The 46,103-nt window shown below is 66.6% G+C and carries 43 protein-coding genes, 1 pseudogene and 1 riboswitch; of the genes and pseudogenes, 19 read left to right on the forward strand and 25 right to left on the reverse strand.

The window, feature by feature from the left end:
* Positions 1-461 precede the first annotated feature (461 nt).
* The 4 genes from gcvP to V8324_RS14500 form a co-directional block, all read right to left on the reverse strand.
* On the reverse strand, positions 462-3,311 hold the full coding sequence (gcvP, locus tag V8324_RS14485; RefSeq protein ID WP_336420642.1) for an aminomethyl-transferring glycine dehydrogenase: 2,850 nt from the start codon (positions 3,309-3,311) through the stop codon (positions 462-464).
* A 145-nt stretch (positions 3,312-3,456) separates the two neighbouring features.
* Positions 3,457-3,816: a glycine cleavage system protein GcvH gene (gene gcvH / locus V8324_RS14490; RefSeq protein WP_336420643.1), complete on the reverse strand. Its 360-nt coding sequence runs from the start codon at positions 3,814-3,816 to the stop codon at positions 3,457-3,459.
* Between the two features lie 21 nt (positions 3,817-3,837).
* Positions 3,838-4,962 (reverse strand): glycine cleavage system aminomethyltransferase GcvT, encoded by a 1,125-nt coding sequence (gene gcvT / locus V8324_RS14495; RefSeq protein WP_336420644.1) that lies wholly within the window; start codon positions 4,960-4,962, stop codon positions 3,838-3,840.
* Positions 4,963-5,128: 166 nt separating this feature from the next.
* Positions 5,129-5,217: riboswitch (glycine riboswitch) on the reverse strand.
* Between the two features lie 30 nt (positions 5,218-5,247).
* Positions 5,248-5,700, reverse strand: coding sequence for an RrF2 family transcriptional regulator (locus V8324_RS14500; RefSeq protein WP_336420645.1), 453 nt, complete (start codon positions 5,698-5,700; stop codon positions 5,248-5,250).
* A 107-nt stretch (positions 5,701-5,807) separates the two neighbouring features.
* On the opposite strand from V8324_RS14500, the gene V8324_RS14505 reads away from it, so the two are divergent.
* Positions 5,808-6,380: a gamma-glutamylcyclotransferase family protein gene (locus V8324_RS14505; RefSeq protein WP_336420646.1), complete on the forward strand. Its 573-nt coding sequence runs from the start codon at positions 5,808-5,810 to the stop codon at positions 6,378-6,380.
* 76 nt (positions 6,381-6,456) lie between these two features.
* Complete coding sequence (locus tag V8324_RS14510; protein ID WP_336420647.1) at positions 6,457-7,725, forward strand: DUF2254 domain-containing protein; 1,269 nt, start codon at positions 6,457-6,459, stop codon at positions 7,723-7,725.
* On the opposite strand, the gene gltX is transcribed toward V8324_RS14510, so the two are convergent.
* Together gltX and V8324_RS14520 are read right to left on the reverse strand one after the other, a co-directional pair.
* Positions 7,709-9,034 (reverse strand): glutamate--tRNA ligase, encoded by a 1,326-nt coding sequence (gltX, locus tag V8324_RS14515; RefSeq protein WP_336420648.1) that lies wholly within the window; start codon positions 9,032-9,034, stop codon positions 7,709-7,711. The genes V8324_RS14510 and gltX overlap by 17 nt on opposite strands.
* A gap of 76 nt (positions 9,035-9,110) precedes the next feature.
* Positions 9,111-9,788, reverse strand: coding sequence for a TIGR04283 family arsenosugar biosynthesis glycosyltransferase (locus V8324_RS14520; RefSeq protein ID WP_336420649.1), 678 nt, complete (start codon positions 9,786-9,788; stop codon positions 9,111-9,113).
* A gap of 63 nt (positions 9,789-9,851) precedes the next feature.
* Here V8324_RS14520 and ygfZ point away from each other — a divergent pair, with 63 nt between their 5' ends.
* Positions 9,852-10,586 (forward strand): CAF17-like 4Fe-4S cluster assembly/insertion protein YgfZ, encoded by a 735-nt coding sequence (gene ygfZ / locus V8324_RS14525; RefSeq protein WP_442970546.1) that lies wholly within the window; start codon positions 9,852-9,854, stop codon positions 10,584-10,586.
* 113 nt (positions 10,587-10,699) lie between these two features.
* Positions 10,700-11,848 carry a Hint domain-containing protein gene (locus V8324_RS14530; protein WP_336420651.1) on the forward strand — a complete coding sequence of 383 codons (1,149 nt, stop codon included), beginning with the start codon at positions 10,700-10,702 and terminating at the stop codon, positions 11,846-11,848.
* On the opposite strand, the gene efp is transcribed toward V8324_RS14530, so the two are convergent.
* A complete protein-coding gene (efp, locus tag V8324_RS14535) occupies positions 11,830-12,393 on the reverse strand; it encodes an elongation factor P (protein WP_336420652.1) in 564 nt (187 codons plus the stop codon). The genes V8324_RS14530 and efp overlap by 19 nt on opposite strands.
* A gap of 221 nt (positions 12,394-12,614) precedes the next feature.
* On the opposite strand from efp, the gene V8324_RS14540 reads away from it, so the two are divergent.
* Together V8324_RS14540 and V8324_RS14545 are read left to right on the forward strand one after the other, a co-directional pair.
* Positions 12,615-12,935 carry a DUF6280 family protein gene (locus V8324_RS14540; protein ID WP_336420653.1) on the forward strand — a complete coding sequence of 107 codons (321 nt, stop codon included), beginning with the start codon at positions 12,615-12,617 and terminating at the stop codon, positions 12,933-12,935.
* Positions 12,936-13,041: 106 nt separating this feature from the next.
* Positions 13,042-14,496 (forward strand): cobyric acid synthase, encoded by a 1,455-nt coding sequence (locus V8324_RS14545; RefSeq protein WP_336420654.1) that lies wholly within the window; start codon positions 13,042-13,044, stop codon positions 14,494-14,496.
* A gap of 16 nt (positions 14,497-14,512) precedes the next feature.
* On the opposite strand, the gene V8324_RS14550 is transcribed toward V8324_RS14545, so the two are convergent.
* The 3 genes from V8324_RS14550 to V8324_RS14560 all read right to left on the reverse strand — a co-directional run bounded on the left by V8324_RS14550 (position 14,513) and on the right by V8324_RS14560 (position 17,124).
* Positions 14,513-14,935, reverse strand: a complete 423-nt coding sequence (locus tag V8324_RS14550; RefSeq protein ID WP_336420655.1) for a hypothetical protein — start codon at positions 14,933-14,935, stop codon at positions 14,513-14,515.
* A gap of 72 nt (positions 14,936-15,007) precedes the next feature.
* A complete protein-coding gene (locus V8324_RS14555) occupies positions 15,008-16,441 on the reverse strand; it encodes a TolC family outer membrane protein (RefSeq protein ID WP_336420656.1) in 1,434 nt (477 codons plus the stop codon).
* 29 nt (positions 16,442-16,470) lie between these two features.
* A complete protein-coding gene (locus V8324_RS14560) occupies positions 16,471-17,124 on the reverse strand; it encodes a protein-L-isoaspartate O-methyltransferase family protein (RefSeq protein ID WP_336420657.1) in 654 nt (217 codons plus the stop codon).
* Between the two features lie 267 nt (positions 17,125-17,391).
* On the opposite strand from V8324_RS14560, the gene hemP reads away from it, so the two are divergent.
* From hemP to bfr, 4 genes are read left to right on the forward strand one after another with little or no spacing between them, the layout of a single operon-like run.
* Positions 17,392-17,556: a hemin uptake protein HemP gene (hemP, locus tag V8324_RS14565; protein ID WP_336420658.1), complete on the forward strand. Its 165-nt coding sequence runs from the start codon at positions 17,392-17,394 to the stop codon at positions 17,554-17,556.
* Positions 17,553-18,023, forward strand: coding sequence for a hypothetical protein (locus tag V8324_RS14570; RefSeq protein ID WP_336420659.1), 471 nt, complete (start codon positions 17,553-17,555; stop codon positions 18,021-18,023). The genes hemP and V8324_RS14570 overlap by 4 nt, the downstream gene beginning before the upstream one ends.
* Positions 18,024-18,050: 27 nt before the next feature.
* Complete coding sequence (locus tag V8324_RS14575; protein ID WP_336420660.1) at positions 18,051-18,344, forward strand: (2Fe-2S)-binding protein; 294 nt, start codon at positions 18,051-18,053, stop codon at positions 18,342-18,344.
* The gene (bfr, locus tag V8324_RS14580; RefSeq protein WP_336420661.1) at positions 18,292-18,777 is read left to right on the forward strand and encodes a bacterioferritin; all 486 of its coding nucleotides are present in this window, start codon (positions 18,292-18,294) and stop codon (positions 18,775-18,777) included. Before V8324_RS14575 ends, bfr begins: the two co-directional genes overlap by 53 nt.
* Positions 18,778-18,839: 62 nt before the next feature.
* On the opposite strand, the gene cynS is transcribed toward bfr, so the two are convergent.
* From cynS to V8324_RS14600, 4 genes are read right to left on the reverse strand one after another with little or no spacing between them, the layout of a single operon-like run.
* Entirely contained in the window at positions 18,840-19,310 is a 471-nt protein-coding gene (gene cynS, locus V8324_RS14585) for a cyanase (protein WP_336420662.1), read from the reverse strand.
* A gap of 29 nt (positions 19,311-19,339) precedes the next feature.
* Positions 19,340-20,242: an ABC transporter ATP-binding protein gene (locus V8324_RS14590; RefSeq protein ID WP_336420663.1), complete on the reverse strand. Its 903-nt coding sequence runs from the start codon at positions 20,240-20,242 to the stop codon at positions 19,340-19,342.
* Positions 20,243-20,255: 13 nt separating this feature from the next.
* A complete protein-coding gene (gene ntrB / locus V8324_RS14595; RefSeq protein WP_336420664.1) occupies positions 20,256-21,095 on the reverse strand; it encodes a nitrate ABC transporter permease in 840 nt (279 codons plus the stop codon).
* A gap of 3 nt (positions 21,096-21,098) precedes the next feature.
* Positions 21,099-22,472 carry a CmpA/NrtA family ABC transporter substrate-binding protein gene (locus V8324_RS14600; RefSeq protein WP_336420665.1) on the reverse strand — a complete coding sequence of 458 codons (1,374 nt, stop codon included), beginning with the start codon at positions 22,470-22,472 and terminating at the stop codon, positions 21,099-21,101.
* 208 nt (positions 22,473-22,680) lie between these two features.
* On the opposite strand from V8324_RS14600, the gene V8324_RS14605 reads away from it, so the two are divergent.
* Positions 22,681-24,537 (forward strand): sigma 54-interacting transcriptional regulator, encoded by a 1,857-nt coding sequence (locus V8324_RS14605; protein WP_336420666.1) that lies wholly within the window; start codon positions 22,681-22,683, stop codon positions 24,535-24,537.
* A gap of 13 nt (positions 24,538-24,550) precedes the next feature.
* On the opposite strand, the gene hemE is transcribed toward V8324_RS14605, so the two are convergent.
* The gene (gene hemE / locus V8324_RS14610) at positions 24,551-25,585 is read right to left on the reverse strand and encodes a uroporphyrinogen decarboxylase (protein WP_336420667.1); all 1,035 of its coding nucleotides are present in this window, start codon (positions 25,583-25,585) and stop codon (positions 24,551-24,553) included.
* A gap of 95 nt (positions 25,586-25,680) precedes the next feature.
* On the opposite strand from hemE, the gene hemC reads away from it, so the two are divergent.
* Complete coding sequence (gene hemC / locus V8324_RS14615) at positions 25,681-26,628, forward strand: hydroxymethylbilane synthase (RefSeq protein ID WP_336420668.1); 948 nt, start codon at positions 25,681-25,683, stop codon at positions 26,626-26,628.
* Between the two features lie 8 nt (positions 26,629-26,636).
* Here hemC and V8324_RS14620 read toward each other — a convergent pair whose 3' ends face one another.
* Complete coding sequence (locus V8324_RS14620; protein WP_336420669.1) at positions 26,637-28,142, reverse strand: NAD(P)H-hydrate dehydratase; 1,506 nt, start codon at positions 28,140-28,142, stop codon at positions 26,637-26,639.
* 172 nt (positions 28,143-28,314) lie between these two features.
* On the opposite strand from V8324_RS14620, the gene V8324_RS14625 reads away from it, so the two are divergent.
* The 4 genes from V8324_RS14625 (at position 28,315) to V8324_RS14640 (ending at position 32,105) form a co-directional block, all read left to right on the forward strand.
* Positions 28,315-28,653: a P-II family nitrogen regulator gene (locus V8324_RS14625; RefSeq protein ID WP_336420670.1), complete on the forward strand. Its 339-nt coding sequence runs from the start codon at positions 28,315-28,317 to the stop codon at positions 28,651-28,653.
* Positions 28,654-28,683: 30 nt separating this feature from the next.
* Complete coding sequence (glnA, locus tag V8324_RS14630) at positions 28,684-30,090, forward strand: type I glutamate--ammonia ligase (protein WP_336420671.1); 1,407 nt, start codon at positions 28,684-28,686, stop codon at positions 30,088-30,090.
* Between the two features lie 165 nt (positions 30,091-30,255).
* Complete coding sequence (locus V8324_RS14635) at positions 30,256-31,077, forward strand: lytic murein transglycosylase (protein WP_336420672.1); 822 nt, start codon at positions 30,256-30,258, stop codon at positions 31,075-31,077.
* A gap of 71 nt (positions 31,078-31,148) precedes the next feature.
* Positions 31,149-32,105 carry a metallophosphoesterase gene (locus V8324_RS14640; protein ID WP_336420673.1) on the forward strand — a complete coding sequence of 319 codons (957 nt, stop codon included), beginning with the start codon at positions 31,149-31,151 and terminating at the stop codon, positions 32,103-32,105.
* Here V8324_RS14640 and V8324_RS14645 read toward each other — a convergent pair.
* Positions 32,071-32,826, reverse strand: a complete 756-nt coding sequence (locus V8324_RS14645; RefSeq protein ID WP_336420674.1) for a heme-dependent oxidative N-demethylase family protein — start codon at positions 32,824-32,826, stop codon at positions 32,071-32,073. The genes V8324_RS14640 and V8324_RS14645 overlap by 35 nt on opposite strands.
* Entirely contained in the window at positions 32,823-33,230 is a 408-nt protein-coding gene (locus tag V8324_RS14650) for a DUF6314 family protein (protein WP_336420675.1), read from the reverse strand. Before V8324_RS14650 ends, V8324_RS14645 begins: the two co-directional genes overlap by 4 nt.
* Positions 33,231-33,318: 88 nt before the next feature.
* On the opposite strand from V8324_RS14650, the gene purB reads away from it, so the two are divergent.
* Positions 33,319-34,626, forward strand: a complete 1,308-nt coding sequence (gene purB, locus V8324_RS14655) for an adenylosuccinate lyase (protein WP_336420676.1) — start codon at positions 33,319-33,321, stop codon at positions 34,624-34,626.
* A gap of 37 nt (positions 34,627-34,663) precedes the next feature.
* The gene (locus V8324_RS14660; RefSeq protein WP_336420677.1) at positions 34,664-34,825 is read left to right on the forward strand and encodes a hypothetical protein; all 162 of its coding nucleotides are present in this window, start codon (positions 34,664-34,666) and stop codon (positions 34,823-34,825) included.
* Positions 34,826-34,912: 87 nt separating this feature from the next.
* On the opposite strand, the gene V8324_RS14665 is transcribed toward V8324_RS14660, so the two are convergent.
* Complete coding sequence (locus V8324_RS14665; protein WP_336420678.1) at positions 34,913-36,073, reverse strand: M20 aminoacylase family protein; 1,161 nt, start codon at positions 36,071-36,073, stop codon at positions 34,913-34,915.
* A gap of 164 nt (positions 36,074-36,237) precedes the next feature.
* Here V8324_RS14665 and V8324_RS14670 point away from each other — a divergent pair, with 164 nt between their 5' ends.
* Positions 36,238-38,289 (forward strand): DEAD/DEAH box helicase, encoded by a 2,052-nt coding sequence (locus V8324_RS14670; protein ID WP_336420679.1) that lies wholly within the window; start codon positions 36,238-36,240, stop codon positions 38,287-38,289.
* Between the two features lie 23 nt (positions 38,290-38,312).
* On the opposite strand, the gene lpdA is transcribed toward V8324_RS14670, so the two are convergent.
* The 6 genes and pseudogenes from lpdA to V8324_RS14700 form a co-directional block, all read right to left on the reverse strand.
* Entirely contained in the window at positions 38,313-39,707 is a 1,395-nt protein-coding gene (lpdA, locus tag V8324_RS14675; protein ID WP_336420680.1) for a dihydrolipoyl dehydrogenase, read from the reverse strand.
* A 95-nt stretch (positions 39,708-39,802) separates the two neighbouring features.
* Positions 39,803-40,198 carry an MAPEG family protein gene (locus V8324_RS14680; RefSeq protein WP_336420681.1) on the reverse strand — a complete coding sequence of 132 codons (396 nt, stop codon included), beginning with the start codon at positions 40,196-40,198 and terminating at the stop codon, positions 39,803-39,805.
* A gap of 5 nt (positions 40,199-40,203) precedes the next feature.
* A complete protein-coding gene (locus tag V8324_RS14685) occupies positions 40,204-40,608 on the reverse strand; it encodes an MAPEG family protein (protein ID WP_336420682.1) in 405 nt (134 codons plus the stop codon).
* Between the two features lie 645 nt (positions 40,609-41,253).
* Complete coding sequence (gene odhB / locus V8324_RS14690; RefSeq protein ID WP_336420683.1) at positions 41,254-42,810, reverse strand: 2-oxoglutarate dehydrogenase complex dihydrolipoyllysine-residue succinyltransferase; 1,557 nt, start codon at positions 42,808-42,810, stop codon at positions 41,254-41,256.
* Positions 42,811-42,813: 3 nt separating this feature from the next.
* Positions 42,814-45,774, reverse strand: coding sequence for a 2-oxoglutarate dehydrogenase E1 component (locus tag V8324_RS14695; RefSeq protein WP_336420684.1), 2,961 nt, complete (start codon positions 45,772-45,774; stop codon positions 42,814-42,816).
* 77 nt (positions 45,775-45,851) lie between these two features.
* Positions 45,852-46,103 (reverse strand): annotated as a pseudogene (locus tag V8324_RS14700) (succinate--CoA ligase subunit alpha); the annotation flags it as partial.

A 46,103-nucleotide genomic window follows, 5' to 3' on the forward strand; every position in this document is an offset into this window, starting at 1 on the left:
CGATGATCACCCACAAGCTGACCCTCGACCAGATCAACGACGGCTTCGAGCTGATGCACAACGGCGAAAGCATCCGCGCCGTCGTGGAATACTGACGGGGCAGTGGTCCGGGTGCCACCTGCGGGACGGTTTTCGGCCTGACGCAGAGGTTGGTTTCCGGTTGCAGTGCCGGGCGGTGGCAGGGCCGCAGGCTGGCGATCGGCCGACTAAGCCTGCGACGGGTCCGATATGGGTCGCGACGGAAAGTTGCGTGCCGGCGCGACCCTGACAGGGACCAGCATCCGGTCACAGTCGTTTCGAAGGCCCGTTCCCGACGCGATGTTGCCGACCGCGACGTTGAAGGTTCCGGCAGATCTTTGCTTGGCGCCACTGGAGATGCTGAAGGCGGCGCGACGTTTTACGCCGGGCCCTGTTGAGGGTCCGGCGTTTATTCGTCGCGCCGCCAGAGAAGGCTGTGTCGGTCACTCCGCCGCTTCGGCGTAGTCCTCCAGCGGGGGGCAGGTGCAGACGAGGTGCCGGTCGCCATAGACATTGTCCACGCGGTTGACTGGCGGCCAGTACTTGTCGACGCGGAAGGCGCCCGGCGGGAAGCAGCCCTGTTCGCGGCTGTAGGGCCGGTCCCAGTCCTTGACCAGGTCCTCCATCGTGTGCGGCGCGTGCTTGAGCGGGTTGTTTTCCGCGTCGATGCGCCCCTCCTCGATGTCGCGGATCTCGGCGCGGATCGCCAGCATCGCGTCGATGAAGCGGTCGAGCTCTGCCTTGGTCTCGGACTCGGTCGGCTCGACCATCAGCGTGCCGGCGACCGGCCAGCTCATCGTGGGGGCGTGAAAGCCGCAATCCATCAGCCGCTTGGCGATATCGTCCACCGTCACGCCGGCGCTGTCGGCAAAGGGGCGCACGTCGAGGATGCATTCATGCGCGACGCGCCCGCCGGTGCCCTTGTAGAGCACGTCATAGGCCCCTTCGAGACGCTTGGCGAGGTAGTTGGCGTTGAGGATCGCCACCCGCGTCGCCTGCGTCAGGCCCGCGCCGCCCATCATCAGGCAATAGGCCCACGAGATCGGCAGCAGCGACGGCGCACCGTAGGGCGCCGCGCTGACCGGGCCTTCCGTGCCGCCGGTCTCGGGGTGGCCCGGCAGGTGCGGCACCAGATGCGCCTTGACGCCGATCGGACCCATGCCGGGGCCACCACCGCCATGCGGGATGCAGAAGGTCTTGTGCAGGTTGAGGTGGCTGACATCGCCGCCCAGATCGCCCGGGCGCGACAGCCCGACCAGCGCGTTGAGGTTGGCGCCGTCGATATAGACCTGCCCGCCGTGGCGGTGTGTGATGTCGCAGACCTCGCGCACGGTTTCCTCGAAAACGCCATGCGTGGACGGATAGGTGATCATGCAGCCGGCGAGGTTTTCCGAGTGCTTCTCGGCCTTCTCGCGGAAATCCTCGACGTCGATATCGCCGTTGCCGGCGGATTTGATCACCACCACGTCCCAGCCGACCATGTGGGCGCTGGCGGGGTTGGTGCCATGCGCGCTCATCGGGATGAGGCAGACGCGGCGGTGCCCTTCGCCATTGGCGCGGTGCCAGGCGGAAATGCTCAGCAGTCCGGCATATTCACCCTGCGCGCCGGAATTGGGCTGCATCGAGATCGCGGCATAGCCGGTGATTTCGCACAGTTTCGCCGACAGGTCATCGATCATCTGGCGGTACCCCTGCGCCTGGTCGGCGGGGGCGAAGGGATGCAGGCGCGAGAATTCGGGCCAGCTGATCGGCATCATCTCGGCCGCCGAATTCAGCTTCATCGTGCAGGAGCCAAGCGGGATCATCGCCCGGTCGAGCGCAAGATCGCGATCGGCCAACCTGCGCATGTAGCGCATCATCTCGGTCTCGGCCCGGTTCATGTGGAAGATCGGATGCGTCAGGTAGGCGCTGCTCCGCTGCAGCGCGTCGGGGATGCGGTATTCGGGCGTGAAGTCGCTGTCCTGCTGGTCGATGCCGAAGGCGCGCCAGACGGCCTCGATCACCTCGGTGCGCGAGCACTCATCGAGGCTGATGCCGATGCGCGTGTCGCCGACGCGGCGCAGGTTCACGCCCTCGCGCACCGCCGCCTGCAGCACGCCGCGCTGCAACAGCCCGACATCGACGGTGATCGTGTCGAAGAACGTGTCCGGTTCCACCTCGAACCCCGCCGCCTCGAGGCCCTTGGCCAGCCGAACGGTCTTGCGATGGATACGCTGTGCGATCGCCTTCAGGCCCTTGGGGCCATGGAACACCGCGTACATCGAGGCCATGACGGCCAGCAGCGCCTGCGCCGTGCAGACATTGCTGGTGGCCTTCTCGCGGCGGATATGCTGCTCGCGGGTCTGCAGGCTGAGCCGGTAGGCGCGGTTGCCGTGGCTGTCCACGCTGACCCCGACCAGCCGGCCGGGCAGCGACCTCTTGTAGGCATCCTTCGTGGCGATATAGGCCGCGTGCGGGCCGCCATACCCCACCGGCACGCCGAAGCGCTGCGTCGAGCCGACGGCGATATCGGCGCCCATCGCGCCGGGTTCCTTCAGCAGCGTCAGCGCCAGCGGGTCGGCGATCACGATGCCGAGGGCCTTTTGCGCATGCAGCGCCGCGATCTTGTCGGAGAAATCGCGCAGATGCCCGTGCGTGCCGGGATACTGGAAGATCGCGCCGAAGACCTGCGCAGGATCGAGATCCTCGGGCGCCCCGACGATCACCTCGATCCCCAGCGGGGCGGCGCGCGTCTTCATCACGGCGATGTTCTGCGGATGGCAATTCTCGTCGACGAAGAACGCGCGCGTCTTCGCCTTGGCGACGCGCTGCGCCATGGTCATCGCCTCGGCCGCCGCCGTCGCCTCGTCAAGAAGCGAGGCATTGGCGACCGCGAGCCCGGTCAGGTCGCTGACCATGGTCTGGAAGTTCAGAAGCGCCTCCAGCCGGCCCTGGCTGATCTCGGGCTGGTAGGGCGTGTAGGCGGTGTACCACGCGGGGTTTTCGAGGATGTTTCGCTGAATCGCCGGCGGCGTCACCGTGTCGTGATAGCCCTGCCCGATCAGCGAGGTCAGCACAGTGTTCCTGTCGGCGACCTCGCGCATGTGATGCAGCAATTCGCTTTCCGACAGCGGCTTGCCGAAATCGAGGGCCTCATCCTGCCGGATGGATTTCGGCACCGTCTCGTCGATCAGCGCGTCGAGGCTGTCGACCCCGAGGATGTTGAACATCTCGGTCATCTCCTCGGGCGAGGGACCGATATGGCGGCGATTTGCGAAATCGTATGGCAGGTATTCGGTCGCTTTGAACGGCATGTCCGTGTCCTTTCGCTGTCGCGGGCGGCACGGCGTGCCTCCCGGCTTCATCTTTCCCGAGATACTCCCGCCGGAGGCGCGAAAATCCGCGACGGATTTTCGTCAGGATTTCACCGAAATCCTCCTGCCCACGGCGGCGGCCGGTTCAGCCGACATATTTCTTGTAGGCGGCCTCATCCATGTAGTCGTCCATCTGCTCTGGCTCGCTCGGGGTCATCTTGAAGAACCAAGCATCGCCCAGCGGGTCGTCGTTGACACGGCCCGGCTCGTCGATCAGCGTGTCGTTGACCTCGGTGATCTCGCCGTCGATCGGCGCGAGGATGTCCGAGGCGGCCTTGACGCTCTCGATCACCACGACCTCGTCATCCTTGGTCACCTTCTTGCCGATCTCGGGCAGTTCGATGAAGACCACGTCGCCCAGTTGCTGGCTGGCATGTTCGGTGATGCCCACAACCACCTGGTCGTTTTCGACGCGCAGCCATTCGTGTTCCTCGGTGAATTTCATCCTGTGCTCCCTGCTCTGGTGTCAGCGTTTGAATTTTGCGTCGGTGAAGGGCAGCCGCGCCACCCGGACGGGTTGACGTCGGCCCCTCACCTCGCCGTGAAGCCGCGTGTCCGGCACGGCCATGTCGCGCGGGACATAGCCCATCGACATCGGCGCCCCGATGGTCGGCCCAAAAGCGCCCGAGGTGACGTGCCCCACCGGATCGCCGCCCTCTGCCGCCGCATATAGCGGCGTGCCCTCGCGCATCGGCGCGCGGCCCTCGGGGCGCAGCCCGACGCGGGCGCGCGCAGCACCGTTCCGCAACTCGTCGAGAATCCGGTCGGCGCCCGGAAAGCCCCCCGCGCGGTCGCCGCCGGCCCGGCGCACCTTCTGGATCGCCCACGAAAGACTGGCCTCGACCGGCGTCGTGGTGGTGTCGATATCGTGCCCGTAAAGGCACAGCCCTGCCTCGAGCCGCAGGCTGTCGCGCGCGCCAAGGCCGATGGGGGCCACTTCGGCATGCTCCAGAAGGGATTGGGCCAAAGGCTCGGCCAGATGCGCCTCGACCGAGATCTCGAACCCGTCCTCGCCGGTATAGCCCGAGCGCGAGATCCACAACTCGCCGAAGGCCGACGGGAAGGTGCCGACATCCATGAAGCGCATGCCCGTCACGTCCGGCACGAGCCCGGCAAGCACCGCCTCGGCCGACGGACCCTGCAACGCGAGAAGCGCGCGGTCGATGACGTCCTCGACCTCGATACCCTCGAGATGGCGGCGCATATGCGCGATGTCCCCGGCCTTGCAGGCGGCGTTGACCACGACGAACATGTGATCGCCGCGATTGGCCATCATCAGGTCGTCGAGGATGCCGCCGGCATCATTGGTGAACATCCCGTAGCGCTGCCGCATCACGCCGAGGCCCGACAGGTCCACGGGCACGAGGGTTTCCATCGCGGCCGCGACCTGCGGGTAGCCGCCCGGCGCGCGCAGGATCACCTGTCCCATGTGGCTGACATCGAACAGCCCGGCCGCGGCGCGGCAGTGCAGGTGTTCCTTCATCACGCCGGCCGGGTACTGCACCGGCATCTCGTAGCCCGCGAAGGGCACCATTTTCGCGTCAAGCGCGTGGTGCACCGCGTTGAGTGGTGTACGTTGCAGATCAGGCATCCACATCCTTTCCCGTTATCGTGGTCCGGATCGGGCTGATCAACCCGGCACCGTCAGGGCGCGCCCCCGTCCCGGGTCGCGCTGCGATGCCCCCTCTGTCCTTTCGCCTGAGATCGCTATCCCTTCGGCGTCCCGTCCCGTGCGGCGGGCTCTCTCCAGAGTTCTCTCGACCAGACAGGTCCTTGTGGCCTGAGAGTTTCCGGGGCGGTTGCTCCTTCGGCACCGGCGCGCGACCGGTTCTCCCTGTCTGGTGATTACATACCTTAGTCTAGGCCCCGCGCCGCTTCAAGACCGTTGCGGGCAGGCGCCGATGGAAAACACCGCGAACAGCGCGGTGTTGTCGCAGACCAGCGCATCGAGGCTGATCTCGTCGAGCTGCGCATAGAACGCCTCGACCGCGTCGGCGAGCGCCACGCGCAGCCGACAGGCCGCGACCAGCGGGCAGGTGTTGTCGGCATCGGCAAAACATTCCGCGACGGGCGTGTTTTCCTCGAGCCGGCGGAACACCTCGCCCACGCGGATCTGCGCCGCGGGACGGGCAAGCGTGATGCCCCCGGTGCGACCGCGCTGCGTGCGCAGGAAACCCAGCTGTGCCAGCCGGTTGACGATCTGCGCGAGGTGGCTGGGCGAGGTGTTGCAGCGCAGCGCGATCTCGGCCTTGGTGACCAGGTGCCCGTCACTCGCCGCGCAGAACATCAGCAGGCGCATGGCGATATTGGCGCGTTTGGTGATCCGCATGATCGGGGGTATCCCTGACGTGGTTCGGGCCGTGACTTGAACTTTCGCAGGATTACCGCGACAGTGCCGCGACACGTTGATCCAGATCAGGCGGGGCGCAAAGATCCATGCAGGATGCATATTTTTTCGGCTATGGCAGCCTGGTGAACCGCGCCACGCACGGCTTCGCGGATGCGCGCGCGGCGCATTTGTCGGGCTGGCGGCGGGTCTGGCGGCACACCGATCTGCGCCCGGTGGCGTTCCTGACGGCGGTCCCCGACGCGGACGCCGAAATCGAGGGGCTGATCGCGCCGGTGCCCGCGGCGGACTGGGACGCGCTCGACGCCCGCGAGGCGGCCTATATGCGCGCGCCGGCATCCGGGGCCGTGCGCCATCCGCTGCCGCACAGCCCCGAGATCGCCGTCTACACCATCCCCGAGGGCCGGCACGGCGCGCCCGACACGGCGCGCCCGGTGCTGCTGAGCTATCTCGACGTGGTCGTGCAGGGCTACCTGCGCGAGTTCGGCGAGGACGGCGTGGCGCGGTTCTTCGACACCACGCATGGCTGGGACGCGCCGATCCTCGACGACCGCGCCGCGCCGCGCTACCCGCGCCACCAGCCGCTGAGCGCGGACGAGCGCGCCGTGACCGACAGCCATCTTGCGCGGCTGGAGGCCACGATAATGCCCGGCGCGGCCTGACGCGCGCTGGTCGGTGGACTTGCCCCCGCAATAGCGCCAGAGTGGCGTCACGGCACGAGGAAAGGGGCGCGGCGCGGTGACATTCCAGACCCTCTCGACATGGGCGATGACGCTCGTGGAACTCAGCCGCACGCTGTGGCTGCGGGTGAGCCTGTTCGCGCTGCTGGCCGTTCTGGGCGCGGGCATCGCGATCCTGCTCGAGGGGCGCATCCCGACCTATCTGCAGGACCGGTTCACCACCGAATCGGTCATGCCGATCCTGTCGATCCTCGCCTCGGGCATGCTCGCGGTCAGCACCTTCTCGCTGAATGTCATGGTGACGGCGCATAATGCGGCGGCCCAGCAGACCACGCCGCGGGTGCACCGCATCCTTCTGGCCGACGCGACGACACACACCGCGCTTGCGGTGTTCATCGGTGCCTTCGTCTATGCGCTGACCGCGATCATCCTGATCAAGTCGAACGTCTACCCCGAAGGATCGAGCGTGCTGGTCCTCGGGATCACGGTGGCGGTCGTGGTGCTGGTCGTGCTGATGCTGGTGCGCTGGATCCACCGTCTCAGCGATCTGGGGAGCATGGACGCCACGCTCGACGCGACGGAGGCGCTGGCCCGCGATTGCCTGATCCGCACGCGCCGCCTGCCCGCCCTTGGGGCAATGGAATTGAGCGACGGTACCGTGCCGAACGATGCGGTGACGCCCGTCGTCGCCCCGCGTACCGGCTATCTGCAATTCATCGACATGCCGCGCATCAGCCAAAGGCTGAAATCCGACCAGACACGCGTCTACATCCATGTCCGGCCCGGCGATTACATGATCGAGGGTGAGACCATCGGGCATGCCGCCGGCCTCGACGCCCGCGATGCGACGGCTATCGCGAGAGGGATGACGATTGGCGCGCATCGCACCTTCGAGCAGGACGCGTCCTACGGGTTGCTGGTGCTGTCCGAGATCGCCTCGCGTGCGCTGTCGCAGGGAATCAACGATCCGGGCACCGCCATCGCGGTCATCTGTCGACAGGAAAAGCTGCTACTCGGCTGGGCGCACACGGCCCCGCAAAAGAACGTGCCGCTTTTCCCGCGGATCTTCCTGCGTGACGCCGCACGCCGCGCGATGATCGAGAACGCCTTTGCCGGGATCGCGCGCGACGGTGCGGGACAGATCGAGGTGGCGCTGCGCCTGCGCGCGGCGCTCGGGCGGGTTGCGCAGACCACCGATCCGGGCCTCGTCGAGGCCGCGCGCGACATGCTTGCACTTGCAAGCGATCACGCCGATGCGGCGCTGCCGCTGGACAGCGAGCGGCTGCGCCTGCGCGCGGCAGCGGACGGGATCAGCGCTTGGCCCTGATCACCTGCAACAGCGGTAGCACCTTGGCCATTTCCGGCCCGTGCGCCTGTCCGGTCAGCGCCTTGCGCAAGGGCATGAACAACGCCTTTCCCTTGCGCCCGGTGGCCTCGCGCACCGCGGCGGTCCACTGGCCCCAGGTGTCGGTGTCATGCGGCCCCTCGGGCAGAAGCGCCATCGCCTCGGCCACGAATTCGGCATCCTCGGGGGCGATGTCGGGCTCTGCCCCGTCGCGGAACAGCGTCCACCACGCCTCGAGATCGTTCAGCGTGGTGATGTTCTCGCGCGTAACCTCCCAGAATTGCGGGGCAAGATGGTCGGGAACGCCCAGCCCCGCGATGGTGTCGGCCACGGCCTCATAGGGGCGCGCGGCATTGATCCGGGCGCTCAGCGGGAAGAGATCGCGCTCGTCGAACTTGGTGGGCGCAGCACCGAAGCGCTCGATGTCGAAGCCATCGATCAGCTCGGCCATGTCATTGCGCAGTTCCACCGGATCCGAGGATCCCAGCCGCGCCATCAGGCTGAGCAGCGCCATCGGCTCGACCCCGCGCGCGCGCAGATCGCGCAGGCTGAGCGTGCCGAGGCGTTTCGACAGCGCCTCGCCCTGCGGTCCGGTCAGCAGCGAGTGATGCGCGAATTCGGGCGGCGTGCCGCCGAGCGCCTCGATGATCTGGATCTGCGTTGCGGTGTTGGTCACGTGATCGGCGCCGCGCACGACATGGGTGACGCCCATCTCGATATCATCGACCACCGAGGCGAGCGTGTAAAGCACCTGCCCGTCGCCGCGAATGAGCACCGGGTCGCTGACCGAGGCCGCGTCGATCGACACCTCGCCTAGGATGCCGTCGCGCCACTCGATCCGCTGCTTGTTAAGCTTGAACCGCCAGACACCCGGCCCGCGTTCGGCGCGCAGGGCAGTCTTTTCGGCGTCGGACAGGGCCAGCGCAGAGCGGTCATATACCGGCGGACGCCCCATGTTGAGCTGCTTGCGGCGCTTGATCTCGAGCTCAGACGGGGTCTCGAACGCCTCGTAGAAGCGGCCCAGATCGCGAAGGCGGTCGGCGGCCTCGGCGTAGCGGTCGAGGCGCTGCGACTGGCGCTCTACCCGGGTCCAGTGCAGGCCGAGCCATTCGAGATCTTCCTTGATCGCGTCGACATATGCCTCGCGCGACCGCTCGGGGTCGGTGTCATCGATGCGCAGGATGAAGGTGCCGCCCGCCTTGGCGGCGATCATGTAGTTCATCAGCGCGGTGCGCAGGTTGCCGACATGGATGTAGCCGGTGGGCGACGGGGCGAAACGGGTGGTGGTCATCGGCGTCTCCTGACGGCGTCATCGACTGTGGCGCGGGATGTGTCACAGGCGCCGGAGTTTGTCCAGATTGCGGGCGTCAGCGCCGGTAGCGGGCCGCCAGCCGCGCCGGATCGGCGCCGCACAGGTACCGCGCCAGCGTCCAGAGGTTGCGCGCCCCGCGCCGCAGCCATCCGGTGCGCGCGTATCGGTCGGCCGCAGTGGTGACCGCCAGCGGCATCAGCGCTATGCGGCGATCCAAGGCACGCGCCAGCGCCACGTCCTCCATCAGCGGGATGTCCGGGTAGCCGCCCGTCGCCGCGTAGGTGTCGCGCGCGATCAGCAGGCTTTGGTCGCCGTAGGGCAGCCCGAAGACCCGGCTGCGCAGGTTGGCCCAGCCCGCCACCAGCGCGGGCCGCAGCCCCGCCGCATCGAACGACAGCCGGAAGGCGGCCGGCCCGCCGGCCTGCATCTGCGCCCGGGCCGCGCGGGTCCAGCCCTCGGGCAGCACGGTGTCGGCGTGCAACACCAGCAGCCATGCGCCCTGCGTCGCCGCCGCGCCGCGGCGCAACTGCCCCCCGCGCGAAGGCGGACCGGTCACGAGCACGGCCCCCGCCGCGTCGGCGATGGTGCGGGTGGCGTCGCGCGATCCGCCATCGGTGACGATCACCTCGCGGATCATCCCGGCCTCCAGCCCCTCGACCAGCGCCGAAAGGCAGGCGGGCAGCGCGCCCTCGGCGTCGAGCGTGGGGATGACGACGGAAATCGCGGCGCGCATGACGAGCCCTTTCGTGTGCCTCGCGGGGTCCTATATCTGCAAGGACTGGCAAAGGGAACGATGATGGCGCGCAAGGTATTCGAGATCACCGGCAGCGATGCCGAAAGCTTTCTGCAGGGCCTCGTGACAAACGATCTGGTACGGCTGGATCAGGGGATTGTTTACACTGCGATGCTGACGCCGCAGGGCAAGTATCTCGCGGATTTCTTCCTGCTGCGGAGCGAGGACGGCGCGCTGCTGCTGGATGTCGACGACAGCCTCGCGGGGGGGCTGCTGCAACGGTTGAACATGTACAAGCTGCGCGCGGACGTGACGATCACCGAAACCGGTCTGAAGGTTCGGCGCGGCACCGGCCCGACCCCCGAGGGCGCACGACCCGACCCGCGCCATCCCGATCTGGGCTGGCGTCTTTACGGCGAAGAGGAAGGCTGTGACGGTACCGATTTCGACGCGATCCGCGTGGCGCATTGCATCCCCGAGACCGGTCTGGAACTGACCCCGGACACCCTGATCCTCGAGGCCGGGCTCGAGCGGCTGAACGGCGTCGATTTCCGCAAGGGTTGCTATGTCGGGCAGGAAGTGACCGCGCGGATGAAGCACAAGACCGAACTGCGCAAGGGGCTGACGACAGTCGCTGTCAAAGGCGCGGCCCCCGCAGGCACCGAGATCACCACCCCCGAGGGCAAGCCGGCGGGCCGGCTTTACACCCAGTCGGACGGGCGCGGCATCGCCTATCTGCGCTTTGACCGGGCGGTGCTGGGCATGACCGCCGGCGAGGCGCGCGTCGACCCGGAATGATACCGCACCCGCACGGTTAACCATGCGCCACGGTTTCCGGGCGCGCGTTTACAGTTCGGTGAGGCGCGCCTGATATGCCATGTGCCGGGATGCTTTTCGGCAGGATCTGACCAATGGCAAATTTCAGCGTCTGGATGCTCGAGGCGGGCAATATCACCATCAGCGGCGGGCAGTCCCTCAGCGGCGTCACGCAAGGCGACGGCACGCATCTCGTCGGGCAGACCCTGCGTCTCGACAATGACGACTGGCACCAGACATTCCTCCGCGACAACGAGACCGACAAGACCTTCGACGACAATGACAACAGTCAGGTGTTGGACGGCAAGCAAACCATCGACGGGGTCGACTACAATGAAGACGCCCGGATCGAGGCGGAATACCGGCTGACCGTCCGCGACCCGGACTCGGGCGACACCTGGGACGTCCTGGGCTACAACGTGAACGAGCCCGGGCAATCGCCCTCCTACGGCACGGTCGAGGGCTTGGTCTTCGTCGGCGAGTTCCCCCCGGTCGGCGTCGACCTGGAGGTGGTCGAGGCGTTCGAGGGGCCAGGTGATTACGGCCAGTCGCCGATCGAGGCGTCGGCACTGGCCGCGCCCGGCCCGGTGACGCCGCCCTGCTTCACGCCCGGCACACGGATCCTGACGGATCGCGGCTATGTCGCGGTCGAGGATCTTCTCGTCGGCGACGGCGTGCGCACCCGCGACGCCGGGGTGCAGCGCCTGTGCTGGGTGGGCGAAATGGCGCTGTCGGCCGCCGACCTGCGCGCCCGCCCGGAATTCCAGCCGGTCCTTATCCGCGCCGATGCTTTCGGCGCGGGACGACCGATGCGCGACATGCTTGTCTCGCCACAGCACCGGATCCTGGTGTGTAACGCAATGGCGGAACTGCATTTCGGGATCACCGAAGTGCTAGTCGCGGCGCATCACCTGATCGACAGCGACTGGATCGTGCGCGCGCCTCAGGAAGACGGCGTGCGCTACCTGCACATCATGTGCGACGCGCATCACGTCATCCGGGCCGAGGGCCTCGAAACCGAGACCTTCCTGCCGGGACCGCAGACCCTTGGCGCGGTGCCGCAGGCAACGCGCGACGAGTTGCTGGCGCTTTTCCCCGGCTTGCGCGCCCTTGACGGCATCGCCTTCGATCCCGCCCGGCCCCTGCTGCGCGGCTGGGAGGCGCGGCTGATCCTGCCGGCGCATGCCCGCGCCGCGGGCCGCGGCGCGATCCGCGGCGACGGAATTCAGGCGCGCTCGGCGTAATCCATGGTATCGGTGTTGACGACGATTTCCTCGTCCTGGCCCACAAAGGGCGGCACCATCACCTTGACGCCGTTGTCGAGGATCGCCGGCTTGAAGCTGTTGGCGGCGGTCTGGCCCTTCACCACCGGCTCTGTCTCGACCACGCGGCAGACGACCTTTTGCGGCAGGGTGACGTTCAGCGCCTCGTTCTCGTGGAATTCAACGGTGATCGTCATGCCGTCCTGCACGAAGGGGCGGCGTTCGCCCAGGATCTCGGCGGGAAGTTCGATCTGATCGTAGGTCTCGGTGTCCATGAGGACCAGCTTGTCACCGTCCTGGTAGAGAAACTGCTGGTCCCTCTGCTCGAGCCGCACGCGCTCCACCTTGTCGGCGCTGCGGAACCGTTCGTTCAGCTTCGATCCGTTGCGCAGGTTGCGCATCTCGACCTGCGCAAAGGCGCCGCCCTTTCCGGGCTTGACGTGATCGACCTTGACCGCGGCCCAGAGACCGCCATTATGTTCAAGAACGTTGCCGGGGCGAATCTCGTTACCATTGATCTTGGGCATTTCGGGGTTACATCTTTCAGTGTGCGTCGGGTCCGGGCTATATCGTGCGCTGTGCGGTGTGGCAAGGACATGTGGACCACACACCAGCCTAGCCCGGTGGTTGCAAATGGTATGCAAGAGGCGCATGGGTGCTATGCGTTTCCGCTCTATCCGAATCATCGAAAAACCGTCACAAGCGTCTGACGCCCGAAACGCAAGAGCAATAAAAACAAGGACGACTCATGAAGGATTTCGTCGATGGCACGGCCCTGAATGCCGAGCAGGGCAACCGTGCACGTAAACTTTTCGCGGCCGTGGTACTCGCCGCGCTGGATGACGCGATATCCGACGACAAGAAATACGGCAACGGCCCCGAGCAGATCGCCCGTTGGGCGCGGTCCCGGGATGGTCGCGAGGTGCTGAGTTGCGCCGGGATCGACCCCAACGAACGCGTGGTGGCCGGGCTGATGGATTTCGTCTCGAAGGGCGTGCGCACATCCGTGGCGTTGTCGCGCGAGGAAAGCGAGCGGCGCAACGCGGCCGCACAGGCCGAAGCGGCCTGACCGATCTCGGCGAACAATCGCGAAAAGTCCCTGCCAGAGATCGGCAGGGACTTTTTGCATTCAAGGGGCACCCGTCGCGCCCCTTCGGACTGAAAAGGGTCGGGACATGACGCGCGCGATCATGATCCAGGGCGCCGGATCCAATGTCGGCAAGTCGATGCTGGTCGCCGGGCTGGCGCGCGCGTTCACGCGGCGCGGCCGGGCCGTCGCGCCGTTCAAGCCGCAGAACATGTCCAACAATGCCGCCGTCACCGTGGATGGCGGCGAGATCGGCCGCGCGCAGGCGTTGCAGGCGATGGCCGCGGGATGTGCGCCGCATACCGACATGAACCCGGTGCTGCTGAAACCCGAAAGCGAGACCGGCGCGCAACTGGTCGTGCAGGGGCACCGCGTCGGGCCACGCGCCGCGCGCGACTACATGCGCGACAAGGCCGGGCTGCTGCCGCGCGTGCTCGAGAGTTTTCACCGGCTGTGCCGGAAGGCCGACCTCGTGCTGGTCGAGGGCGCCGGCAGCCCCGCCGAGATCAACCTGCGCGACGGCGACATCGCCAATATGGGCTTTGCTCGCGCCGCGAACGTGCCGGTAATCCTCGTGGGCGATATCGACCGCGGCGGCGTGATCGCGCAGCTGGTGGGCACGCAGGCGGTGCTGGAGGCCGGCGATGCCGCCTGCATCACCGGCTTCGCGGTCAACAAGTTCCGTGGCGACGTGCGGCTGTTCGATGGCGGCGTGACCGAGATCGTCACCCGCACCGGCTGGCCCTGCCTGGGGGTGGTGCCGTGGTTCGCCGACGCCTGGCGCCTGCCGCCCGAGGACGTGCTCGACCTTGCCTCGACACCCGGCGGGCCGTGCCGGATCGCCGTGCCGCAACTGGGCCGAATCGCGAATTTCGACGATCTCGGCCCGCTCGCCAACGAGCCCGGCGTTTCGGTCGAGATCGTGCCGCCCGGCCGTCCCCTGCCCGGCGATGCCGACCTGGTCCTGCTGTCGGGCAGCAAGTCGACGATCGCCGATCTCGCCGCCTTGCGCGCCAATGGCTGGGACATCGACCTTGCGGCACATGTCCGCCGCGAGGGCCGTGTGCTGGGAATCTGCGGCGGTTACCAGATGCTGGGCCGCAGCATCGCCGATCCCGAGGGCCTCGAAGGGCCGCCGAGCACGGTCGAGGGGCTGGGGATGCTGGATGTCGAGACGGTGATGCGCCCCGAGAAGCGGCTGGCGCTGAGCGACGCGCATCATATGGCCTCGGGCGCGCCGCTTTCGGGCTACGAGATCCATCTCGGCCAGACGCACGGCCCGGACCGCGATCGCGCCTGGCTGCGCATCGGCGACCGGCCCGAGGGGGCAAGCTCGATCTCGGGGCGCGTCAGGGGCACCTATCTGCACGGGCTGTTTGCATCCGATCCGTTTCGCGCCGCCTATCTCGCCGAGATGGGCGCGTCATCGGACCTTTGCTACGGGGCGACGGTGGAACGCACGCTCGACGCGCTGGCCGCCCATCTGGAGACGCACCTCGATCTCGACCGTCTCTGGGATTTGAGCCGTCCGGTCGCTGGATAGCCCGGTGCGGGCCGCGTCAGTCGAAGTCGCGGCTGGCCAATGCGCGGTGGATCTCGCGGCGCACCAGCTTGCGGACGTTGCGCGTGATCCTCTCGCCCATGTCTCCCTGCAATTCCTCGCGCACGATCTCCGAGACGATGTCGCGCAGGAAATCCTCGTCGACGACCAGATCCGTCAGATCGGACGCGGGCCGCGCGTCCGGCAGGTCCGGCGGCACGGAGGCTGCAGGGGCTTCTGTCGCGTCAGGCGCCGCCGCATCCTGCCAGTCGAGCGCCGGATCGGCGTCGCCGGCATCCACGCGCTGCGCCGCGGTCAGGACGAGAGGTGCCGCCGGGGCGTCGTTGTGCGGCGCGATGCTGTCTGCCTTGCCGTCGAGCACAAGCCGACGGATCGAGGCAAGCACAGCCTCGCTGTCGGAATTCGATGCGGGATCTGACATGGCCTTGCCACCCTCATGTTGTTCACGATCATATCCGCCGCGCGCGATGCGCACAACCGCCCTCACACCGGATCAGTCCCTGCCGAGCGCGCGCAGCACCTTGTCGAGCTTGCGGCCCTGCGGGCTGATCGGCACGGGCGCGTCCTCGACGAGGTCGTAATAGGCGGACGGGTCGTAAGTCTGCACCCCGAGATTGAGATCGCGCGCTGTCAACTCGCCGAGGGACGCCAGCACCGAATAGGCGGCGGTCACCACGTCGACATTCGCCGAGATCAGGTTGGTCCGCGCATCGAGCAACTCCTGTTCGGCATCGAGCACATCGAGCGTGGTGCGCGCGCCAAGCCGCGCCTCCTCGCGGGTGCCCTCGAAGGCGACCTCGGCGGCGTTGACCGCCTGACGGTTGGCGGCGCGGCTGGAGCGCGCGGCGCGGAGGTTGGCAAAGCCGTTGCCTACATCCTGGCGCACCTGCAGCACTGCCAGACGCAGCCGCGCGCGCTGCTGATCGCGCTGCGCCATCGCCTGGCGCACCTGCGACGACAGCCGGCCGCCCTGGTAGATCGGGCCGCTCAGTTCGAGCCCGATGCTGCCGGATTGCGAATCGTTGGTGTCGGACAGCTCTTCATTGGCGCCGAGTCGCGCGGTCAGGTTGAGATCCGGGCGCATCGCGGCCTGCGCGGCGCGCATGTTCAGTTCCGCCGCGGACACGTTGCGCTGCGCCTCGATGATGTCGGGGTGACGGCGGACCGCGGCGGCCTTGGCCGCGCCCACATCGTCGCCGAGGCGCGGCAGATCACTCGGCGTCTGCAGGGCACCGGGGTCGCGGCCCACCGCCTCGCGGAATTCCTCGATCGCGCGGCTGAAATCGCCCTGCGCGGCGGCAAGCCCGCTTTGCGCGAGCGCGACGGCGGCCTCGGCCTGCGCCACGTCGGTGCGCGTGACCTCGCCGACCTCGAACCGGTCGCGGGTGGCGCGCAGTTCCTCGTTGAGCAGGCGCAGGTTGTTCTGGCGCAGATCGACGAACTCGCGGTTGCGGATGACATTCATGTAGGCCCGCACGGCGGTCAACAGCACCGCCTGTTCGACGCTGACCAGCGTCTGGCGCGTGGCCAGCACGGTTTCCTTGGCTGCATCGATCAGCAGGTCGCTTCTTCCGAAGTCGTAAAGCAGAAGCCGCCCGGTGATCGCGATATTCGCAGTGGTCGATGTGGTCGTGCGCGTGCCGGTGCCGAGCAATGCCAGACTGGTGTTGCTCGCGGCGCGCCGGAACTCGCGCGAGATTCCGGCCGACCAGTTGATGATCGGGCGCAGCGCCGCGACCGCCTGTGCAACATCCTCGTCGGCCGCACGCAGCAACGCGCGGTTCTGCTGCAGCAGGCCACTGTTGACATAGGCGCTTTCCAACGCCTCGCCGAGGGTTTCCGCGGAGGTGGCTGCCGGGGCGGCAAGACAGGCCACGAGACCCAGCAGGGCCAGAGGCCGTGCGGCGCGGCGCCTGAGATTGAACATGTGCACTCCCTTGTCGAACGCGGTCGCGATCACAGCGCGAACTCCGTCTTCTTCTCGAAACCGGGCAGCACCGGCGCGCCCGCGTCGAACGATTCGCGCCAGGTGATCCATCCGTCATGCTTGTAGCCGATCTTGACCACGCCAAGCGCGCCCCGCATGAACATGCCGGCGATGCGGCCGCCATCCTTGATCTGCGCGGCGATGGCGTCGGGCAGACGTTCGATGCCGCCCTGCAGAAGCACCGCGTCATAGGGGCCGTGATCGGGGGCGCCCTCGGTCAGCTCGGCCTGCTGCACGATCACGTTGTCGGCGTCGTTTTCCAGCAGCAGGCGCTGCGCCTCTTCCGCGAGATCCGCGTCGGCCTCGACCCCGACGACGGCCTCGGCCATGCGTGCGATCACCGCCGACGAATAGCCGTAGGCAGGCCCGATATCGAGCACCAGGTCATCGGGTTGAATGTCGAGCGCGTCCAGCATCTTGGCAAGGGTGCGCGGGTCGAGCACCACGCGCCCCTCGCCGAGGTCGAGGTTTTCGCCCAGGTAGGCCGCCTCGCGCAGGCGCTGCGGCACGAAGACCTCTCTCGGGACCGAGAGCATGGCGTCGATGATCGGGAACTTGGTCACATCCGAGGGTCGGACCTGCGTATCCACCATCACCGTGCGCCGCGTGGCGTAATCTGTCATGGGCGTCACTTTCCGGCTGTCGATCAGTTATCGCGGTTCTGACACAGAACCCGGCCCGCGGCAACGGTAATGGCGAGCGCGGGGCTGGGTGGCGGTGCGGTGAAAATGTAAAGGCGACTAAAAATATCGGGATTGACAGGCCGGGTGTTTCCGGCAAAAAAGGGACATAGCCAAGCCAGTCCGATCCGCGGCGAGCCCGGCGCAACCATCAACCAAGGGAAAGAATGGCATGGCTTACCCGATGATCCGACCCGCGGAGGTACCGACATGATCCGCGCACAGACCAAGACCGCACCCGACCTGGTCGCCGACACCGCCTGTCACGACGCGCGCGAACTGACCGCCGGATCCAGCACCGCGCTGATCGTGCTGGACGGGCAGATCTACACGCTGCGGATCACCCGCGCCGGCAAGCTGATCCTGACCAAATGAAACATGCGCGCGACATCACCGGACCCGCCACCGTCGGGCACATGGCCGAGATGACGGGGCTGAAAGGCATGGTCATCACCTGCCTGCGGCAATGGAACCGCGGCGGCGCGGCGGCGGCGTTGGCCGTGCTGCGCGACCGCATGGGCGAGACCCGCGCCGCGGCGGCGTTCGAGGCGTTGCAGGACGTGGCCGACAGCCTTGACGCGCATATGCGCCGGCCGCTGCGCTGTCACGCGCCGCACTGCCACTGCGTGGGCGCCGACGAGGCCGCCTTCGCGCGATTCGTCGAAGAGTCGGCGCTTGGCGGGCGCGAGGACGCGCTGATGCTGGCGAGCCTGCTGGTCGAGGCGCGCGGTATCCTGCCGCTGACCGAGGCGGCCGCACGGCTTGGCCTTTGCCTGCACCGCGCGGTCCTGTACGAGTCCGCGCAGCGCATGCCGGACCCGGTCAGCCGGACCCGACACTGACAAGAGAAAGACGAAGAGGGCGATCCGATGATGATCTGTCACTGCATGGCGATAACCGACACGGACATTCATCGGGCCGTGGACTGGATGCGCGCCGCCGATCCCGATACCATCGTGACGCCGGGCAAGATTTACCGCGCGCTTGGCAAGCGCGCCGATTGCGGCGGATGCCTGCCGCTTTTCATTGACACGATGCGCAAGACCGATACGCTTGCGGTTCCCATGCACTTGCGCGGCCTGCGCCGCGCACCCACACAGGGAGACACGGATGAAGGGCGACGGACAAGTCATAGACTACCTCAACAAGGCGCTGCGCAGTGAGTTGACCGCGGTCAGCCAGTACTGGCTGCATTACCGCCTGCAGGAGGATTGGGGCTATGGTCGTATCGCCGCCAAGTCGCGCGCCGAAAGCATCGAGGAGATGCACCACGCCGACCACCTGATCGAGCGGATCATCTTTCTCGGCGGGCATCCCAACCTGCAAAAGCTCGACCCGCTGCGCATCGGCCAGAACCTGCGCGAGACGCTCGATTCGGACCTCGCGGCCGAGCATGATGCGCGCACGCTCTACATCGAGGCGCGCGATCACTGCGAAAGTGTGGGCGATTACGTGACCAAGAACCTCTTCGAGACGCTGATCGCCGACGAGGAAGGCCATATCGACTTTCTGGAAACGCAGATCGATCTTTTCGAGGATATGGGCGCGGAGCGCTACGCGCTGCTCAACGCCAGCCCCGCCGACGACCAGAAGTAGGCGCGCCGGGCGGCTAGGACCCCGGGCCATGCCGCGGCACGACCCGGGGCCTTCCGGTGGGGTCACCAGGAACTGTAGGCCAGGAACTTGCCCGACATCTCGACCTTGACGCGGTCGCCCTTGGGGTTCTTGACGCGCGAGACATGCATGTCGAAATCGATGGCCGACATGATCCCGTCGCCGAACTCCTCCTGGATCAGCGCCTTCATCGTCGGGCCGTAGACGCCGACGATCTCGTAGAGCCGGTAGATGCAGGGATCGGTCGGGACGGCCTTGTCCCAGTGCTTGGTCGGGTATTCCTCGAGCACGCCTGCGGCCTCGGCCGGCAGATCGAGCAGATCGACGAGGGCCTGCGCCTTGTCGCGCGGCGCGCTGTTCAGGCCCATGCAGACCGAATGCGTCCAGGCGGGCGACATGCCGATGCCGTCGGCCATCGCCTGCCACGACATGCCGGCCTTCTTGCGGGCGATGAGGATCAGGGTGGTGACGTCCTCTTTCGTCATCAGGGCGGGCAGGTCTGCGGTATCCTTCATGGTGGTCTCCTCTCCGGGTCTTTGGATGGTCAAAGGTTCACGGCGCGCAGCCGCGCACCGTCGTCGTCGCCGGGCGTGCCGGTCTTGTCGATCCGCACGGGGGACGGGCTTTGCGCCTGCCCGTCCGAGGCGGTGCCCGACAGTTTCTGCGAGCGGTGCCCGAGGAAGTGCACGAGATGATTGCGGATCGCGTAGTAGTTCGGGTGATCCACGATCTCGGTGCGCGAGCGGGGCCGCGGGATGGTGATCTCGACCGATTCCTCGACGCGGGCATGCGGCCCGTTCGTCATCAGCAGGATGCGGTCTGCCAGCAGGATCGCTTCGTCGATGTCGTGGGTGATCATGAACACCGTCTGTTCGGTGCCGCCCCAGATCTTCAGCAGCTCGTCCTGAATGGTGCCGCGGGTCAGCGCGTCGAGCGCGCCAAAGGGCTCGTCCAGCAACAGGAGTTTCGGGTGGTTGGCGAAGGCCCGCGCGATCGACACGCGCTGCCGCATCCCGCCCGAAAGCTGGCTGGGCTTGCGCTGGATGACGTCGCCTTCAAGCCCGACCTTGGCGAGAAACTGGCGCGAATGCTCGAGCACCTTGGCCTTGGGCCAGTCGGGATAGCGCGCGGCGACCCCGAAGCTGACATTCTTCAGCGTACTGAGCCAAGGCAGCAGCGAGTAGTTCTGGAACACCACCCCGCGGTCGAGGCTGGGCCCCGACACCTCGAACCCGTCCATCTTGACAACGCCGCTGGTCGGGTCGGCAAGGCCGGCGAGGATGTTCATGATGGTGGACTTGCCGCAGCCCGAATGCCCGAGGATGCAGACGAACTCGCCTTTCTCGATGCCGAACGTCGCGTCCTCGAACACCGTCAGGTCGCCGCCCTGCCCGTCGGGAAACCGTTGCGTCAGGCGTTCGATCGAGAGAAATGGTTTGGATGCCATGGATATGCCTTCCTTATTCCGCGTAGGCGACGCCGCGCTGGAGCGCGGCAAAGGCCGCGTCCAGGATCATGCCGACGATACCGATCATGAGGATCGAGAAGATGACCGAGGTCAGGTCGAGATTGTTCCACTCGTTCCAGACATAGTAGCCGATCCCGGTCCCCCCGACGAGCATCTCGGCGGCGACGATCACCAGCCACGCGATCCCGATCGAGATTCGCATGCCGGTCACGATGGTCGGCGCCGCGGCGGGCAGGATCACCATGAAGGCGGTCTTGAGATGCCCGAGTTCATGCGTGCGCGCCACGTTCACCCAGTCCTGCCGGACGCCGGCGACGCCAAAGGCGGTGTTCAGCAGCATCGGCCAGATCGAGCAGATGAAGATCACGAAGATCGCGCTCGCATCGCTGTCTTGGATGATGAACAGCGCCAGCGGCATCCAGGCCAGCGGCGAGATCGGGCGCAGAACCTGGATGAACGGGTTGAACGCCTTGTAGGCGACCGCCGACATCCCGATCAGGAAGCCGAAGGGGATGGCGACCAGCGCCGCCAAGGCATAGCCGGTCAGCACCCGGTAGATCGAATGGCCGATCTGGATGCCGATGCCCTTGTCGTTGGGCCCGTTGACGTAGAACGGGTTCGACAACTCCTCCCACGCCTTGGCGATCACCTCGGATGGCGGCGGCACGCCCGCCTTGGGCGCGCCGCCGCCGGTCAGGCGCTCGTATTCCGTCAACTCGCCCGCCGCTTGCTGGGCGGGGATCGCGGCCTCCCAGATCAGCAGGCCGGCGACGAGCATCACGATCGACAGGATCGCCGCGCGCTTGTTCACGCTGAGGGGGACACCGGCCATGGCTCAGCCCTTCCCGATGGCAAAGCTGGCGACGTAGCCTTCAGGATCGGCCGGATCGAAGGTCTTGCCCATGATCGTGTGCGACTTGTAGCTGACCTCCGGCGCGTCATAGCCCAGGTCGGTCATCACCTTGCGGGCATCGGCGGCGAGGTACACCTGTTCGGCCACCGCGCGGTAATCCACGTCGCCCTCGATATAGCCCCAGCGTTTCATCTGGGTCAGGATCCAGACGCCCATGGAATGCCACGGGAAGGGATCGAAATCGATCCGGTCGGGCACCTGTTTCACCTCGCCCAGCCCGTCGGCATAGGTACCGGTCAGCACCTGCTCGATGACCGACACGGGCTGGTTGAGATAGTTCGTCGGCGCGATTGCCTCGGAGATCTCCTTGCGGTTTTCTGCTGCTGACGCGTATTGCGTGGCGTCGATGATCGATTTCAGCAGCGCGCCGTAGGTATTGGGCAACTCCTGCGCGAAGGACAGCGGGGCCGCGAAGGCGCAGCACGGGTGCCCCTCCCAGATCTCCTTGGTCAGGATGTGCAAAAAGCCGATGCCTTCCCAGACGGCGCGCTGGTTGAAGGGGTCGGGCGACAGATACCCGTCGAGATTGCCGGCGCGCAGGTTGGCGACCATTTCCGGCGGCGGCACCACGCGGATCTGGATGTCGACATCGGGGTCGAGGCCGAACTCTGCCACGTAGTAGCGCAGCAGGAAATTGTGCATCGAGTACTCGAACGGCACGCCGAAGGTGAAACCCTTCCACTGCTTGGGGTCCCGCTTGTCGAGATGCTCGTTCGCCAGAACGATGGCCTGTCCATTGATGTTCTCGACGGCCGGCATGATGTAGGGTTCGGCGACCGAGCCCGCGCCGAGGGTCATCGCCAGCGGCATCGGCGTCAGCATGTGCGAGGCGTCGTATTCGCCGGCCATCGACTTGTCGCGTGCCACCGCCCAGCCGGCGGTCTTGATGACGCGGGCATTGAGGCCGTAGCGTTCGTAGAATCCCATCGGCTGCGCCATGATGATCGGCGTGGCGCAGGTGATCGGCACGAAGCCGATATTCAGGTCGGTCTTCTCGGGCGGGCCGAGATTGTCGAGGATCGCCGCCTTGGCCGCCTCCAGCGGAAAGACCGAGGCAAGTGCAGCCGCGACCGTGCCACCGCCCAGCAAGCCCATGAAGGAGCGCCGGCCGATATCGCTGTGCCCGAACACCGACCGGACCACCGCGCTTTCGACCGCGCGTTCCATCATCTCCTCGGACGACATCGCGGTGGCGGCGCTCTGCGGCTGCGCGGTGCAGGATGCGCAGTCGCATCCGGCGCCGTGGCGCAGGTCAGATTTCGTGGAATACGGGTTGCCAAGACTTTTCGTGGACATGCTGCGACCTCCGGTTAGGACGTTGTTATCTTCATGATCGCGCGGTGCCGCAGGGGTCGAAAGGTCGTGGCAAATATTTGTGCAAATGATTAATCTGGAAACTTTTCAATATGTTGCCTGAGTTTGGGCAGTGCCGAATGTTACGATATCTCGTGATTTACGATATTTCGTATTGCCGGCCTTCGGTGCAACGCCGCTAATGATCTTCATGTTCGACATCGAGATCGCCACTGATTCCCTGCTCGACGCTCTGCCCGAGGCGACGCTCGTCATCGATCTCGCGCAGGACCGTATCGTCCAGGCCAATCACCGCGCCGAGACGCTGCTGGGGGTACCGCGCGGCGGGGGGATCGCGCTGTCGTCGCTGCTGCGGGTCTCGCTGGCGCAATTCATCGTCTTCGTCGACGAGATCGCGCATCGCGGCGAGGCGTGGAGCCGCGACATCATCCTGAACCACCATGACGGCACGCCGGTGGCCTGCGAATTGCGCGGCCGGATGATCGACGCCGAGCGGCGGCACCTGCTGCTCGCCGCGCTCGACCTAGACGAGCTGGAGCGCCACGCGCGCCATGCCGAGGTGGCGGATCTCTACCGGTCCGGGCTGCGCGAATGGCAGCGCACGCAGGAATTCTTCGCCGAGCTCGAGCGCCGCAACCAGCTGATCCTGAACGCCGCCGGCGAGGGGATCTACGGCGTCAACGCCGAGGGCAAGACCACCTTCGTCAACCGCGCCGCACAGGAGATGCTGGGCTGGAGCACCGAGGATCTGCTGGGCCACGACATCCATTCGATCATCCATCACCACCACCTCGGCGGCGAGGTCTATCCCGCACAGGACTGCCCGATCTACCGGTCGTTCCGGTTCGAGCAGGTCAACCGGATCGAGGACGAGGTATTCTGGCGCAAGGACGGCAAGCCCATTCGCGTCGAGTACGTCTCGACCCCGATCTACGATCACAAGGTGCTGGCCGGCGCGGTGGTCATCTTCCGCGACATCACCGAGCGCAAGGAAAGCGAGATGCGGCTGCGCCGCGCGATGGCCGAGGTCGCCGACCTGCGCGACCGGCTGGAACAGGAAAACGCCTATCTCCAGGAAGAGATCACGTCCGAGCGCGCGCATCACGACATCATCGGGCACAGCCCCGCGATCCGTCAGGTGCTGACCCAGATCGACCTCGTGGCGAAGACCGACACCACGGTCCTGCTGACCGGCGAGACCGGGACCGGCAAGGCGCTGATCGCCTCGGCCATTCACAAGAACAGCGCGCGCAAGCGTCGGTCGCTGATCCATTTCAAATGCGGTTCGGTGGCCCCCGAGGCGCTCGAGGCCGAGCTTTTCGGCCAGATCCGCGGTGCCTTTCCCGGCGCGTTGCGCGACAAGCCGGGCAAGCTGGAACTGGCGCATGGCGGCACGCTGTTCCTCGACGATCTCGAGGAATTGCCGCTCGAAGTGCAGGGGCGGCTGCTCGATGCGCTGCAGACGCGCCGGGTCACGCGGCTTGGCGATACAAGAAGCCGCGAGATCGACATCCGCGCTGTCGCCGCCTCGACCCGCAGCCTGGAAAAGGTCGTGGCGGCAGGGGGCCTGCGCAGGGATCTCTACCTGACGCTGAACGTGTTTCCGATCCAGTGCCCGCCGCTTCGCGACCGGTGCGAGGATATCCCGGACCTGACCGCGCATGTCCTCGACAGGGCCTGCAAGCGCCTCAACCGCGCCAAGCCGGTGGTCACCGAGGGCGCGATGCGGCGGCTGATGGCCTATGACTGGCCCGGCAACGTACGCGAATTGCACAACGTGATCGAACGCGCGGCGATCGTGTCGAAAGGGCGCAAGCTGATCGTGGAACTGGGCGCGGGCGAAGCCGGCCCCGACGGGCCGCTCCCGCGCGTCCGGACAGAGCGCGAGATGCATGACGCGCTGCGCGCCAACCTCGTCGCCGGCATGAAAGAGGCCGACGGGCGCGTGGCGGGCGCGGGCGGCGCGGCGGCGTTGCTGGGCGTACCGGCAACGACGCTTTACTCGCGGCTGAAGACCTACGCGATCTCGCGCGACGACTGGGCCTGAGGCCGCGCGCCGATCATCCGCCGCGCACCGTGTCGATCATCAACTGCACGTTGTCGGGATCGGCATCCGGCGTGATGCCGTGGCCGAGGTTGAAGATATGCGGCCCGCCCTTGAGGGCCTCGACGATGCGCCGCGTCTCGCGGACAAGATCGTCGCCGCCGGTCACCATGTGCGACGAGCGCAGGTTGCCCTGCACGCAGCCATCGGTCTGCACATTCTCGGCCACCCATTCGGGCGTGACGAAATCGTCCACCGCCACGCAATCGGCACCGCTGCGCGCGTGAAAGCCGATATACGCGTCGCCCGCCTGCCGCGGGAAGGCGATGACGGGAATGCCGGGATGGCGGTTCTTCAACTCCGCGACGATGCGGCGGATCGGGGCCACGCAGTAGCGGTCGAACGCCTCGGCCTTCAGTGACCCGGCCCAGCTGTCGAAGATCTTCACGACCTCGGCGCCGGCGTCGATCTGCGCCGAGAGATACTCGATAGTGCCCTCGGTCAGGGTGTCGATGAGCGCCTCGAACACCGCCGGGTCGTCGCGCATCAGCGCATGCGCCGGCCCCTGGTCGGGCGTGCCCTGCCCGGCGATCATGTAGGTCGCCACCGTCCACGGTGCGCCCGCAAAGCCGATCAGCGTGACGTCTTTCGGCAACTCGCCGGCGAGGTTGCGCACCGTCTGGTAGATCGGGTTCAGCGTCTCGTGGATCTCTGCCACGGGTTTCAGCCGATCGAACCCGGCCCGGTCGGTGATCGTCGACAGCCGCGGCCCCTCGCCGGTGACGAACCACAGATCCGCGCCCAGCGCCTGCGGCAGCAGCAGGATATCGGCGAAGAGGATCGCCGCGTCGAAATCGTAGCGCCGCAGCGGTTGCAGCGTCACCTCGGTCGCGAGATCGCTGTTGTAGCACAACGACAGGAAATCGCCGGCCTTGGCGCGGGTCGCCTTGTATTCGGGCAGGTAACGCCCGGCCTGCCGCATCATCCAGATCGGCGGCGTGGGCAGCGTCTCGCCGGCGAGGGCGCGCAGAATGGTCTTTTGGTGCGGCATGGAATCCTCCGTTTTCAACCTCGTCGCGTCCGGTGTGCGCATTGTCAAGCATCGCGCCGCTTGTCAGCCCCGCCGGGGCCGTCTAAACCGGCGTCATGACACTTGACCTGCCCACCCCGACCAAACCGCTGAAAATCGGCACGCGCGGCTCTCCGCTGGCCCTCGCGCAGGCGCACGAGACGCGCGACAGGCTGTGCCGTGCCTTCGATCTGCCCGAAGACGCCTTCGCGATCAGGGTCATAAAAACCACCGGCGACCGTGTCATCGACCGACCCTTGAAGGAGATCGGCGGCAAGGGCCTGTTTACCCGCGAGATCGAGGAGGCGCTGGTGCAGGGCGAGATCGACATCGCCGTGCATTCGATGAAGGACATGCCGGTGTTGCAGCCCGAGGGGTTGACGCTGGACACCTACCTGCCGCGCGAGGATTGCCGCGACGCCTTCGTGGCGCCGACTGTCGCCTCGCTGACCGAGTTGCCCGCGGGCGCCAAGGTGGGCACCTCGAGCCTGCGCCGGCGCGCACAGGTCCTGGTGGCCTATCCGCACCTGGAGGTGGTGGAGTTTCGCGGCAACGTCCAGACCCGTCTGCGCAAGCTCGACGATGGTGTGGCGGCCTGCACGTTCCTCGCGATGGCGGGGCTGAACCGGCTGGACCGCGCCGATATCGCGACCGCGGCGATGGAACCCGACATCATGCTGCCGGCGATCGCCCAGGGCGCCATCGGGATCGAGCGCCGCATCGACGATCACCACGCCGCCGAGATGCTGAGCGCGCTGCACGACAAGACCACCGGCCAGCAACTGGCGGCCGAGCGCGCGTTCCTCGCCGCGCTGGACGGGTCCTGCGAGACCCCGATCGCCGGGCTGGCAGAACTGTCGGGCGGCACGCTGCGCCTGCGCGGCGAGATCCTGCGCCCCGATGGCAGCGAATGCCTGAGCGACGATCAATCCGTCGCCATCGCGGACGGGCCGGAACTTGGCCGCGTGATGGCCGCCAAACTGCTGGCGCAGGCCGGCGAGGGCTTCTTCGACTGGCGCGAGTGAGGCGGGGCTCAGGCGCGGCGCAGGACCTTCGGCACTTCCTCGGGCAGATCCTCGGCGATGAGGCCGGGACCGAACGAGAGCGCGCAGTCGACATGCAGCTGCGCCGCGATCTCTGCCGCCTGCGCGGGGGCAAACCCGCGCGCCAGAAGCCCGGTGATGAATCCCGCCAGCACGTCGCCCGACCCGGCGGTCGCCAGTTGTGGCGCCGCCCGCGCGTAGGCTGCCGCAGACAGGCTGCACTGCCCGTTTGGTGATGCGATCACCGTATCCGACCCCTTCAACAGCACCACGCAGCCCGCGCGCTGCGCCGCCATGCGCGCCGCGTCGACGCGGGACCAGGCGGGGCCGCTGGTCGGCGTGGCGCGCAACCGCTCGGCCAGATCGGGGAACAGCCGCGCAAACTCGCCCAGATGCGGCGTCAGCACGCAGCCCGCGTGAAGCTGGTCAAACAGCGCGTCCGGCGCGTCCGCGTACGCCGTCAGCGCATCGGCATCCAGTACGACGCCGGGGCCGTGACCCGCACACAGCGCCGCCGGCACGAGCGCGCGCGCCCGAGCCGCGCCCAGCCCCGGGCCAAGGCATAGCGCGGTGAGGCGCGGATCGGCCAGCAGATCGGCAAGCGCTTCTGCATCATCGACACGGGCCAGCATCAACGCGGTGATCGAGCTCGCGACCTCTTGCTGCGCGGCGCCGGGCACACCGAGCGTCACCAGCCCCGCACCGATGCGCAACGCGGCCCGCGCCGCGAGCCGCGCCGCCCCGGTGCGCCCCGCGCCCCCCGTCAGCACCAGCGCATGCCCGTGGGAATACTTGTGCCCGCCGGCCGATTTGCGCAGCCGCGCGGTGTCGGTAGCGCGGCAAAGCCGCAGCACATCGTCGCCCGGGTCATGCGACAGCCCGATATCGCCGGTCACGAGGCAGCCGCATTGCGCCGGGCCGTCGGCGAGGTAATGCCCCGGCTTGGCGGCGTGGAACGTCACCGTGAGATCGGCGCGCATCGCCGCACCGAGCACACGCCCGCTATCAGCGCAAAGCCCCGAGGGGATGTCCACCGCCACCACGCGCGCGGCGGGCTTGGCGGTAAGATCGCGCAGCAACCCTTCGAGCGGCCGGGTCAGCCCGGTCCCGAACAGCGCATCGACCAGCAGCGCGCCGGGATCCGCGTCGCGCGCGGCCTCGAGCGGCGCGGTCTCGCCTATCTCGAGCCAACGCTTGTAATTGGCATGCGCGTCGGGAGGCAGCTTTTGCGGATCGCCAAGGCAGAAGACTGACACCTGCCACCCCTTCCGGGCGAGCAGCCGGGCGATGACGAAACCGTCGCCGCCATTGTTGCCCGGCCCGCACAGCACCGTGGCCCGCGGCGGAGTCTCGGCCAGATCAGGCCACTGCGCGAGGATCGCGTCGACGCAGGCGTTACCGGCGCGCTCCATCAGGTCGAGACCGGTGACCGCGCCCGACTCGATGGCCGCGCCCTCGACGTCGCGCATTTGCGCGGATGTCAGAAGCTCGTCCATGCTCTTCCCCTTCGCGTTTAAAAACTGCCGCCATTTGCGGCTTGTTGCACATTTAGTAATCACACCAGGCCATGCCTCGTGCAAAAACTTCCGCCATCAAGGCTAACCGATTGAGCCCACGACTGAGAAGTGGTCTGCCCGAGTCAAACCCGCACCGAGGAGGCCCGCGCCCATGAAAAAGATCGAAGCGATCATCAAGCCTTTCAAGCTCGACGAGGTGAAGGAAGCGTTGCAGGATGCCGGCATTCAGGGCCTCTCGGTCATCGAGGTCAAGGGGTTCGGGCGCCAGAAGGGTCACACGGAACTCTATCGCGGTGCCGAATACGTGGTCGATTTCCTGCCCAAGGTGAAGATCGACGTCGTGCTCGACGACGATCAGGTTGACGCGGCCATCGCGGCGATCGTGGATGCCGCGAAGACCGACAAGATCGGCGACGGCAAGATCTTCGTCAGCCCGGTCGAGCAGGCCATCCGCATCCGCACCGGCGAACATGGGCCGGACGCGCTTTAACACCACTTACAAGAAAGAAAAGGACAGAGAATGAGCAAGGACGCGATTCTCAAGCAGATCAAGGACGAGGATATCGAATATGTCGATATCCGGTTCACCGATCCGCGCGGCAAACTGCAGCACGTGACGGTCATGGCCGACCAGGTCGACGACGACTTTCTCGAAGAGGGGTTCATGTTCGACGGCTCGTCGATCCAGGGCTGGAAATCCATCGAGGCCTCGGACATGAAGCTGATGCCCGCCTATGGCAGTTCCTATGTCGATCCGTTCTATGCCGAGAAGACGCTGTGCCTGCATTGCTCGGTTGTCGAGCCCGATACCGGCGAGCCCTATACCCGCGATCCGCGCGGCACCGCCGAGAAGGCCGAGGCGTATCTCAAATCCTCGGGCGTCGGCGACGTGTCCTATTGGGGCCCCGAGGCCGAATTCTTCCTGTTCGACGACGTCCGCGTCAGCAACAAGATCAACAAGGTGGGCTACGAGCTCGACGCGATGGACGGATCGTGGAACACCGATACCGAGTACGAGATGGGCAATACCGGCCACCGCCCCGGCGTCAAGGGCGGCTATTTCCCTGTCAACCCGATCGATGACGGCCAGGACATCCGGTCCGAGATGCTGTCGACGATGAAGCGCCTCGGCATGAACGTGGACAAGCACCATCACGAGGTCGCGTCCTGCCAGCACGAGCTTGGCCTGATCTTCGGCAGCCTGACCAAGCAGGCCGACGAACTGCAGAAGTACAAGTACGTGATCCACAACGTGGCGCAGGCCTACGGCAAGACCGCGACCTTCATGCCCAAGCCGCTTTACGGCGACAACGGCACCGGCATGCATGTCAACATGTCGATCTGGAAGGACAACAAGCCGCTGTTCGCCGGCGACAAGTACGCCGATCTCAGCCAAGAGGCGCTGTGGTTCATCGGCGGCATCCTCAAGCACGCCAAGACGCTCAACGCCTTCACCAACCCCTCGACCAACAGCTACAAGCGGCTGATCCCGGGGTTTGAGGCGCCGGTGCTGCGGGCCTATTCGGCGCGCAACCGCTCGGGCTGCGTGCGCATTCCGTGGACCGAGAACCCCAAGGCCAAGCGCGTCGAGGCGCGCTTCCCGGATCCCTCGGCCAACCCCTACCTATGTTTTGCCGCGCTGTTGATGGCCGGGATCGACGGCATCAAGTCCAAGATCGATCCGGGCGAGGCGATGGACAAGAACCTCTACGATCTGCCCGCCGAAGAATTGGAAGGCATCCCGACGGTCTGCGGCAGCTTGCGCGAAGCCGTGGGCGCGCTGGCCGCCGATCACGAGTTCCTGCTGGCCGGTGACGTGTTCACCAAGGACCAGATCGAAGGCTACATGGAGCTTAAGATGGAAGAGATCGAGCTTTACGAGCACACGCCGCACCCGGTCGAGTTCCTGCTCTATTACAGCTGCTGAGACCCGACCGCCTGACTTGACGTGACCAAGGGCACCCCCGCGCGGGGTGCCTTTCTTGTTGTCCGGCCCCGGTGTCCGCCGCGGATCGGCAATGCGCAGATCCCGCTTTGCGGCCGGCGGAAAACCACGCTAGGCTGCGCCGGAACCAGTTCAGGGAGATGGCGCATGTTGACCATTCGCAGCCTTCGCAACAGCGCACATGGCCTCGGCCTTGCGCTTGGCCTCTTGATCGGCGCGGCGCCGGTCCTCGCGGCGCAATGCGGCGATACCGCCGCCGGGTTCGAGGCTTGGAAGCGCGACTTCGCGACCGAGGCCGCGGCTGCGGGCGTCGGCACGCGGGGTCAGGAGGTGCTGCGCGCCGCGGGCTATTCGCGCCGCACGATCTCTGCGGATCGCAACCAGAAGAGCTTTCGCTACAGCCTCGAGAAATTCATGGAGATCCGCGGCGCCGACACCATCGTCAGGCAGGGCCGCCAGCGGCGCGCGCGCGACGCGGCCTTCTACGACGCGCTGGAGCGAAACTACGGCGTGCCAGCGGGCATCCTGATCGCGATCCACGGCATGGAAACCGGGTTCGGTCGGTTCATGGGCGACACGGCCGTGGTCTCGGCCATCGTCACGCTGACCTATGATTGCCGCCGGTCGGATTTCTTCCGCCCGCATGCCATCGGCGCGCTCAAGCTGGTGGATCGCGGCAGCATCACCGGCCGGACCGAGGGCGCGCGCCATGGCGAGCTTGGGCATACCCAGTTCCTGCCCGGCAACGCGCTGCGCTACGGCGTGGACGGCAATGGCGACGGGCGCGTCGATCTCTACAACCTGACCGATGCCCTCGCCTCGACCGCCAATTACCTGCGCGCGAAGGGCTGGCAAACCGGCAGGGGCTACCGCGAAGGCGAGCCCAATTTCGCGGTGATCGAGGAGTGGAACGCCGCCACAGTGTATCAAAAGGCCATCGCGATCATGGCGGCGCGCATCGACGGATGACCCTTTGCCGACACGAAACCGTCATGCACCTGTGATACTTGATATGCGATTTCGCGATCCCGGAACGTGTCATGCTGAAGCCCCTGCTCATCGTCATATTCGGTGTCGCCGCCTCTCTGTGTGCGGCGCAACCGTTCTCGATCGTCATTCTCGGAGACATGCCCTATGGCCCGCCCGAAAAGGTCTACCCGCCCTATGAGCGCCTGATCGGGGCGATCAACGAGGCAGGCCCGGATCTGGTGATCCATGTCGGCGACACCAAGTCGGGCGGCTCGCCCTGCAGCGATCGGCGACTGGCCGAGCAGCGCGCCTATCTCGACCGGTTCGAGGCCCCGACGCTGTATACCCCGGGCGACAACGAATGGACCGATTGCCACCGGGCACCGGCGGGCGGGCACGACCCGCGCGAACGCCTCGCGCATATCCGCGAGACCTATTTTGACACGCCCGCGCAAAGCTTTGGCGCGCACCCCGTCGCGGTCGAACACCAGGGCGCGGAGGGGTATCCTGAAAATGTCCGGCTGATGATGAACGACGTGATGATCGTGACGGCGCATGTCGTCGGATCGAATAACGGGTTCGCGCCGCGGGACGCCGCCACGGTTCAGGAGCATTTCGAGCGCGACGCGGCCAATCGCGCCTGGCTGCGCACCGGGTTCGCCGCGGCCCGCGCGGCGGGTGCCCGCGCGCTCGTTCTGGCCATTCACGGTGACATGTTCGAATTCGGGTTCGGCCCGCCATGGGATGCCGAGGGATTCCTCGGCCATTCGGGCTTTGCCCGTTTCGCACGCGTCCTGACCGAAGAGGCGAGCGCGTTCGCGCGGCCGGTCCTGTTGACCTACGGCGACAGCCACCGCTTCGAGATGATCCGGCCCTTTCCACGCAGCGCGCCCGGGGTCATGGCGCTGGAGACGTTCGGCGCCCGCAACATGCATGCGGTGCATGTGCGGGTGACGCCCGGGGCGGGCTATCCCTTTTCGGTGCAGCCGCTTATCAATCCCGCGCAGCCCCTGGCGCCGCGTCCCTGACACGGTCGATCACGTAGGTGTGGATCGAGAACACGCAGGCGCGGGTACGCGGCAGACGCAGCACGCATTGCCGCTCGGATCGCAGGTAGCGGTGATCGGCACCTTCGGTCGGGCGCAGGCGCGAGCGCGGCTGATGCAGGTCGGGGTCGGCGTAATGCAGCGCGTTGACCCGCCACAGCGGGCGACCTGACTGTACCCCGTCGAACAGCCGCTGCACCCGGCGTGCAAGCCCAGCGTCGTATTCCAGAACGGGCACGTGGATCGCAGTCAGCGGGCGCCCGATCTTGTCGGCCAGACGCCAGCTTGCCGGAAAGCACAGCACGGCGGCGGTCAGCACATGTTCGTCGCCCTGCCGCTCCATCAGGCAGAGATCCTCCTGCACCAGATGCCCCAGCGTGCCCATCGGATCGGCGCGGTCTAGCGGCACCCTTGCCCCGTCGGGGCGCAGGACGCTGTCGGTGCCGATCTCGTACCCGTCGCCATGCGCGCCCAGCCAGTCCAGAACGTATTGCAAAAGCTCGTCCATCGCCGCCTGCGCGCCATCGCTCACGGCCATGACATCGGCGCGGGCCTCGGCCAGCAGCCGCGCGCGCTCGGCCATCTGCGCACCGAACGCATCGTCCACGTGCAGCCACGTCGCGGGATCGAGCGGCGCGATGCCCGGCAGCGGGCGCATGGCATCCACGTCGTAGGGCAGACACCGTTGCAGGATCGCGCTCATGTTCCCTCCGGTATGTAACGCGTGGTCATGCGGTAATCCTTGCGGGGGCCGCGCACCCGCCATGTGACGGAAAACACCGGCCATTCGCGAAAATCGTAGAACCCGTCATACTGGTCGGGATCGCACCAATGCGCGGTCTCGCCACCCATCATGGGTACGTGGTGGAAAAACCGGCCATCCTCGAAGAACACGTCCAGATCGGCATCCCAGTGATAGGACCGCTCCACCCGCATCGGCGGATGGCCCGGCCGCCGCATCTCGCCCCTCTCGGTGTAGCGCAGCCCGGCGCCACCCGCGGCCCAGACGGCGCGCCCGGTGACATGCGTGGTGCGTCCGCCGGGCTCGAGCACCTCGCGGTCAAAGGCCCACGCGCCCTCGAAATCCTGCAGCCGCCTTGGCCTCAATGCGCTCGCCCCTCGTCTTGCCGTGCCCTGCCTGACTGACTACAAGCGCCGCAACACGGTTTCCACACTGATCTGCAAGGACCCCGCCATGATCCCCCGCTATTCCCGCCCCGATATGGTCGCCATCTGGGACCCGGCCACGAAGTTCCGCATCTGGTACGAGATCGAGGCGCATGCCGGCGACGCGATGGCGGATCTCGGCGTGATCCCGCGCGAGAATGCCGAGGCCGTGTGGAAGGCCAGGGATGTCGAGTTCGACGTCGCCCGCATCGACGAGATCGAGGCCGAGACGCGGCATGACGTGATCGCCTTCCTCACCCATCTCGCGGAACACGTGGGCAGCGACGCGGCGCGCTTCGTGCACCAGGGGATGACCAGTTCCGACGTGCTGGATACCTGTTTCAACATCCAGCTGACCCGCGCCGCCGATATCCTGATCGCCGATGTCCAGGGGCTTCTGGCCGCGCTGAAACGCCGCGCGTTTGAGCACAAGGACACCATCCGCATCGGGCGCAGCCACGGCATCCATGCCGAGCCGACGACGATGGGCCTGACCTTCGCGCGCTTTTATGCCGAGATGGATCGCAACCTCGCGCGCCTGCGCACCGCGCGCGACGAGATCGCGACGGGCGCGATTTCCGGCGCGGTCGGCACCTTCGCCAATGTCGACCCAGGCGTCGAGGTTCATGTCTGCGAAAAGCTCGGGCTGACGCCGGAACCGATCAGCACGCAGGTGATCCCGCGCGACCGGCACGCGGCGTTCTTCGCCACGCTCGGTGTCGTCGCCTCGTCGGTCGAGAACATCGCGACCGAGATCCGCCACATGCAGCGCACCGAAGTGTTAGAGGCGGCAGAGTTCTTCTCGATGGGGCAGAAGGGGTCCTCGGCGATGCCGCACAAGAAGAACCCGGTGCTGACCGAGAACCTCACCGGGCTGGCGCGGATGGTCCGCTCGATGGTCATCCCGGCGATGGAGAACGTCGCACTCTGGCACGAGCGCGACATCTCGCATTCCTCGGTCGAGCGCAATATCGGCCCCGACGCCACGGTCACGCTCGATTTCGCGCTGGCGCGGCTGACCGGCGTCATCGACAAGCTGATCGTCTACCCCGAGAACATGCTGGCCAACATGAACCGTTTCCCCGGCCTCGTGATGAGCCAGCGGGTGCTGCTGGCGCTGACCCAGGCCGGTGTCAGCCGCGAGGATGCCTACCGCCTCGTGCAGCGCAACGCGCTCAAGGTCTGGGAGACGGGCGTCGATTTCCGCACCGAGCTTTTGGCCGACCCGGAGGTCACCGCGGCGCTCAGCCCGGCGCAGATCGATGAAAAATTCGACTTGGGCTACCACACCAAGCATGTGGACACGATTTTCGCGCGGGTCTTCGGAGAATCGTGATATTCTGAAAGTCCAACAAGCCAACCGGAGACTGACCATGAAGATGAAATTCGGACTTGCCGCTCTCGTGCTCGCCGCGATGCCCTCCTTCGCGATGGCCGCCTGCGGCTATGGCAAAGACCGGCAGGCGATGTCCTGCGCCGAGGGCACGAGCTTCGACAGCGCCACCGGTACCTGCCAGCCCGTCGCATCGAGCTGACGCCGATATCCGGGGCGGCCAAACACCCGCCCCGGCCATATCTTACCGGCTTCATCTTTCTGAAAATACTCGTCTTTTCCGACCGCCTCAGGCGGGCATGCGGGCCTCGACGACCTCGGCCCACCAGCTGCACCCAGCAGGGATTGCATCGTCGTTGAAATCGTAATCGGGGTTGTGGACCATCGCCGTGTCGCCGTTGCCGACAAGGATATAGGCCCCCGGACATTCCTCCAGCATGAAGGCGAAATCCTCGCCGCCCATCACCAGCGGGGCCTCGTCGCAGGCCCCCGCGACGCGGGTCGCGACCTCGGCGGCAAAGCCGGTCTGGTCCTCGTGATTGACCATCACAGGGTAACCGCGGTGATATGTCACAGTCGCCTGACCGCCGAAACCGGCCGCGCCCTGCTCGCAGATCGCGCGGATGCGGGCCTCGGCAAGGTCGCGCATCTGCGTACTCATGGTACGCACTGTGCCCTTCAGGTGTACACTTTGCGGGATGACGTTGAAGGCGTTCGACGAGGTCTGGAACGAGGTCACCGACACCACCACCTGGTCGACCGGGTCGGCATTGCGGCTGGCGATGGTCTGCATGATCGTCACCAGATGCGCGGCCATCACCGTGGGGTCCACCGTCTCGTGCGGTTTGGCGGCATGGCCACCCTTGCCGGTCACCTCGATATCGAACTGGTCGGTGGCGGCGAAGAACGCACCGGGCCGGATGGCGAAGCTGCCCACCGGGCGGCCGGGCCAGTTATGCATGCCGTAGACCTCCTGGATGCCGAAGCGTTTCATCAGCCCGTCCTCGCACATCTCGCGGGCGCCGGCGCCCCCCTCTTCGGCGGGCTGGAAGATGACCACCACGGTGCCGTCGAAATTGCGCGTCTCGGCAAGGTACTGCGCCGCGCCCAGAAGCATCGCGGTGTGCCCGTCATGGCCGCAGGCATGCATCGCGCCGTCGGTCTTGCTGGCATAGGGGGCGCCGGTCGCTTCAAGGATGGGCAGCGCGTCCATGTCGGCCCGCAGCCCGATTACCTTGCCCGACCCGGTCGCCTTGCCGTTGATCACGCCCACCACGCCGGTACGTCCGATCCCCGTCACCACCTCGTCGCAGCCGAAAGATTTCAGCTTGTCGGCGACCAGCGCGCTGGTGCGATGCGTCTCGTAGAGGATCTCGGGATTGGCGTGGATGTCGCGGCGCCATGCGGTGATGTCGTCGTGCAATTCGGCAAAGCGGTTCTTGACGGGCATCGGATCTGCTCCTGCGGAGATTTAGGAATTGCGCCAAACTGGCCCATTCCCGCGGCAGGGACAAGAGGGGCTGATTCGCGATATACATCACCGGCGATAGGCGTTATGGATCCCCGGCTGTGCCGAAATGGCGCAATTCTCATGCTCAAGGCTCGTTCTCCCCGATGATCCCCGATACGCTTTCCTCCGCCCTCGCCGCACGCGGCTACGACACCCTGACCCCAGTGCAGGAGGCCGTGACCGATGCAGCACTCGGGCAGGCCGACCTGCTGGTCTCGGCCCAGACCGGGTCGGGCAAGACGGTGGGGTTCGGCCTGGCCATCGCGCCCACGATCATGGAGGGCGGCACCCTGCCGCCCGCAAGCGCCCCGCTGGCGCTGATCGTGGCGCCGACGCGCGAACTGGCGCTGCAGGTGATGCGCGAGCTGAGCTGGCTTTACGCCGGGGCGAATGCGCGGCTGGTCTCCTGCGTGGGCGGCATGGATGCCCGCGACGAACGCCGCGCGCTGGAGCGCGGCGCGCATATCGTAGTGGGCACGCCCGGACGGCTGTGCGACCACATCAATCGCAGTGCGCTCGACATGACCGGCCTGCGCGCCGTGGTGCTCGACGAGGCCGACGAGATGCTCGATCTCGGGTTCCGCGAGGATCTCGAATTCATGCTGGACGCGGCCCCCGCGGCGCGCCGCACGCTGATGTTCTCGGCCACCGTGCCGGCGCAGATCGCCAAGCTGGCCGAGAAGTTCCAGCGCGACGCACAACGCGTGACCACGCTGACCGGGGCCGCGCAGCATGCCGACATCGCCTACCAGGCGCTGCGCGTGGCGCCGCAGGATGCCGAGGCCGCGGTGATCAACCTGCTGCGCTATCACGATGCGCAGAACGCCATCGTCTTTGCCAATACCCGCGCCATGGTCGCGCGGCTGACCGCACGGCTGTCCAATCGCGGCTTTGCCGTGGTGTCGCTGTCGGGCGAGCTGAGCCAGTCCGAGCGCACGCATGCCCTGCAGGCGATGCGCGACGGGCGCGCCAAGGTCTGTGTCGCGACCGACGTGGCGGCGCGCGGCATCGACTTGCCCAATCTGGATCTCGTGGTGCATGCCGAACTGCCCTCGAATGCCGACGGTCTGCTGCACCGCTCGGGGCGGACGGGGCGCGCCGGGCGCAAGGGAATCTCGGCTCTTGTGGTCCCGATAAAAGCCGCCAAGAAGGCCGAACGCCTGCTGAAGACCGCGCGCATCACCGCCGAATGGACGACCCCGCCCACCGCGCAGGACATCGACGCGCAGGACCGCGCGCGTCTGCTGGCCGACCCGGTGTGGTCCGAGGCACCGAGCGAGGCCGAGGCGGAGTTCGCTGCCGAATTGCTGGCGCAATACGAGCCCGCACGGATCGCCGCCGCCTATCTGCGGCTTTACCGTGCGCGGGTGTCCGCGCCCGAGGATCTGAGCGCGCCCGACGCCGCCCCGCCGCCGCGCGAGCGCACGCCCTTCGGGCCGGCGACGTGGTTTGCGCTGTCGGTCGGGGCGAACGACCGGGCCGAGGCGCGCTGGCTGCTGCCGCTGCTGTGCCGGGCGGGCAATCTCGACAAGTCGGCGATCGGCGCGATCCGCGTGCAGGCCGGCGAGACCTTCGTGGAGCTGTCGGATGCGGCCGTGTCCGGCTTTACCGCCGCATTGGGCCCCGACGGGCAGCTCGACGAGGGGATCACCGCGCGCAAGCTCGACGCTGCACCGGACGCAGGACCGCCCGCGCGGGCCCCGCGCCCGGCCCCGAAAGCAAAGCCGGAGACCCGCCCACAGGCGACCCCCAAGCCCAGACCCACACCAATGCCCGACCGGATGGCGCAGGCCGTCGAGAGCGGCGCGGTTACGCCCGCGAAGCCGGCGCGCGACGAGGCCCCGAAAAAGCCGGGAGCCGGGCGCGACAGGAAACCGGGCGGAAAGCCTGCCGGCAAGGCCGGGCCGAAATCCGGCGAAAAGCCGGCCGGCAAGCCGTTCGACAAGGCGAAAGGGAAACCCGCGGCGAAACCCGCAGAGCCCGCACCGTCGGCCAAGCCGCGCCACAGCGCTGCCGCCTCGGACACGTCCCGCCGCTTCACCCCGCCGGGCGCAGCCAAGAAACCGGGCCGCACCGGGACCGGAAAGCCGGGCGCGGGCAAGCCGGGAATGGGCAAGGCGCCCGCCAAGGCGGGGGCCAAGCCGCGCAAACCCTGACGGCCTGAAACGGCCGGCGCCGGTCAGGCGTGGATCGGGCCGTCGCCGCAGGCGAGTGCTGCCTCGCGCACCGCCTCGGAATAGGTCGGGTGCGCGTGGCAGGTCAGCGCCAGATCCTCGGCGGACGCGCCGAATTCCATCGCGACACAGATCTCGTGGATGAGGTCGCCGGCCATCGGACCGATGATATGCGCGCCGAGGATGCGGTCGGTGTCCTTGTCGGCGAGGATCTTGACGAAACCGTCGGCGGCGAAATTCGCCTTGGCACGGCCATTGCCCATGAAGGAAAACTTGCCGACCTTGTAGGCGCGGCCGGCCTCCTTGAGGCTCTCCTCGGTCTCGCCGACATTGGCGACCTCGGGATGGGTGTAGATCACGCCCGGGATCACGCCGTAATTCACGTGGCCATGCTTGCCGGCGAGCACCTCGGCGACCGCCATACCCTCGTCCTCGGCCTTGTGGGCGAGCATCGGGCCTTCGATGACGTCGCCGATGGCATAGATGCCTTTCACGCTGGTCTGCCAGTGATCGTCGGTGGCGATCTGGCCCCGCTTGGTCAGCTCGACGCCGAGCGTGTCGAGGCCGAGGCCCTTGGTCACCGGCTTGCGCCCCGTCGAGACGAGGACCACGTCGGCGTCGAGCATATGCTCGCTGTCGTCCTTGCGCAGCTTGTAGTGGACCTTGGCCTTGGTCTTGAGCGTCTCGACGGTGTGGACGGCGGCGCCCATGACGAAATTCAGCCCCTGTTTCTTGAGGATCTTCTGGAAGCCCTTCTGCACCTCGGCATCCATGCCGGGGGTGATCGCATCGAGGAACTCGACCACCGTGACCTCTGTGCCGAGGCGGGCATAGACGCTGCCCATTTCCAGCCCGATCACGCCGCCGCCGATCACCACCATGGTTTTCGGGATCTTCGGCAATTCCAGCGCCCCGGTCGAGGTGACCACGGTCTTCTCGTCGATTGTGACATCGGCGCCGGGGACGGTGGCCGCGTCGGACCCCGACGCGATGACGATGTTCTTGGCCTCGTGGGTGTCGTCGCCGACCTTGACCTTCCCGGCCTCGGGGATGCTGCCCCAGCCCTTGAGCCAGTCGATCTTGTTCTTCTTGAAGAGGTATTCGATGCCCTTGGTGTTCTGGGCGATGGTGTCGGCCTTGTAGGCCTGCATCTGTTTCCAGTCGACGGTGGGGGCCTTGCCCTTGAGGCCCATCTTCTCGAAATTGTGCTCGGCCTCGTGAAGCTGGTGGGTGGCGTGCAGCAGCGCCTTGGAGGGGATGCAGCCCACGTTGAGGCAGGTGCCGCCCAGCGTCTCGCGCCCCTCCACCACGGCGGTCTTCAGGCCGAGCTGCGCGCAGCGGATGGCGCAGACATAGCCGCCGGGGCCGGAGCCGAGGATGATCACGTCGTATGAGGCCATGGGATGTCCTTTCTTTTGAGCGGGTGCCTGGGGGCGCTGCCCCCGTCGCGCCTGCGGCGCGACTCCCCCGGAGTATTTCTGGAAAGATGAAGCATCTAGAGGATTGCCGCCAGCAGCATCAGCAGCGTGGCGAGAAAGCCCACCGCCCAGATCAGCGACCGCCACGGGTTGAGGCCGTAGTAATAGGCCGGAACGTAGAGCGTGCGGGCGCCGAGGTAGGTGAAGGCACAGGCGGCGGTGAGGGCGTTGGACTTGTCGGCGAGCGTGATCGCGACGCAGGCGATGGTGAAGAGGATCAGCCCCTCGAAATGGTTGTTCAGTGCGCGTTGCAGGCGGGCGGCCTTGTCCGACAGGGGCCGCGAGGGGTCGCGGTCGCGCGCCGACATGGTGTAGCCGGGGCCGAGTTCGCGGTTCGCGGGGATGGCGAAGAGCGCGAATTGCAGGGCCTGCAGCAGCGCGGCAAGGGTGAGGGCGGTGAGTTCGGGGGACATCGGGATCACCTCAGCGGCGCGGTCAGCGCGATCAGATAGAGAAAGAGCGTCGCGAGGAACCCTGCGGCCCAGACCGCCGTGCGCGCATAGGGGATGCCCAGCGGGTAGAGCACCGCGAAGGCGATCCTTGCTGCCACGAAGATCTGCATGGCCAGCACGGTCTGCGGGATCGCGACACCGCCGATTTCAATCAGCAGCACCGCGGGGGCGACCAGCGCGAGGGCTGTGACCGAATTGTCCACCGTCCGGCGCAGCCTTTCGGGCACGGTGCCGAGCGGTTTCTGGGCGTCGCGCGGGCTGGACAGGTAGGGCAAGCCGACGGTCATGGCGGCGGCCCCCACCTGCACGACGATCGTGACGGCGACGAGCAGGGCGTAGATCGCGAGAAGATGCGGTTCGGAATGGAGCAAGGTGGATCCTCTTATTCTTAGGGCCTGAACAACGCGCCTTTTTCTAGGGGGGCGGGAAGAGCGGCCAGTTTGAGTGGCATCAAAATCACTCCTTCAAGGTCTCAACGCCACTGACGTCCAGAACACCCCTGACAATCCAAATTGATTGCGGTCGTGTCACGGGTTTTATTCGCGAAGTTAGACCTCTCAAGGAAGTGAATGGGTTTTTCCCAGTTTTCTCGAAAACTTTAGCCCCGAAGCTATCGATAAATGTGAGGCAATCAGCTATCGCTTCCCGCCGTTCCGCCGCAGATGTAGGCCGGCCATGAAAAATTACATCTCTAACAGCTTCGGCTCGTTGCAATGCTTGGTACCTACCCCTGGTGAGATCAGTGCCGATAAGAGACTTGATTGCAGCCCGGAAGGACTTCCGTGAGAAGGCGCGTTCCATCAAAAGCTCATCTACAACCGATGTCATGCATTTTAGTTGCCGAACAAAAATGCACTTCATTGATCTGTAGCGACCTTGCTCAATAACTAAGAAAAGGTAAGCAAGTGAAAGTGAAAGTTCACCATCAGCAAGTAAGGGCTCAAGTCTGGAAAGATGTGCCCTTACTTCATCAGGTAACGCAGCGTATTGATGCCGAATTGCGACTATAGTCGGCATCACAAATCCATCAACAACCGGCGCGGGTCCTCCAGCGCTTCCTTGACGCGGACGAGGAAGGTCACGGCGCCCTTGCCATCGACGATGCGGTGGTCGTAGCTCAGCGCAAGGTACATCATGGGACGCGCCTTGATCTCTCCGTTCACCACCATGGGGCGTTGCTGGATCTTGTGCATGCCCAATATGCCCGATTGCGGCGGGTTGAGGATCGGCGAGGACATCAGCGAGCCGTAGACGCCGCCGTTGGAGATGGTGAAGGTGCCGCCCTGCATCTCGGCCATGGTGAGCTTGTTGTCGCGGGCGCGCGCGCCCTTTTCCCCGATGGCCTTTTCGATGGCGGCGAAGCCCATGGAATCCACGTCGCGGATGACCGGCACCACCAGGCCGGTGGGCGTTCCGGCGGCGATGCCCATATGCACGAAGTTCTTGTAGACGATATCGGCGCCGTCGATCTCTGCGTTGACCTCGGGGACCTCCTTGAGGGCGTGGCAGCAGGCCTTGGTGAAGAACGACATGAAGCCGAGCTTGACGCCGTGCTTCTTCTCGAACTCGGCCTTGTACTCGTTGCGCAGGTCCATGACCGCGGTCATGTCCACCTCGTTATAGGTGGTGAGCATGGCGGCGGTGTTCTGGCTGTCCTTGAGGCGCTTGGCGATGGTCTGGCGCAGGCGCGTCATCTTCACGCGTTCCTCGCGCGATGCGTCCTCGGCCGGGGCCGGCGCGCGCGGGGCGGGGGCCGGTTTCGGGGCCTCGGCGGCCGGGGCCTGGGGCGCGTTGCCGGATTTGGCGACGTCTTCCTTCATCACCCGGCCGTCGCGGCCGGACCCCTGGACCTGGTCGCGGGTGACGCCCTTTTCGGCCATCGCCTTTTTCGCCGAGGGCGCGTCCTCGACATCACGGCCGGACTGTTCTGCGGGGGCCGGGTCGGGTTCGGATTCTTCCGCGGGCTTGCTGGGCTTGGCGGCGCCGCCACCCGCGCCAGACGACATCAGCGCCAGCTTGCCGCCGGCCTGCACCGTGTCGCCCTCGTTCGCGAGGATCTCGGTGAGCGTGCCGGAGGCCGGGCTGGGCACCTCGACCGAGACCTTGTCGGTTTCCAGCTCGCACAGCATCTCGTCGGCCTCGACGGCGTCGCCCACCGCCTTGAACCAGGTCGAGACGGTGGCCTCTGACACGCTTTCGCCCAAGGTGGGCACCATGACGTCGATGCTGTCACCGCCGCCGTCACCACCGTCACCACTGTCGCCGCTGGATTTGGGCGCGGATTTGGCCGGGGCCGCGTCGGGTTTGCCCTTGCCGCCCGAGGCGGGTTTCGACGCGCCGTCGGCCAGCATCGCGAGCAGGGCGTCGACGCCCACCGTCTCGCCCTCGGCCGCGACGATCTCGTCGAGGGTGCCCGCGGCGGGGCTGGGCACCTCGACCGTCACCTTGTCGGTTTCCAGTTCGCACAGCATCTCGTCGGCCTCGACGGCATCGCCGGGTTTCTTGAACCAGGTGGCGACGGTCGCCTCGGAGACGGATTCGCCCAAGGTGGGCACGCGGACTTCGGTACTCATCGCTCAATTCCCTTCGATGGTCAGCGCGGCATCGACCAGCGCCTCTTGTTGTGCCTTGTGTTGCCGTGCCAGCCCGGTGGCGGGCGAGGCGGCGGCGGGGCGGCCGGCATAGGAGGGGCGCCGCTGCTGCGCCTTGATGCGGGTGAGCACCCATTCGAGATTGGGCTCTATGAACGCCCAGGGACCCTGGTTCTTGGGCTCTTCCTGGCACCAGACCATGTCGGCGCCCTTGAAGCGTTCCAGCTCCTTGACCATCGACATCGCCGGGAAGGGATAGAACTGCTCTATCCGCATCAGGTAGACATCGTCGATGCCGCGCGCGTCGCGCTGTTCCAGCAGATCGTAATAGACCTTGCCGGAACACATCACGACGCGGCGGATCTTGTCGTCGGGCACCAGTTCCGTCTCGGAATTGCCGTATTGCGCATCGTCCCACAGCACCCGGTGGAAGGACGACCCGGTGACGAAATCCTCGGTCCGCGAGACGGCCATCTTGTGACGCAAGAGCGATTTCGGGGTCATCAGGATCAGCGGCTTGCGGAAGGTGCGGTGCAGCTGCCGGCGCAGGATGTGGAAGTAGTTGGCCGGCGTCGTGCAATTGGCCACGATCCAGTTGTCGCCACCGCACATGGTCAGGAACCGTTCCAGCCGGGCCGAGGAGTGTTCGGGGCCCTGCCCCTCGTAGCCATGCGGCAGCAGGCAGACGAGGCCGGACATGCGCAGCCATTTCGATTCGCCGGAGCTGACGAACTGGTCGAACATGATCTGCGCGCCGTTGGCGAAATCGCCGAACTGCGCCTCCCACAGCGTCAGCGCGTTGGGTTCGGCCAGCGAATAGCCATATTCGAACCCGAGCACCGCATATTCCGAGAGCATCGAGTCGATGACCTCGTATTGCGCCTGCCCCTCGCGGATATGGTTGAGGGGGTAATACCGGTCCTCGGTGTTCTGGTCGATCAGCGCCGAGTGTCGCTGGCTGAAGGTGCCGCGCGCGCTGTCCTGCCCGGACAGGCGCACCGGGTAGCCTTCGAGCTGCAGGGATCCGAAGGCCAGCGCCTCGGCGGTGGCCCAGTCGAAGCCGGTGCCGGAGCTGAACATCTCGCCCTTGGCATCTAGCAGCCGGCCGACGGTCTTGTGCAGCGCGAAGTTCTCGGGCGGGGTGCTCAGGGCGCGGCCGATCTCCTGGAAGGTCTCGGGCTTGATCGCGGTTTCGCCGCGCTGGTAATCCTCGTCCTTGCGGTCGAGATGCGACCAGCGCCCGTCCAGCCAGTCGGCCTTGTTGGGGCGGTAATCCTTGCCGGCCTCGAACTCGTCGGCGAGATAGGACTGGAACTGCGCCTTCATGTCCTCGATCTCGCCCTCGGGGATCAGCCCGTCGCGCACCAGCCGTTCGGTGTAAAGCGCCAGCGTCGTCTTCTGCTGCTTGATCTTCTTGTACATCAGGGGGTTGGTGAACATCGGCTCGTCCCCCTCGTTATGGCCGAAGCGGCGGTAGCAGATGACGTCGAGCACCACGTCCTTGTGGAACTTCTGGCGGAATTCGGTGGCCACCTTGGCGGCATGCACCACGGCCTCCGGATCGTCGCCGTTGACGTGAAAGATCGGCGCCTCGACCATCAGCGCGATATCCGTGGGATAGGGCGACGAGCGCGAGAAATGCGGCGCGGTGGTGAAGCCGATCTGATTGTTGACCACGATATGGATGGTGCCGCCGGTGCGGTGTCCCTTGAGGCCGGACAGGCCGAAACATTCGGCCACCACGCCCTGGCCGGCGAAGGCCGCGTCGCCGTGCAGCAGCACCGACAGCACCTTGATGCGGTCGGCGTCGGTCTTCTGGTCCTGCTTGGCGCGGACCTTGCCGATCACCACCGGGTTCACCGCCTCGAGGTGGCTGGGATTGGCGGTCAGCGACAGGTGCACGGTGTTGCCGTCGAACTCGCGGTCCGAGGACGCCCCGAGATGGTATTTCACGTCGCCCGAGCCCTCGACCTCGTCGGGCTTGAAGCTGCCGCCCTGGAACTCGTGGAAGATGGCGCGGTAGGGCTTGCCCATCACGTTGGCCAGCACCGACAGCCGGCCGCGATGCGGCATGCCGATGACCACCTCCTCGACGCCGAGATTGCCCCCGCGCTTGATGATCTGCTCCATCGCCGGGACCACGCTTTCGGCGCCGTCGAGACCGAAACGCTTGGTGCCCATGTATTTCACGTGCAGGTATTTCTCGAAGCCCTCGGCCTCGACCAGCTTGTTGAGGATCGCCTTGCGGCCCTTCTGGGTAAAGCTGATCTCCTTGTCGTAGCCCTCGATCCGCTCCTTCAGCCAGGCGGCCTGCTCGGGGTCCGAGATATGCATGTATTGCAGCGCGAAGGTGCCGCAATAGGTGCGCTTGACGATCGCCAGGATCTCGCGCAGCGAGGCAAGCTGCAGGCCCAGCACGTTGTCGATGAAGATCGGCCGGTCCATGTCCTGCTCGGTGAACCCGTAGGATTTTGGATCGAGCTCGGGGCGGTGGCCGTGATCGCGCAGGCCCAGCGGGTCGAGCTCGGCGATGAGGTGGCCGCGGATACGGTAGGCGCGGATCAGCATCAGCGCGCGCACCGAATCGAGCACCGCGCGCTTGACGTCCTCGTCGCTCACGCTGACGCCCTTTTCCGAGGCCTTCGCGGCGATCTTCTTGCCGGCATCCTTGATCTCGGGACCGGCCGCCCATTCGCCGGTCAGCGCCGCGGTCAGGTCGTCATTGGGCTGCGGCGGCCAGTCGGCGCGCGCCCAGGAGGGGCCCGCGGCCTCGCGCCGCACATCCTCGTCGCCATCGCCCAGCTGGTCGAAGAACCGCTGCCACGCCTCGTCCACGGCGCCCGGATCGGTGGCGTAGCGCGCGTAGAGCTGTTCGAGATACTCGGCATTCGCGCCCTGCATGAAGCTCGAGGCGTGGAACTGGTCGTTGGCGGATTGGTCGGTCATGTCTGGTACCTCGGTCGCGGGATGAACCCTGTCTGGGGGCCGGGCCGGGTGGGTTCCCGGCCCTGGCGGGGGCGTTGTCAGCCGATGGCCTTGAGGACGGCTTCGCCGAGGCCGGCGGGGCTGTCGGCGACGGTGATGCCGGCGGATTTCATGGCCTCGATCTTGTCGTCGGCGCCGCCCTTGCCGCCCGCCACGATGGCGCCCGCGTGGCCCATGCGGCGGCCCGGGGGGGCGGTGCGCCCGGCGATGAAGCCCGCGACGGGCTTCTTGCGGCCCTTTTTCGCCTCGTCTTTGAGGAACTGCGCCGCGTCTTCCTCGGCCGAGCCGCC

This window comes from Roseovarius sp. D22-M7 (assembly GCF_037083785.1).
In the GTDB taxonomy this organism is placed as follows: Bacteria; Pseudomonadota; Alphaproteobacteria; order Rhodobacterales; family Rhodobacteraceae; genus Roseovarius.

What these genes read in the sequence shown, in the direction of transcription:
- V8324_RS14670 (WP_336420679.1), top strand. Translation starts at nt 36,238, where the DNA reads ATGATCCCCGATACGCTTTCCTCCGCCCTCGCCGCACGCGGCTACGAC.
- V8324_RS14640 (WP_336420673.1), top strand. Translation starts at nt 31,149, where the DNA reads ATGCTGAAGCCCCTGCTCATCGTCATATTCGGTGTCGCCGCCTCTCTG.
- ygfZ (WP_442970546.1), top strand. Translation starts at nt 9,852, where the DNA reads ATGGCGCGCAAGGTATTCGAGATCACCGGCAGCGATGCCGAAAGCTTT.
- cynS (WP_336420662.1), bottom strand. Translation starts at nt 19,310, where the DNA reads ATGAAGGATACCGCAGACCTGCCCGCCCTGATGACGAAAGAGGACGTC.
- bfr (WP_336420661.1), top strand. Translation starts at nt 18,292, where the DNA reads ATGAAGGGCGACGGACAAGTCATAGACTACCTCAACAAGGCGCTGCGC.
- V8324_RS14680 (WP_336420681.1), bottom strand. Translation starts at nt 40,198, where the DNA reads ATGTCCCCCGAACTCACCGCCCTCACCCTTGCCGCGCTGCTGCAGGCC.
- V8324_RS14520 (WP_336420649.1), bottom strand. Translation starts at nt 9,788, where the DNA reads ATGCGCGCCGCGATTTCCGTCGTCATCCCCACGCTCGACGCCGAGGGC.
- V8324_RS14555 (WP_336420656.1), bottom strand. Translation starts at nt 16,441, where the DNA reads ATGTTCAATCTCAGGCGCCGCGCCGCACGGCCTCTGGCCCTGCTGGGT.
- gcvP (WP_336420642.1), bottom strand. Translation starts at nt 3,311, where the DNA reads ATGCCGTTCAAAGCGACCGAATACCTGCCATACGATTTCGCAAATCGC.
- odhB (WP_336420683.1), bottom strand. Translation starts at nt 42,810, where the DNA reads ATGAGTACCGAAGTCCGCGTGCCCACCTTGGGCGAATCCGTCTCCGAG.
- V8324_RS14605 (WP_336420666.1), top strand. Translation starts at nt 22,681, where the DNA reads ATGTTCGACATCGAGATCGCCACTGATTCCCTGCTCGACGCTCTGCCC.
- V8324_RS14575 (WP_336420660.1), top strand. Translation starts at nt 18,051, where the DNA reads ATGATGATCTGTCACTGCATGGCGATAACCGACACGGACATTCATCGG.
- V8324_RS14600 (WP_336420665.1), bottom strand. Translation starts at nt 22,472, where the DNA reads ATGTCCACGAAAAGTCTTGGCAACCCGTATTCCACGAAATCTGACCTG.
- gcvT (WP_336420644.1), bottom strand. Translation starts at nt 4,962, where the DNA reads ATGCCTGATCTGCAACGTACACCACTCAACGCGGTGCACCACGCGCTT.
- V8324_RS14540 (WP_336420653.1), top strand. Translation starts at nt 12,615, where the DNA reads ATGAAGGATTTCGTCGATGGCACGGCCCTGAATGCCGAGCAGGGCAAC.
- hemE (WP_336420667.1), bottom strand. Translation starts at nt 25,585, where the DNA reads ATGCCGCACCAAAAGACCATTCTGCGCGCCCTCGCCGGCGAGACGCTG.
- glnA (WP_336420671.1), top strand. Translation starts at nt 28,684, where the DNA reads ATGAGCAAGGACGCGATTCTCAAGCAGATCAAGGACGAGGATATCGAA.
- V8324_RS14695 (WP_336420684.1), bottom strand. Translation starts at nt 45,774, where the DNA reads ATGACCGACCAATCCGCCAACGACCAGTTCCACGCCTCGAGCTTCATG.
- V8324_RS14530 (WP_336420651.1), top strand. Translation starts at nt 10,700, where the DNA reads ATGGCAAATTTCAGCGTCTGGATGCTCGAGGCGGGCAATATCACCATC.
- gltX (WP_336420648.1), bottom strand. Translation starts at nt 9,034, where the DNA reads ATGACCACCACCCGTTTCGCCCCGTCGCCCACCGGCTACATCCATGTC.
- V8324_RS14545 (WP_336420654.1), top strand. Translation starts at nt 13,042, where the DNA reads ATGACGCGCGCGATCATGATCCAGGGCGCCGGATCCAATGTCGGCAAG.
- V8324_RS14550 (WP_336420655.1), bottom strand. Translation starts at nt 14,935, where the DNA reads ATGTCAGATCCCGCATCGAATTCCGACAGCGAGGCTGTGCTTGCCTCG.
- V8324_RS14560 (WP_336420657.1), bottom strand. Translation starts at nt 17,124, where the DNA reads ATGACAGATTACGCCACGCGGCGCACGGTGATGGTGGATACGCAGGTC.
- efp (WP_336420652.1), bottom strand. Translation starts at nt 12,393, where the DNA reads ATGCCCAAGATCAATGGTAACGAGATTCGCCCCGGCAACGTTCTTGAA.
- V8324_RS14635 (WP_336420672.1), top strand. Translation starts at nt 30,256, where the DNA reads ATGTTGACCATTCGCAGCCTTCGCAACAGCGCACATGGCCTCGGCCTT.
- hemP (WP_336420658.1), top strand. Translation starts at nt 17,392, where the DNA reads ATGATCCGCGCACAGACCAAGACCGCACCCGACCTGGTCGCCGACACC.
- hemC (WP_336420668.1), top strand. Translation starts at nt 25,681, where the DNA reads ATGACACTTGACCTGCCCACCCCGACCAAACCGCTGAAAATCGGCACG.
- V8324_RS14620 (WP_336420669.1), bottom strand. Translation starts at nt 28,142, where the DNA reads ATGGACGAGCTTCTGACATCCGCGCAAATGCGCGACGTCGAGGGCGCG.
- V8324_RS14645 (WP_336420674.1), bottom strand. Translation starts at nt 32,826, where the DNA reads ATGAGCGCGATCCTGCAACGGTGTCTGCCCTACGACGTGGATGCCATG.
- gcvH (WP_336420643.1), bottom strand. Translation starts at nt 3,816, where the DNA reads ATGAAATTCACCGAGGAACACGAATGGCTGCGCGTCGAAAACGACCAG.
- V8324_RS14570 (WP_336420659.1), top strand. Translation starts at nt 17,553, where the DNA reads ATGAAACATGCGCGCGACATCACCGGACCCGCCACCGTCGGGCACATG.
- V8324_RS14665 (WP_336420678.1), bottom strand. Translation starts at nt 36,073, where the DNA reads ATGCCCGTCAAGAACCGCTTTGCCGAATTGCACGACGACATCACCGCA.
- V8324_RS14625 (WP_336420670.1), top strand. Translation starts at nt 28,315, where the DNA reads ATGAAAAAGATCGAAGCGATCATCAAGCCTTTCAAGCTCGACGAGGTG.
- lpdA (WP_336420680.1), bottom strand. Translation starts at nt 39,707, where the DNA reads ATGGCCTCATACGACGTGATCATCCTCGGCTCCGGCCCCGGCGGCTAT.
- purB (WP_336420676.1), top strand. Translation starts at nt 33,319, where the DNA reads ATGATCCCCCGCTATTCCCGCCCCGATATGGTCGCCATCTGGGACCCG.
- V8324_RS14500 (WP_336420645.1), bottom strand. Translation starts at nt 5,700, where the DNA reads ATGCGGATCACCAAACGCGCCAATATCGCCATGCGCCTGCTGATGTTC.
- V8324_RS14660 (WP_336420677.1), top strand. Translation starts at nt 34,664, where the DNA reads ATGAAGATGAAATTCGGACTTGCCGCTCTCGTGCTCGCCGCGATGCCC.
- V8324_RS14505 (WP_336420646.1), top strand. Translation starts at nt 5,808, where the DNA reads ATGCAGGATGCATATTTTTTCGGCTATGGCAGCCTGGTGAACCGCGCC.
- ntrB (WP_336420664.1), bottom strand. Translation starts at nt 21,095, where the DNA reads ATGGCCGGTGTCCCCCTCAGCGTGAACAAGCGCGCGGCGATCCTGTCG.
- V8324_RS14590 (WP_336420663.1), bottom strand. Translation starts at nt 20,242, where the DNA reads ATGGCATCCAAACCATTTCTCTCGATCGAACGCCTGACGCAACGGTTT.